At 47.7% G+C, this 57,671-nt stretch carries 49 protein-coding genes, 1 tRNA gene and 1 riboswitch (2 of these 51 cut by a window edge); of the genes, 20 read left to right on the top strand and 30 right to left on the bottom strand.

Features of this window, described 5'->3' with window-relative positions:
- On the top strand, nt 1–473 hold the end of the coding sequence (locus GWG06_RS05350) for an alpha/beta hydrolase family protein (protein ID WP_160711824.1). 568 nt of this gene lie to the left of the window's left edge; the window shows 473 of its 1,041 coding nt (coding positions 569–1,041); its start codon lies off the left edge, out of view; it ends in the stop codon at nt 471–473.
- Between the two features lie 75 nt (nt 474–548).
- Here the strand turns inward: GWG06_RS05350 and GWG06_RS05345 are convergent, their stop codons facing one another.
- The 4 genes from GWG06_RS05345 to GWG06_RS05330 form a co-directional block, all read right to left on the bottom strand.
- Nucleotides 549–1,376 carry a hypothetical protein gene (locus tag GWG06_RS05345; RefSeq protein ID WP_158631596.1) on the bottom strand — a complete coding sequence of 276 codons (828 nt, stop codon included), beginning with the start codon at nt 1,374–1,376 and terminating at the stop codon, nt 549–551.
- Between the two features lie 165 nt (nt 1,377–1,541).
- Nucleotides 1,542–2,522, bottom strand: a complete 981-nt coding sequence (locus tag GWG06_RS05340; RefSeq protein ID WP_160711822.1) for an aldo/keto reductase — start codon at nt 2,520–2,522, stop codon at nt 1,542–1,544.
- Nucleotides 2,523–2,601: 79 nt separating this feature from the next.
- Complete coding sequence (locus GWG06_RS05335) at nt 2,602–3,429, bottom strand: helix-turn-helix domain-containing protein (RefSeq protein ID WP_160711820.1); 828 nt, start codon at nt 3,427–3,429, stop codon at nt 2,602–2,604.
- A gap of 177 nt (nt 3,430–3,606) precedes the next feature.
- Nucleotides 3,607–4,188, bottom strand: a complete 582-nt coding sequence (locus GWG06_RS05330; RefSeq protein ID WP_160711818.1) for a Crp/Fnr family transcriptional regulator — start codon at nt 4,186–4,188, stop codon at nt 3,607–3,609.
- 53 nt (nt 4,189–4,241) lie between these two features.
- On the opposite strand from GWG06_RS05330, the gene GWG06_RS05325 reads away from it, so the two are divergent.
- Entirely contained in the window at nt 4,242–4,751 is a 510-nt protein-coding gene (locus tag GWG06_RS05325) for a pyrophosphohydrolase domain-containing protein (RefSeq protein WP_202182951.1), read from the top strand.
- Nucleotides 4,752–4,827: 76 nt separating this feature from the next.
- On the opposite strand, the gene GWG06_RS05320 is transcribed toward GWG06_RS05325, so the two are convergent.
- Together GWG06_RS05320 and GWG06_RS05315 are read right to left on the bottom strand one after the other, a co-directional pair.
- Complete coding sequence (locus GWG06_RS05320; protein WP_127042476.1) at nt 4,828–6,045, bottom strand: M57 family metalloprotease; 1,218 nt, start codon at nt 6,043–6,045, stop codon at nt 4,828–4,830.
- A 373-nt stretch (nt 6,046–6,418) separates the two neighbouring features.
- On the bottom strand, nt 6,419–6,868 hold the full coding sequence (locus GWG06_RS05315) for a TFIIB-type zinc ribbon-containing protein (protein ID WP_160711816.1): 450 nt from the start codon (nt 6,866–6,868) through the stop codon (nt 6,419–6,421).
- 102 nt (nt 6,869–6,970) lie between these two features.
- On the opposite strand from GWG06_RS05315, the gene GWG06_RS05310 reads away from it, so the two are divergent.
- Entirely contained in the window at nt 6,971–7,771 is an 801-nt protein-coding gene (locus GWG06_RS05310; protein ID WP_127042480.1) for an SDR family oxidoreductase, read from the top strand.
- A gap of 3 nt (nt 7,772–7,774) precedes the next feature.
- Here the strand turns inward: GWG06_RS05310 and GWG06_RS05305 are convergent, their stop codons facing one another.
- Nucleotides 7,775–8,341 (bottom strand): hypothetical protein, encoded by a 567-nt coding sequence (locus tag GWG06_RS05305; RefSeq protein ID WP_127042482.1) that lies wholly within the window; start codon nt 8,339–8,341, stop codon nt 7,775–7,777.
- Nucleotides 8,342–8,628: 287 nt separating this feature from the next.
- Nucleotides 8,629–9,804 carry a sialidase family protein gene (locus GWG06_RS05300; RefSeq protein WP_160711814.1) on the bottom strand — a complete coding sequence of 392 codons (1,176 nt, stop codon included), beginning with the start codon at nt 9,802–9,804 and terminating at the stop codon, nt 8,629–8,631.
- A gap of 375 nt (nt 9,805–10,179) precedes the next feature.
- Between GWG06_RS05300 and GWG06_RS05295 the strand changes: the two genes are divergently transcribed.
- Entirely contained in the window at nt 10,180–11,574 is a 1,395-nt protein-coding gene (locus tag GWG06_RS05295; protein ID WP_160711812.1) for a right-handed parallel beta-helix repeat-containing protein, read from the top strand.
- A 150-nt stretch (nt 11,575–11,724) separates the two neighbouring features.
- Here GWG06_RS05295 and GWG06_RS05290 read toward each other — a convergent pair whose 3' ends face one another.
- Genes GWG06_RS05290 through GWG06_RS05280 form a run of 3 tightly spaced genes read right to left on the bottom strand, consistent with a single transcriptional unit; the run spans nt 11,725 to nt 15,122 of the window.
- Nucleotides 11,725–11,988: a UBP-type zinc finger domain-containing protein gene (locus tag GWG06_RS05290; RefSeq protein WP_160711810.1), complete on the bottom strand. Its 264-nt coding sequence runs from the start codon at nt 11,986–11,988 to the stop codon at nt 11,725–11,727.
- A gap of 11 nt (nt 11,989–11,999) precedes the next feature.
- Nucleotides 12,000–13,658: an NAD(P)/FAD-dependent oxidoreductase gene (locus GWG06_RS05285; RefSeq protein ID WP_160711808.1), complete on the bottom strand. Its 1,659-nt coding sequence runs from the start codon at nt 13,656–13,658 to the stop codon at nt 12,000–12,002.
- A 42-nt stretch (nt 13,659–13,700) separates the two neighbouring features.
- Nucleotides 13,701–15,122 (bottom strand): ATP-binding protein, encoded by a 1,422-nt coding sequence (locus tag GWG06_RS05280; protein ID WP_160711806.1) that lies wholly within the window; start codon nt 15,120–15,122, stop codon nt 13,701–13,703.
- Between the two features lie 123 nt (nt 15,123–15,245).
- Between GWG06_RS05280 and nfi the strand changes: the two genes are divergently transcribed.
- Together nfi and GWG06_RS05270 are read left to right on the top strand one after the other, a co-directional pair.
- On the top strand, nt 15,246–15,929 hold the full coding sequence (gene nfi / locus GWG06_RS05275; protein ID WP_160711804.1) for a deoxyribonuclease V: 684 nt from the start codon (nt 15,246–15,248) through the stop codon (nt 15,927–15,929).
- 111 nt (nt 15,930–16,040) lie between these two features.
- Nucleotides 16,041–16,114, top strand: a tRNA-Asp gene (locus tag GWG06_RS05270).
- 326 nt (nt 16,115–16,440) lie between these two features.
- Here the strand turns inward: GWG06_RS05270 and GWG06_RS05265 are convergent.
- From GWG06_RS05265 to GWG06_RS05250, 4 genes are read right to left on the bottom strand one after another with little or no spacing between them, the layout of a single operon-like run.
- Entirely contained in the window at nt 16,441–17,595 is a 1,155-nt protein-coding gene (locus GWG06_RS05265; RefSeq protein WP_202182950.1) for an alkene reductase, read from the bottom strand.
- 59 nt (nt 17,596–17,654) lie between these two features.
- Nucleotides 17,655–18,647, bottom strand: coding sequence for a bile acid:sodium symporter family protein (locus GWG06_RS05260; RefSeq protein ID WP_160711802.1), 993 nt, complete (start codon nt 18,645–18,647; stop codon nt 17,655–17,657).
- Between the two features lie 50 nt (nt 18,648–18,697).
- The gene (locus tag GWG06_RS05255; RefSeq protein ID WP_127043992.1) at nt 18,698–19,726 is read right to left on the bottom strand and encodes a methionine synthase; all 1,029 of its coding nucleotides are present in this window, start codon (nt 19,724–19,726) and stop codon (nt 18,698–18,700) included.
- 26 nt (nt 19,727–19,752) lie between these two features.
- Nucleotides 19,753–20,805 (bottom strand): DUF1852 domain-containing protein, encoded by a 1,053-nt coding sequence (locus GWG06_RS05250; protein WP_202182949.1) that lies wholly within the window; start codon nt 20,803–20,805, stop codon nt 19,753–19,755.
- Nucleotides 20,806–20,989: 184 nt separating this feature from the next.
- A riboswitch (cobalamin riboswitch) is annotated at nt 20,990–21,173 on the bottom strand.
- A gap of 161 nt (nt 21,174–21,334) precedes the next feature.
- Between GWG06_RS05250 and GWG06_RS05245 the strand changes: the two genes are divergently transcribed.
- On the top strand, nt 21,335–21,796 hold the full coding sequence (locus GWG06_RS05245; RefSeq protein WP_160711800.1) for an Lrp/AsnC family transcriptional regulator: 462 nt from the start codon (nt 21,335–21,337) through the stop codon (nt 21,794–21,796).
- Between the two features lie 275 nt (nt 21,797–22,071).
- Here the strand turns inward: GWG06_RS05245 and GWG06_RS05240 are convergent, their stop codons facing one another.
- The 9 genes from GWG06_RS05240 to GWG06_RS05200 form a co-directional block, all read right to left on the bottom strand.
- Nucleotides 22,072–22,284: a hypothetical protein gene (locus tag GWG06_RS05240; protein ID WP_160711798.1), complete on the bottom strand. Its 213-nt coding sequence runs from the start codon at nt 22,282–22,284 to the stop codon at nt 22,072–22,074.
- 153 nt (nt 22,285–22,437) lie between these two features.
- The gene (locus GWG06_RS05235; RefSeq protein ID WP_160711796.1) at nt 22,438–22,638 is read right to left on the bottom strand and encodes a low-density lipoprotein receptor class A repeat-containing protein; all 201 of its coding nucleotides are present in this window, start codon (nt 22,636–22,638) and stop codon (nt 22,438–22,440) included.
- Nucleotides 22,639–23,374: 736 nt separating this feature from the next.
- On the bottom strand, nt 23,375–25,216 hold the full coding sequence (locus GWG06_RS05230; protein WP_160711794.1) for a hypothetical protein: 1,842 nt from the start codon (nt 25,214–25,216) through the stop codon (nt 23,375–23,377).
- Between the two features lie 443 nt (nt 25,217–25,659).
- On the bottom strand, nt 25,660–26,361 hold the full coding sequence (locus GWG06_RS05225) for a DUF3823 domain-containing protein (protein WP_160711792.1): 702 nt from the start codon (nt 26,359–26,361) through the stop codon (nt 25,660–25,662).
- An 11-nt stretch (nt 26,362–26,372) separates the two neighbouring features.
- Nucleotides 26,373–28,322, bottom strand: coding sequence for a RagB/SusD family nutrient uptake outer membrane protein (locus tag GWG06_RS05220; RefSeq protein WP_160711790.1), 1,950 nt, complete (start codon nt 28,320–28,322; stop codon nt 26,373–26,375).
- A 19-nt stretch (nt 28,323–28,341) separates the two neighbouring features.
- Nucleotides 28,342–31,494: a SusC/RagA family TonB-linked outer membrane protein gene (locus tag GWG06_RS05215; RefSeq protein WP_160711788.1), complete on the bottom strand. Its 3,153-nt coding sequence runs from the start codon at nt 31,492–31,494 to the stop codon at nt 28,342–28,344.
- 74 nt (nt 31,495–31,568) lie between these two features.
- Nucleotides 31,569–33,623, bottom strand: coding sequence for a beta-L-arabinofuranosidase domain-containing protein (locus tag GWG06_RS05210; protein ID WP_160711786.1), 2,055 nt, complete (start codon nt 33,621–33,623; stop codon nt 31,569–31,571).
- Nucleotides 33,624–33,626: 3 nt separating this feature from the next.
- Nucleotides 33,627–35,474, bottom strand: a complete 1,848-nt coding sequence (locus GWG06_RS05205) for a glycoside hydrolase family 2 protein (protein ID WP_160711784.1) — start codon at nt 35,472–35,474, stop codon at nt 33,627–33,629.
- A gap of 27 nt (nt 35,475–35,501) precedes the next feature.
- Nucleotides 35,502–36,524 (bottom strand): glycoside hydrolase family 43 protein, encoded by a 1,023-nt coding sequence (locus GWG06_RS05200; protein WP_160711782.1) that lies wholly within the window; start codon nt 36,522–36,524, stop codon nt 35,502–35,504.
- 177 nt (nt 36,525–36,701) lie between these two features.
- Between GWG06_RS05200 and GWG06_RS05195 the strand changes: the two genes are divergently transcribed.
- Together GWG06_RS05195 and GWG06_RS05190 are read left to right on the top strand one after the other, a co-directional pair.
- Nucleotides 36,702–39,869, top strand: coding sequence for a ligand-binding sensor domain-containing protein (locus GWG06_RS05195; RefSeq protein WP_160711780.1), 3,168 nt, complete (start codon nt 36,702–36,704; stop codon nt 39,867–39,869).
- The gene (locus tag GWG06_RS05190) at nt 39,851–40,630 is read left to right on the top strand and encodes a response regulator transcription factor (RefSeq protein WP_160711778.1); all 780 of its coding nucleotides are present in this window, start codon (nt 39,851–39,853) and stop codon (nt 40,628–40,630) included. The genes GWG06_RS05195 and GWG06_RS05190 overlap by 19 nt, the downstream gene beginning before the upstream one ends.
- A 26-nt stretch (nt 40,631–40,656) precedes the next feature.
- Here GWG06_RS05190 and GWG06_RS05185 read toward each other — a convergent pair whose 3' ends face one another.
- On the bottom strand, nt 40,657–41,655 hold the full coding sequence (locus GWG06_RS05185; protein ID WP_160711776.1) for a hypothetical protein: 999 nt from the start codon (nt 41,653–41,655) through the stop codon (nt 40,657–40,659).
- Between the two features lie 238 nt (nt 41,656–41,893).
- Here GWG06_RS05185 and chrA point away from each other — a divergent pair, with 238 nt between their 5' ends.
- Complete coding sequence (gene chrA / locus GWG06_RS05180; protein WP_160711774.1) at nt 41,894–43,237, top strand: chromate efflux transporter; 1,344 nt, start codon at nt 41,894–41,896, stop codon at nt 43,235–43,237.
- Between the two features lie 2 nt (nt 43,238–43,239).
- On the opposite strand, the gene GWG06_RS05175 is transcribed toward chrA, so the two are convergent.
- The 4 genes from GWG06_RS05175 to GWG06_RS05160 all read right to left on the bottom strand — a co-directional run bounded on the left by GWG06_RS05175 (nt 43,240) and on the right by GWG06_RS05160 (nt 46,464).
- A complete protein-coding gene (locus tag GWG06_RS05175; RefSeq protein ID WP_160711772.1) occupies nt 43,240–43,902 on the bottom strand; it encodes a class I SAM-dependent methyltransferase in 663 nt (220 codons plus the stop codon).
- Nucleotides 43,903–43,964: 62 nt separating this feature from the next.
- Nucleotides 43,965–44,654: an AraC family transcriptional regulator gene (locus tag GWG06_RS05170; protein WP_160711770.1), complete on the bottom strand. Its 690-nt coding sequence runs from the start codon at nt 44,652–44,654 to the stop codon at nt 43,965–43,967.
- Between the two features lie 39 nt (nt 44,655–44,693).
- Nucleotides 44,694–45,455 carry a LytR/AlgR family response regulator transcription factor gene (locus GWG06_RS05165; RefSeq protein ID WP_160711768.1) on the bottom strand — a complete coding sequence of 254 codons (762 nt, stop codon included), beginning with the start codon at nt 45,453–45,455 and terminating at the stop codon, nt 44,694–44,696.
- Nucleotides 45,436–46,464 carry a sensor histidine kinase gene (locus GWG06_RS05160; protein ID WP_127034228.1) on the bottom strand — a complete coding sequence of 343 codons (1,029 nt, stop codon included), beginning with the start codon at nt 46,462–46,464 and terminating at the stop codon, nt 45,436–45,438. Before GWG06_RS05160 ends, GWG06_RS05165 begins: the two co-directional genes overlap by 20 nt.
- Before the next feature lie 335 nt (nt 46,465–46,799).
- Here GWG06_RS05160 and GWG06_RS05155 point away from each other — a divergent pair, with 335 nt between their 5' ends.
- The 8 genes from GWG06_RS05155 to GWG06_RS05120 all read left to right on the top strand — a co-directional run bounded on the left by GWG06_RS05155 (nt 46,800) and on the right by GWG06_RS05120 (nt 52,830).
- Complete coding sequence (locus GWG06_RS05155; protein ID WP_160711766.1) at nt 46,800–47,258, top strand: protein-disulfide reductase DsbD domain-containing protein; 459 nt, start codon at nt 46,800–46,802, stop codon at nt 47,256–47,258.
- Nucleotides 47,259–47,276: 18 nt separating this feature from the next.
- Complete coding sequence (locus GWG06_RS05150; RefSeq protein ID WP_235938148.1) at nt 47,277–47,714, top strand: organic hydroperoxide resistance protein; 438 nt, start codon at nt 47,277–47,279, stop codon at nt 47,712–47,714.
- Between the two features lie 64 nt (nt 47,715–47,778).
- Complete coding sequence (locus GWG06_RS05145; protein ID WP_160711764.1) at nt 47,779–48,555, top strand: DUF1223 domain-containing protein; 777 nt, start codon at nt 47,779–47,781, stop codon at nt 48,553–48,555.
- Nucleotides 48,556–48,682: 127 nt separating this feature from the next.
- Nucleotides 48,683–49,657: a heme-binding domain-containing protein gene (locus GWG06_RS05140; protein ID WP_160711762.1), complete on the top strand. Its 975-nt coding sequence runs from the start codon at nt 48,683–48,685 to the stop codon at nt 49,655–49,657.
- Nucleotides 49,658–49,659: 2 nt separating this feature from the next.
- Entirely contained in the window at nt 49,660–50,115 is a 456-nt protein-coding gene (locus GWG06_RS05135; RefSeq protein ID WP_160711760.1) for a hypothetical protein, read from the top strand.
- Between the two features lie 20 nt (nt 50,116–50,135).
- The gene (locus GWG06_RS05130) at nt 50,136–51,140 is read left to right on the top strand and encodes an alpha/beta fold hydrolase (protein ID WP_160711758.1); all 1,005 of its coding nucleotides are present in this window, start codon (nt 50,136–50,138) and stop codon (nt 51,138–51,140) included.
- 32 nt (nt 51,141–51,172) lie between these two features.
- Nucleotides 51,173–51,571, top strand: coding sequence for a DoxX family protein (locus GWG06_RS05125; RefSeq protein ID WP_160711756.1), 399 nt, complete (start codon nt 51,173–51,175; stop codon nt 51,569–51,571).
- A gap of 170 nt (nt 51,572–51,741) precedes the next feature.
- Nucleotides 51,742–52,830 (top strand): serine hydrolase domain-containing protein, encoded by a 1,089-nt coding sequence (locus GWG06_RS05120; protein WP_160711754.1) that lies wholly within the window; start codon nt 51,742–51,744, stop codon nt 52,828–52,830.
- Nucleotides 52,831–52,846: 16 nt separating this feature from the next.
- Here the strand turns inward: GWG06_RS05120 and GWG06_RS05115 are convergent, their stop codons facing one another.
- On the bottom strand, nt 52,847–53,563 hold the full coding sequence (locus GWG06_RS05115) for a hypothetical protein (RefSeq protein ID WP_160711752.1): 717 nt from the start codon (nt 53,561–53,563) through the stop codon (nt 52,847–52,849).
- A gap of 203 nt (nt 53,564–53,766) precedes the next feature.
- Between GWG06_RS05115 and GWG06_RS05110 the strand changes: the two genes are divergently transcribed.
- Both GWG06_RS05110 and GWG06_RS05105 read left to right on the top strand, forming a co-directional pair.
- Entirely contained in the window at nt 53,767–56,517 is a 2,751-nt protein-coding gene (locus GWG06_RS05110) for a TonB-dependent receptor (RefSeq protein WP_160711750.1), read from the top strand.
- A gap of 27 nt (nt 56,518–56,544) precedes the next feature.
- A protein-coding gene (locus GWG06_RS05105) for a DUF4876 domain-containing protein (protein ID WP_127034208.1) crosses the window boundary here: on the top strand, nt 56,545–57,671 show its 5' portion. The gene runs 256 nt beyond the window's last position; the window shows 1,127 of its 1,383 coding nt (coding positions 1–1,127); it begins with the start codon at nt 56,545–56,547; its stop codon lies beyond the right edge, outside the window.

Below are 57,671 nucleotides of genomic sequence, written 5' to 3'. Positions count from 1 at the left end.
CTCTGGCGGGGCCTACGCTGGATGTAAAGGAACAGATCATCCATGAGTTCGCGGGGACCGCTATCTGTGTGGATAAAAAGCCGCGGGAAGCCGCCCTCCGGAAAGCGCGTATATTCGTTAACGTTGCTACCGTAATGTCTGAACTCTTCCCGTTTACGCAGCAGTGGCGGCAGCTGGCGGTAACACACGGCTTTAAAGCCGCTCCGTACATACAATCTATCAAAAAGCCCGTACTGTTTATGTTTGGTGAAAATGACCGGACGGTATGGGCAGATGATTGTCTGCGGAAATTACAGCAGATATTTCCCGGCGGATACCCCGCGCATATAGATACCGTGGTGCTGAAAGGCACTAACCACCGTATACGGACAGCTCCTGCCTGTTACCGCGGCAGTAAGGTGTATCCTTTTTCTGATGAAGCCAGACTTCGGATAAATCAATGGATAAGAAAAGTCGCCTTTAGCCAGTTGTAAACCTTACTGCTTCAATGCAACAGGCGTCTGCCATACACAATATGACAGACGCCTGTTACTATGACCGTTACCAGGTTATTTCCTGAAAAATAATTTCTTCGGCGCTTCTGCTGTCAGTTCACAGCGGAGTGTAGCCCCATTCGTAATCAGTTTAGTGATTTCGCCTGCACCTTCCAGCACAGTGGCCACGCTGAAATGTTCATCTTCAATACGGGATATTACAACAGCGCCCACCGTTTTCTTCCTGGTAATTTTCTTACCATCTACACTGACTTCTACAGACTCGAACACTTTGAACTCATCGCCTTCTCTCAGGTCCACGGCTTTACCGGCGGATAACAGCACTTTAACCGCATCGCCATAGGGATTTTTTTCTTCGATGGAAGCGATGGTAGCTGTCAGCCTGAAATTATCCTTTACGAATTTGTCCAGGCGGCTGCCGGCTCCCTGCAGGGCATCATTGAAAGCATTTTTCCCCTTGCCGGTATTAGCGAAGTTGCCTGCTGCCACCAGTTCTCCGGAGTTAACATCCAGTACTTTCACATTGAAGATGATTTCTGTCTGCGGTGTTACTGACGTTCCGAATACCGGCAGTTTGGTTTGTTTCTGGTCTTCCATTACACTGACGATGTTACCTACCAGGAGGTACTGGGCTTTCAGCTCTTTCATGGCTGCCAGCTGCGCACTTTCTGCCGGCTGGCTCTTCACCTGGTCCAGTTCACCGCGTTCTACAAAATCAAACCTTTTGGTACGCAGGAAAGCATCTTCCACTGCATTCCTGACAGCATCCTGGTGACCGGTGCTGTCACTTCCCCTGAACACGATACCAATGAGCGGTTTGGTTTGAGCGAAGGCACAGGAAGCCAGCAACAATGCTACAGCAGTAATAATATTCTTCTTCATATCAGATCGGACCGGAGGTTTTATGACCATCCGGATTTGTTGGCAATAAGTTTTTCAGCACTAATTTAGCTCAAAAACGTATATACAACGCCGTTATTATGCCCGCTTCCGGAACAATGCATGGCAAATCTGAATTTTAACATGGCTTTAAGAAGAATGGTTATTTTATTGCAGGGTTCTCAGTTTGGCCAGGTCTTCATCTCTGCGGCTGCCATAGATGGTAAGGGAGGCCAGTGCTGTTTCCAGCGCTGTATATTCAGCGGTTGTCAGGGTTACCGCTGCTGCACCGAAATTTTCCGTTAGCCGGTCCCGTTTCCTGGAGCCGGGAATAGGTACGATAAAATCTTTTTTGTGCAGCATCCATGCCAGGGAAATTTGTGCCGGCGTAGCATTTTTCGCTGCCGCCAGTGCTGTAATCACCTGCAGCAACGGCTGATTGGCGATGATATTTTCTTTATTAAAACGGGAGATAACCCTTCTGGCATCTTTTCCGGTGTAGTGATCGTCCGCGCTGACTTTCCCCGACAGAAGACCGTTGGCCAGCGGAGAAAACGGTACAAATCCGATACCCAGTTCTTCGCACAGGGGAATCACCTCTTTTTCAAAACCGCGGGCCATGATGGAGTATTCACTCTGAATGGCTGTCAGCGGTGTAACGGCATGCGCTTTTCTGATTTCTTCCACCGTAGCCTGAGACTGGCCCCAGCCAAGGATTTTACCTGCCTTTATGAACTCGCCCATGCAAACGGCGATATCTTCTACCGGAATATCTTTCGTTACCCGGTGCTGGTAATACAGGTCTATATGATCTGTACCGAGCCGTTTCAGCGAGTTATCCAGGCGGTTGCTGAGTTCTTGTTTCAGCTGTGGGAGTGAATGATATCCGCTGTTTTCCGGGATCAGAAATTTGGTGGCTATCACGGTCTGCTGCCGGAAGGGCTTCAATGCTTCGCCCAGCAGTTGTTCATTGGCGCCCATAGCATACCCTTCGGCGGTATCAAAAAATGTACAGCCCAGCTCAAAGGCATGATGTATCAGGCGGATGGCTTCTTCTTTATCAGGCACAGGAATGTATCCCTGGCTCAGGCCCATACAGCCGTAACCGATAGCGGAGACTTCCAGTCCGTTCAGTTTTCTTTTGTTCATGGTACTTGTATTTATTCATACAAAGTTCCTGTTAACTATCTTCCGGATTAAAAGAGAATCAAACCAAAAAGTATGATTTTCAAACTTTTTCTTTCCGGAAAGATGTAGGTGTTTTACCGGTCACCCGTTTGAAGTAGTTATTAAAGTAGGTAGGATATTCGAATCCGAGGCTATAGGCGATGTCTGCAATGTTCCAGTCGCTGTGCTGCAGCAGGCTGACGGCTTCCGCGGCGATGCGTTCAGCAATATGCGCAGAGGTAGGTTTACCGGTTACTTTCCTGACAGACCGGTTGAGGTAGTTAACATGTACGGAGAGGGCGTTTGCAAAATCGTGCGGGTTTCTTAACCTGAGCGGATCTCCGGTATTGTCTACCGGAAACTGTTGTTCCAGCAGTTCCAGGAAGAGGTATGTGATCCTGGCGGCGGCATCTTTTTCTTTCCGGTTATCTTCCGCCGGCTGCAGGCGCATGGCTTCATGTATAATCAGCGCGATGCAGTTACGCAACATATCCTCCCGGTGTTCGTAATCGCTGCCGGAGGTATCGAGCATCTGCTGAAAAAGGCTGACCAGGAAGGCGGCTTGCGCGCCGCTGACAGGAATAACGGGAGATGCACCGATACGGAATAACGGAGAATGCTGCAGTAGTCCTTTCCGTTCCCTGCCGGCAATAAACGTTTCGGTAAACAGGCAGGCAAAGGCTTTATTCTTCCGGGACAGGTGTTCCACCGAATGCGGCAGATGCGGGTTGGCAAAAAACAGGAAGGTATCTTTACAGGTTACTGTCCGGCCGCTGTAACCGAGCAATACCTTACCGGTTACCAGCACTATTTTATAATAATCCCTTCCGCCGTGGGAATGCGACGGCTGCAGGTTTACAGGGACTTCATATATTTTAACGCCTTTCATCTTCCATATTTTTTAACACCAGCTATCTTTACAAAGTTAAGAAAATCAAACCTTGTTCATTTAGTTATTTGGTTATTTGAGATTTGTATCCAATCGGTATGCATACTATGCTTCCGTATGCATACCGATTGGATACAAATCTCAAATAACCAAATAACCGCATCTCAAATAATTAATTTATTTTCTTTTGGCTTTAAGCATGCGGCTGAAGAAGGCAGGGGTGACGCCGATGAAGGAGGCTATCTGTTGCTGGGTGAGGGAGGCAGCGATGCGGGCGTAGCGTTGCTGAAATTTTTCAAAGCGCTGGGCGGCGGTGAGGCTCAGGATATCAGTAACCCGTTCCTGGCTGACGGCAAATGCTCTTTCTGTAAGGGTTCTGAAGTAATGTTCAAAGGGAGGTATTTTTTTGAACAGGAGGTCCCGGTTTTCCTTTGTCAATATGAGGGCGGTGGTATCTTCAATGGCTTCTATGAATAATGTGCCGGGCTTTTCAAAAACAAAGCTCATATAGTCTACCACCCACCAGTCAGCCGGAGCGATGGTGAGAATATGTTCTTCTCCCTTCGGGTCCATGAGATAGCTTTTTACACAGCCGGAGGTGATAAAGGTAAAGTGGTTGCATGGGTTGCCTTCCCGCTGCAGGTAGGCTTTTTTACGATAGTTTTTTGTCTGCAGCAGTGAGAGAAAATATTCTTTTTCCTCTTCAGCAAGAGCAATATGTTTACTGACATTTTCAAGAATTAATGTCCGGCCATCCATTACATTGTTCGATTTAAGCCGGAAGTTAGCCAATCGCCGGATAATAGCAAATAATGCTTACTTTCAGGCTTTCGTCTAACAACAAACCTTATCCGCATATGGAAGATGTAAAAGCACTGAGCAGTGTAGCCGAGTTTCACAGTACCTTCAGGCATCCTATTGAGCAATCGCCGTTAATTCCCAGCCAGCAAAGATGTGAGCTGCGGGTATCGCTGATACAGGAGGAGCTGAATGAGCTGAAGGCAGCTATTGCCGGCAATAATTTAGTAGAGGTAGCAGATGCGCTTTGTGATCTGCAGTATGTATTATCCGGCGCTATACTGGAGTTCGGGCTGGGGGAGAAATTCAATGCGCTATTCAGCGAAGTACACAGGTCTAATATGAGTAAAGCGTGTAAGACTGAAGAAGAAGCGGAGCAAACGGTAGCGCATTATAATGAGCAGGAAAATACGGCCTGTTATTATACCAGGGTAGATGACCTGTATCTGGTATACCGGCAGTCGGATAATAAAACACTGAAGTCCGTGAATTATTCTGCCGCACAGTTAAAGCCGCTGCTGTAAAGGATTATATTTCATTTCTTTCCAATAAAAAAACCCGCTCAGTGAGCGGGTTACATCTCAAAAAAACAGTGCTCTGTTAGTGTTCCTGCCAGTAAAATCTTTCCCAGTCACCGATCCATGGTCTGTTGGCAATTAAAGGATCGTTACCTCCATTTTCAGCGCATACATAGCTGTTATTAACAAATGCCTGCAGGCTGACAGTACCATCAGCATTTTTGATCCAGCGGAATTTTTCCCAGAGGCCGATAGCGCTGCGGTTGGCAATAACGGGGGAAGCGCCTGCATTTTCAGCACAGGTATAGCTGTTGTTAGCCACTGCCTGTAAAGCAATAAGGCCATTACCGGCGTTGATCACCACAAATTTCTCCCACGGGCCTACTGCAGTACGGTTTGCAATGAGCGGAGAGGCGCCGCCATTTTCAGCACACACATATTTACCGTTGATAGCTGCACGCAGTGAAATTGTTTTTCCGATAGGTGCAGGATCGCCGGGGTAAGTACCAGGATAGGTAGTAATGAGCGCTATCTTATCATAGAAGGTAAACGGACGGTCTGTATTGCTGGAACATGCCAGCATCCAGGAATCCGGAGACGGGCCGGTAGGCGTACCCAGAACAGGATTGGCGCCTACGCCGGCAAGACCTTCATTACCGCCGATGCCGCAGCTGAATGCGCGGTTCATATAGTCGGTATGCCGGAAGCCGATAGCATGGCCTATTTCATGCGCTATTACCGTAATAGCATCCGCACGGTGTGAGGAGGCATTATAGTAATAGGTATTGAGGCGGATAGGGCTGGCAGGGTTTCCACCGGTGGGGAAGCCTGCGCTGTATCCCAGCACATTGCTGTTCTCATAGAAAGAGAAGATGCTGATATCTGCGCCAGCAGATGTAGCGTTACGCTGGAAAGACAGGCCCAGGTGTTCATTGTTATACCTGGCCAGGGCTGCATCAAAGGAAGTCTGCAGATAGGAATCGAAACCGGCATCCATAAACACTTTGATCACCCGGTTGGTACCGGATACCAGGTTGTTGGTGCTGTAATGTTCTGTCACCGGTTTTTTGGTGGTTTTGGCTTCCGCCAGCTCATTGATCTGTTTTTCTGTCAGAAAGATATCATATTCCACCAGGTAGCCATCCTTATACTTCATCACCCCTTCGCTGGTGTCAAAGCCGGCTGTCTTCAGTTTTGCAATAATATCTTCATTAATTTTCCCTGGCCCCTCACTCTGCTTACTGCAGGAGAACAGGAGTGCCAGGAACATAATGGACAGGTAACGAAACAAAATTTTCATACGCTGATTTTTGGGTTTATAAAGGGTTACATCAAACGGTATTAAGGGGCGACCCAAAACATCACAAGATAACGATACATACTACTGCCGCATGCGGGTTATTAACTTCAGATTGGTTGATAACAGGGATTAGAAACAGGGTTACAGATTACGGGCTACAGGTCATATTATTCTTCTGGAGCAAAAGTAAAGCAGGCGGAAGTAACTGGGTTGCAGTTGGTTTTTTATACAATTACGAATTACAAATTGCGAATTACGAATGTAATAGCGAAGATTTAAACGGAGATTAAAGGTGATAAGTATTGAATATCACCTTTAATCTCCGTTTAAATCTTCGCTATTACATTCGTAATTCGCAATTCGTAATTCGTAATTACCTCCCCTCATTCTTCCGCTTCCTCAGTTCCCTCGAACTGGCTCTGGCGAGCAGTATGAAGAAAAAGACAAAGCCGGTGAGCATGATGGAAACAAGGTAGGGAAGGCCGGCGGGATCCCTGAAGGAGCCTATCCAGCAGCCGATAACCAGGGGAAGCAGCAGCCATCCGACGAAGTATCCCAGGAAGCGGGTTACCTTGTGCTGCCAGTCGGGCGCGTTTTTCCATCCTGAATTACCGGATTGTGTTGCTGCATTTGTATGCGTATAGGTAGCGGTAAAGGTGTTGATGGTAGTATTTACTACCGGTTCCGGCCTGTAGGCGGGGTTGGAAATGGTGAACTGAGAACCGCAATATTCGCAGTCAACATTTACTTTCAGCTGATCTTTGGCGACCGGAGGTATAGAAAAAATAGTGGCGCCGCAATTGGGACATTTGTTCTGCTGCATACTCAGGCTGACATAATTTTAACGGGGCAAAATTATGCTTTTCCCGTCATTTCCCCAGATGCAGGTTTTTTCTCTATCTTCGGCCTCCATTAACATTCTCACATGTCAAAAGTTATTCTTGTCACCGGTGCATCTACCGGCCTTGGCGCTTCCATAGCCACGTACCTGACTTCCAGGGGATACACGGTTTATGGTGTTTCCCGGAATATACAACCGGAAGGCCATACCTTCCATACGCTGCAGATGGATGTGAGCCGGGAAGACAGCATCCGGCAGGCGGTACAGACTATTATTGATGAGCAGGGACGTATAGACGTACTGATTAACAATGCGGGCCTGGGACTGGCCGGGCCGGTGGAAAACCTTTCTCTGACAGATGTTTCCAGGGTTTTCGATACCAACGTAATGGGTCTGTTGCGTACCACGCAGGCGGTATTACCGTTTATGCGCCGGCAGCAATCGGGGCTGGTCATCAACATCAGTTCTATTGCCAGCGAAAACGGATTACCTTACCGGGCGGCCTACAGCGCCAGCAAAGCGGCCGTTGACCGGCTTACAGAAGCTATGCGCACGGAGCTGGCGCCTTATGGCGTACAGGCATGCTATGTGCAGCCCGGCGGATTTAATACGGATATTAACGCCAACCGCATCACCACCACCTTACCTGCCGGTTCTGTTTATAAAAACAGCTGGGAGCGGTGTATGCGTATTGTGCATGACAGCGTAAGCAAAGGCATGTCAACAGAGGTGTTTGCACCATTGATAGAGAAGATTATTCAGCAGCCGCGGGTAAAACGGATGTACCGCATCGGAAAGCCGCTGGAGAAGTTTTCTGTACTGCTGAAGAAGATATTACCTGCACGCACCTACGAAAAAATGGTCAGCAATCATTTTCAGATATAGTATTTATTTTTGCACGGCCCTGTTCTGCTGCTGCTTTTTCTCTAACAGCCGCACACATTCACCGGCTTCTTCCAGCAGTATCAGACCGGGGTCCAGCTCATCATTTTCGAAACGGTTATGCCCGGTAGTGATGTAATCATAAATTTTACCGGCCTGAAAATAATACATGCCTTCAAAGGCCCTGTCCGCGCGGCGGTAATTCAGGCCCTTCCCGGTACTGTCTGGCGGAAAAGCCCAGTACAGTTCATGTACATAGATTAACTGGTTATCTTTAAAATAATAATCAAAGCTCTCGTTACCGTGGTACATGCCAGTCCAGCGGTTGATCTTCACTATTTTATTTTTTTTATAGAATCCTGTTATTTTAACGCCTCCTTCTGTGACAGGCGGCGTCACCTCTTCGTTGCTAACGGTTACCCTGATAACGGCAGTGTCCCGGCTTATCCTGCCCACCTCCCTGCGGATGGCGGCTATAACTTTCGCCTGCGCATGCGATACCTGTGCCTGAAGAGGTTGCAGGAACAGTACTGTCAGCAGACAACTGCTGATATATCTGTATAGTAGGATCATGGTATAATATCTCTTCCTAAGATACGAAATTATGTGCACGAGCTGATAGCTGTAAACAGGCAGCCCTCCGCATCAGTGCGGTGAGTTGTTTCCGGCTCGCTGACATTGGACTTCAGCAATACGTTCCAAGTACGTTTAACCTTTACTGTTATCTTCTTCCTGACATTCCCGACGACGGCAAGGTGAGTAAACCGTCAACGGTTGTTCGGAGAAGAAAAGGGACTGGTTCATTGGTCAGCGCTGCTGACGCAGGGTACAGCTTAGATCTGGCGAGGATTACAGCCGTATCATTTCCAGTGGACGGTAGTGAATACGATGGAGCTATAATTATCTTTTTCATAGATCAGGCCTATCTTCTGCTTACCGGTAACAGTCATATCGGAGTAGGCAGCGTAACTGTAACGGGGATTTGTTTGTCCGCCGCCCTTATATATTACCTGACTGCGGGGCCAGGTACGGCCGTCGTCATAGCTGATGCGCAGGGTAAGATTATTTCTGCTGTGCGGGTCGGCAGCATTGCAGACGGCGAGAATATTCTTTCCTTTTCTTTTTCCGATAGTCAGTATACTTCCCTGGCATACAGCATCGGGCAGCTGGTGTTCGAACCAGGTGGTATCCCAGGTGGCGCCGCCATCGCTGCTGACGGAGACGATACGTTCACGCACATCACCTTTCTGATTACGGCTGTTCATCATCAGGCGGCTGCCGGATAATTCGGCGGCCATCGATTCGTTGCTGCCGCGGAAAGTGATGTTGTTGCCGAGGTGAAATGTTTTACCATGATCATCGGTATAATAACCATGCGCAACGTAATGTTCCGCATGTGGTACGGGTTCGCCGGCAGTATGATTGGCAGCCACAAAAATGCGTCCTTTATATTTTCCTTCCCGGAACTGCATCACATGCCCTGGCGTGTTGGCATAGTAGCGCCAGTCTTCCGCAAAATTAAATGCGGGGTCTTCCTGCGGTTGTCTGGGTTTATGTACCTGCAGGGTAATATCCACCGGCTTGCCCCAGGTATTTCCGCCGTCGGCCGAAACGATATACATGCAATGCTTTACACCGTTGCCTTTCAGCGTTTCCGTCTCATGATTGTTGCCCGTATTATAAAACAGGAATACCCTCCCTGCCGGGAAGGCGGGATCTGTAAGATCTACTACTGGTCCGGGATTGCTGAGCTGCAGATCACCATATTCTGCCACTACCTGTAATGGTGACCAGGTTTTTCCGTGGTCCCGGCTTTTTTTCATGACCAGATCGATGTTACCGAAATCACCCGCGCCGTTCACGCGCCCTTCCGCAAAAGCCAGCAGGCTGCCGTCAGGTAAACCTATCAATGCGGGAATACGGAATGATTTATATCCTTCGGTACCGGCTGTAAATACCGGTATTGTTTCCTGTTGCGCCAACGCATGTAAAGTGGCGGTAATGGTGATGATAACTGCAGCAATAAGGCGTTTCATAAGATGGCCGGTTGTAATAACTGTGGTAAGATAACTATTGAAAACCGCTCATGCAATATGCAGTTGATTGTCTTCCAATATTCTTAACAAAAAAATAAAAAAAATTTATATATATAGTTTAAAAATACATTATATTTATATAACATAAATAGACAGCTCCTGTATTTCAGCACCAGCAAGCGAATGGCAGAGCTGTCAGCAACCGGTTGCACCAGCTGAAAAATTAAACGTTTATCCCTGAAGAATGGCTAACTAAAAACACGGCATTACCCCGATCTGTCCGGTACTTGGATTCTATTTAAAAATATCAATATTTGCAAACACTGTTAGGAACCATACCCTGCAAAAAGTTTGCGCCATATAACAAGAAAGACCATGAAAAAGCACTACATCAACATGACATTGATCTCAATCGTCGCGGCTCTTTTTTTCACCCTGGAGAGCTGTAAGAAAGACCTTAATGAAATGGTTACGCCGCCGCCTGTGAACCCTGACACCAGCGTAGTTATCACGCCCCCGGTAAAAGGAAAGGAATACACACTGGCGCCGGACAGATACGGTCGTCTGGTTATAGAGAAAACCAACATCTACAAGCCCGGCGATGTAATCAATCTAAAAGGAGACTTTACCGCTATCTACATCGAAAATCTCATCGGTAAGCCCGGTGCTCCCATTACCGTACGCAATCTCAAAGGCACGGTAACAACTATAGGAAATACTGAATGGGACAGCGGCTCATGGGCTACAGCACTGGCATTCAACAACTGCAGGTATATCCGTGTGGGCAGTGAAAATTCAAAATCAGAGTTTATCATCAACGGCTCCGTGAAGCCAGGCAGGCAGGCCTATATGGATCTGACCATCGGCCGGAAGTCAGATAACTTTGAAGTGCGCAACATGACCATCAAAAACGGCGGTACCGGCATATGGGCCAAAACAGATCCTGTAAAAGGAGATCCCAGCACCTACTACCCCAATGCCCGCATCGAAAATCTCTACATCCACGATGTACTGATAGACGGCACCTGGAATGAAGGGATGTATATCGGCCACACCGCCACCTACTTCAACCTGAGCACCAACCTCTCCTATTACGGAGATCCGTCTACCTTCACACCCGGGCAGGAATACACGCAACCCATTCTCTGGTACAATGTAAAAATATATAACAACATCGTACAGAACGGTGGTGCTGACGGCATACAGACATCCGCCATCGATAAACTGGAAGTATATAACAATACCGTTACCAACTGGGGTAACCAGAAAAATCCGTCGCACTGCGGCGGCATCCTCATCGGCGGACGCACGCTCAATACCAATGTGCACGACAACATTGTTCAGAAAGGATGGGGAGAACTGATTCAGTTCTACGGTTCCGGCGAAAACGGCGCTACCCACATCATCAACAACAACCTGCTCTCGGACAATATTGATCATGACGGCATCAGCATGCGCGGCACAGCGGGCGCCAATGTACAGATCACCAACAATACCATTGCGCGGCTTTCCGGCGTAGCCATCCGGCTCAACGGCTACCGCGGCATGACCAAACCTGTTGTCATCAGCGGCAATGCCCTCATTGCACCCCGCATTACCGGCGGCGCACTTGTACCCTCCGCCTACATCTACACGGAAGGCGGCGGCGTATTCACCGAAGGCGCCAACGCCAAAATGCCCAACCTTGAAGCTGCCGGCGTAGATCCGAATAATTATTATCAGCCGATGGCGGGTTCGGCGATCGGAAATAATGGTTATAGGAAGAGATAATTACGAATTACGAATTGCGAATTACGAATGTAGCCCGAAGATAAAAGCGAAGACCGAAGCGATATACTTCTAAGTAATTGCTTCGGTATTCGCTTTTATCTTCGGGCTACATTCGTAATTCGCAATTCGCAATTCGTAATTCCTGAACAATCAGTATTCTGCAAACGTCCCGTCCTTATAGCACCAAAGCCACTGTTCGCCGGGTTCGGCGGAGGATACCACCGGATGGTCGGTAGCATGATAGTGCTGCGTCATGTGTCTGGAGGGCGAGTCGTCGCAGCAGAGTGTTGCGCCGCAGGTCTGGCAGGTACGCAGGTGTAGCCAGGTACCGTTCTGTTTTACGCATTCTTCACAAACGTATGCTTTTGCCTCTTTTATTGCAGTGATGGCCTGCAGGTGGGTACATAATGCCATAGAGAATATATTTAGAGTTCAGCAAGATATTTATGCACGAGGCTGATGCTCATGGAGCCTTCTCCAACGGCGGAGGCTACACGGCTCATAGCGCCGGAGCGCACGTCGCCGGCGGCAAATATGCCGGGGCAGCTGGTTTCCAGCAGGTATGGTTCGCGTTGCAGTTTCCAGAGCTTACCGAAATTTTCCATGCTGCTCATCTCACGGCCGGTCTGCACAAAGCCTTTACTATCTTTCAGGATAAGATCTCCCAGCCAGTCTGTATACGGGCGGGCGCCGATGAAGATATACAGGGCATCTGCCGGTACTTCCCGGATGTTGCCGGTGTTCATATCCTGGATCTTCATGGCTTCCAGGCGGTCGTTACCGGAGGCTTCCACGATTTCACTCCGGCTTATCAGCGAGATGTTGGAGGTACCCTTGATCTGGTCTATCAGGTAGGCAGACATGGTAGCGGTGAGGTCTTCCTTGCGGATGATGATAAACACTTCCTTTGCAAATTTGGAGAGATACATGGCTGCCTGTCCGGCGGAATTGCCGCCACCCAGCACATACACATGTTTATCCTTACAGGAGGCTGCTTCGGTATTGGCGGCGCCGTAGTAGATGCCCGCACCGGTGAACTGTTCTATCCCGGCGGTTTCCAGGCGACGATAGTCAACGCCGGTAGTCACTACCACTGCGCGGGTATTTATCTCAGTACCATTTTCCAGGCAAACAATTTTATAGCTGGCTTTCAGTTTTATTTCCTTCACTGCATGCGGAGAGAGGAACTCTGTGCCGAAGCGGGTAGCCTGTGCGATGGCCCGGCGCGTCAGTTCTGCGCCGCTCAGTCCTGTCGGGAAGCCGAGATAATTTTCGATGCGGGAGCTGGTACCTGCCTGGCCGCCGGGAGCATATCTTTCGATCAGCAGCGTACGCAGTCCTTCTGATGCGCCGTATACAGCCGCTGCCAGTCCGGCGGGCCCTGCGCCGATAATCACGACATCATAGATATCGTTTTTCACTGTCGGATTCAATCCTATGCGCGCGGCAATATCAATGATAGCAGGGATCTTCACCAGATCGCCGTTTTCAAAGATCACCGCCGGCAGGTCGGCAGGTGTCAGCTGGTTATTATGCATCAGCTGTTTTCCTTCTTCAGACTCAGCTTCTACCGACTGGTAGGGCACCAGGTTGCTGGCCAGGAATTCCTTGATCTGGTGCGACTTTGAAGAGAAACTGTATCCGAGCACCTTAATACCGGTGAAGTCAGGATGATATTTATTCTGGAACTCGTTGAGCAGTTCATTCAGCACCGGGTAGAGTTTTTCTTCCGGCGGGTCCCAGGGTTTCATGAGGTAGTAGTCGAGGCTGATTTCATTGATAGCCTTAATAGCAGCGTTGGTATCTGAATAGGCAGTCAGCAATACCCGTTTTGCATCAGGATAAATTTCCATGGCCTGCTGCAGGAAGTCAACGCCTTCCATTTCGGGCATGCGCTGATCGGAGATGAAGGCCGCAACCATTTCTCCCTTGTTCTTCAGTGTTATCAGGCTTTTCAGCGCTTCGTCTGCGGATATGGTACTGAGTACCCGGTACTCTTTCCTGTAATAGGATTTGAGGTCCTGGGTAATGGCATTCAACACCTGTCGGTCGTCGTCAATAGTAAAAATGATGGGCAGCGCCATTTCTGAAAATTATAATGATGAATTGTCTATACTGTTTTGTTATTACTTTTCGGGAGAAGTCAATGCCGGTTCTTCTTTATGAAAAGAGATGCGGAACGATGTTTTCCCTGGCTCAGAGGTGAATTTCACCGATCCGTTATGGCGGCGTACTATCTGCATCACCATATCCAGTCCTAATCCGGTGCCTTTGCCGATTTCCTTTGTCGTAAAAAACGGTTCAAAGATACGGGAACGGATTTCTTCCGGGATACCCGGTCCGTCGTCTGTAATGCTGATGTGAATACATTGCCTGTCCTGTGTTGTTTCGATGGTGATGTTTCCTTTTTTATTTACTTCCGTCGCATCGATAGCATTATCGAGGATGTTGGTCCATATCTGGTTCAGCTCACCGGGCAGGGCTTTCAGGCGGGGCAGTGTATCATCGAAGCGTTTTTCGATGCGGATATTTCCCTTTCTCACTTTGTAATCCAGCATGGTGAGCGTATTGAGGATACCCTGATGAATGTCCACCATCTGCTTGTCTGACGCCTGATCCATGTAAGTAAAATTTTTCACGGCGTTGACCAGTCCGGATATTCTTTTGGCGGCGACCTGTATGTCGTTCACCATGCGATCGGCTACCAGTGCGCTTTGCAACCAGTTGAAGATAACGGGTAGTTCATCGGCAGGAAGGCCGGTACTGAAGGTTTCCATATCGCCGGTGTTGAGGCCGCATTCTGCCAGTACTTCTGCTGTTTCGGGATGGTCAATATCTTTTGCTTCCATCCAGTCAAGAATTTCAGTTTCCCTGTCAGACAGCTCCAGGAGGCCCAGCGGCTGCTGTGGTCTGCTTTCCCGGATGGCGTGCAGCTTCTGCACAATCAGCTCTGCCTGTACAGTAGTCAGCTGCAGCGAGGCCATCTGCCGGAATACTTCCGGTACATTCTGAATATTTTCATTCAGCGTGGCAGCGCTTCTGACGATGGCCGCCACGGGATTGTTCAACTCGTGTGCCAGGCCGGCAGACAGTTTTCCGAGTGCGCGCATCTTTTCATTCTGCTGTTCCTGGGAAGTCACCTCCCGGATGCGCGCAGACATCACATGTACCAGTGCGGCTGTCAGCTCATAATACTTCCCGATGACGCTGTTGATGGTTTCCTTCGGACAGGAAAGCACGCGGGTATCGCCCATGCAGACACCGTTGCCGATAGCTGTTTTAATACGGGAGAAAGGCAGATAGCCCGTGAGGTTGTTATCTGTCATCTCCATCACTTCCACATACTGTCCGTTCTGGCTGCGGAATACGCGGACCTTTCCGCTCAGGATGATAATCATAGCCACCACGGGCTGTCCCATGGAAAACAGGTTTTCCCCGTCGGGCACGATGCGGTCTTCCGAATGATCTATCAGCCATTGCAACTGTTCATCGGGCACTTCCGCGAGCGGCGGAATATTTTTCAATCTTGCTACTGTAACGGGTTCCATATGTGTGATCAAATGTATTAAAGATAAAGATGATGGCGGCTACTGAAAGGAAAAAGTCATCTCAAATATACGTCATTCATCAAAGTTCTTTTGATTAATATTACGTTTCAAAACTTACCGCCTATGATTACCGAAGCTGCCGCCATCGCGCTTCAACAGGAGTTGCGCCACCAGGTGATCACTACAGATATGCTGCCTGCGGATATCCGCATCATTGCCGGTACTGATGTAGAATATGATAAGGACACGGACCTGATATGCGGCAGTATAGTACTGCTGGATTATCATACACGGGAGGTACTGGAAGTATCTTCCCACACCACGCAGGTAACGTTTCCGTATATACCGGGGCTGTTTTCCTTCCGGGAGATGCCGCCGCTGCTGGCAGCGTACGGGCAGCTCCGCCGCGAGCCGGATCTCATTATCTGCGACGGGCAGGGGCTCGCGCATCAGCGGCGTTTCGGGCTGGCGTGTCATTTCGGCGTAACGATCGACAAACCGGTGATCGGTTGCGGTAAGACGAGGTTATGCGGCTCCTATGATGAGCTGCCCGCAGCCAGAGGCAGCGTAGCACCCTTGTATGAAGGCGGGGAACATATAGGCAACGCCCTGCGTACACAGACAGGCATCAACCCGGTGTTTGTGTCCTGCGGGCATAAGGTTTCGCTGCCGACGGCCACGGATATAGTGCTGGCAATGGCCACGCAATACCGCCTGCCGGAGACAACGCGGCTGGCAGATCACTATGCACGGATAGCATTGCTGGAATACAAATCAGCCCAAAACACGCCACCATCAAGCATTTAGATAAATATTTGTTTTTTTCAGTACATTTTTTTGGTGGAATGGAATAAATAATTCTATATTTGCAACCCCAAACGGGGGCAACGGAAGGGCTGAAAAGCCCATCAGTAGCGAGGATCAGTAGTTCAGTTGGTTAGAATGCCGCCCTGTCACGGCGGAGGTCGCGGGTTCGAGTCCCGTCTGGTCCGCAAAAAGGGACAAATCATCACAAGTATGATTTGTCCCTTTTTCGTTTTCGGGCGAATTGCCAGATAGGCGGGGAGAAAGCTCCTGCCGGCGCAGAACTGCTGACGCCGTTCATCATCGATTAATACGTTGATCATTTATCACTGTATGACCAGATACAGCGCTTTGAGAGAGTCGTGTGAAACTACCTGTTCCACATTAATCGATTGAGTAAACGGAATCAGCAACCTGATCACCTCTTTACACTTGAAGCGACTTAAATTTATTTGACGAAGGAATTATTTTCAATATTGCTATTGTTTGAATTATCATTTATTTTGATGACACTCTATTCATTCCATAGTGGATAATCAGTATAACCTTGTTTCCCGCCGCCATATATTGTTGCCCTGTCCGGCTCACTAAGCGCAACATCTTTTTCAAACCTTTCTGGCAGGTCAGGATTTGCGATGTATAACTTGCCAAAGGAAATAAGCTCAGCAATGCCTTTTTCAAGTTCTGCCTCGCCAGAAGCCTTGTCGTACCCTGCATTAGCGATAACTGTCTGGCGAATTTTTCTGCCAAAGAATTCAATCTCGTTATCAGCGGCATAATGTTCAGGCGAAGGGAAAAATGGGCTGCGCCTCATGAGTTCTACATGGGCAAATTCCAGCTTGTTGAATTCTTCAATGAGGTAGGTATAAGTGGCAGAAGGATTATCAAGTATTACATCACCATAAGGATGGAAAGGAGATATTTTAATACCTACTTTTTCACTTCCTACCGCACTGATTAATTCCTCCATCACCTCCAGTACAAAGCGGGTGTTGTTAGGGATGTTGCCGCCGTAAGCATCTGTTCTTTGGTTGGCACTTTCAGCTAAGAACTGGTTGGGCAGACAACCATTGGCAGCGTGTAGCTGTACCCCGTCAAAGCCTGCGGCTACGGCGTTTTTTGCGGCCTGGCCAAAGTCCATTATAGTTTGTTTGATTTCCGGGATTGTCATTTCCTTTGGTATCTCGTAATCCTTCTTACCCTGAGAGGTAAAATGCTGCATTCCACGGATAGGCAAGGGTGACGGCGCAAAAGGGAGCTTGCCATTTCTGTCTACAGAATGACCCATGCGGCCGGAGTGCCAAAGCTGAGCTATAATAACACCGCCTTTATCGTGTACCGCTGCTGTAACCTTCTTCCATGCTTCTATTTGTTGACCCGTGAAAATGCCCGGAGTGAGTGGACTCCCGGTAGCATCTTCACTAATCCTGATAGCTTCAGTAAACAGCAAACCTGCGCCTGCTCTTTGGGTATAGTATTCTATGGCCATATCACCCACTAAGCCATTTATATCTGTACGACCTCTGGTCATCGCTGCCATAGCGATTCTATTCTTCAGGTTGACACCGCCTAACTGTGTTTTTTCAAAAAGTTTCATATTGCCATTTTCATAAGTATCATGTTGGTCAAAGACCGGCAGATAAACATCATTGTTGATGCACACCATCATCGCCCGCTGCGGAAGATCTTTTTTACGAAATTTATCAACCTAAGCTATTGTTGTAAAAATTATACTTCTTTTCGTCTGGCCATACCCTGAGCGATGATGCTGGCGGCAATCAATTGCAAGGCATGGTAAAGCATGAGTGGTAACAATACGATGCCGGTAATGGTACTGTGTTGAAAGAGCACTTTTGACATGACGGTTCCGTGTACCAATGACTTTTTAGATCCACAGAATAAGACAGTAATACGATCTTCATCTGAAAAGCCCAACAATCGACTGAGTAGTCCGACACAAAAGAATACAGCAAAAAATAAGGCCATCATCCCTGCGGCGAGTCCGGCAAGTTCAAGGGCGGTGAAGCCTTCAAAAAGATGTTGAGAGAATGACTTACAAAACGACGTGTAAATGATGGTGAGAATGATTGCCTGATCGAAATACTTGAGCTGTTTCTTATATTTTTCGGCAATGGCGCCCAAACGGGAGTTGAGGCTGATGCCGATGATGACAGGCAGCAAGACTTGAAGCGTCAACTTTATGACGATATCAGTGACATCAAAATCGCCTGTTGCAGAAGCGATGAATAGTCCAACCCAGAGCGGCGTAACCACTACTCCGATCAAACTGGAAATGCTTGCATTGAAAATGGCAGCGGGAATGTTGCCCTTGGCGATGGAAACCATGACCACGGAAGAAGAGACTGTGGAAGGTAAAGCCGCCAGAAAAAACATACCCAACCAAAGCAACTCTAAGCTGGTGTTGACGAACAGGGGACGAGATGCCAAAACAATGAGCGGAAAAAACAAAAAAGTCGTTAATTGGACGATAATGTGCATTTTCCAGTTGGCAAGCCCGGACTTTAGTTTCTCAACGCTCAGTCGCAAGCCATAGAAAAAGAAAATTAACGACACGCCTGCATTGGCAATCTCCTCCAGCGAAACAGGTTCCTTGATCATGCCTGGTTGAGGTAAAAAATAGGCCAGCATAATCATGGCGCCTATCATTAACAGGAAACCATCGAAACCTGCTTTCTTTAATACTGCTAATAACTTATTCAAAGTGCTCTTACTATAATTTCCGGTGATCAAAAATTATTTACCAATTATAACTAAATCGCAAATTCTTTACGTATAATTTCAGCTCCTGCGCTTAAAGCACTTAACTTACCTCTTGCCACGTTTCGGGACAAAGGAGCCATACCACAGTTTGTACTGGGGTAAAGATTTTCGATATCTATAAACTCAAGCGCTTTACGTAGCGTATTAGCTACTTCTTCAGGTGTTTCAATAGTATTGGTGGCCACATCAATTGCACCAACCATTACTTTTTTACCCCGAACAAGTTCAATTAAATTTAAAGGCACATTTGAGTTGTGGCATTCTAATGACACCACATCAATTTTAGATTTTTGAATTTTAGGGAATATTTCTTCATATTGACGCCATTCTGAACCTAATGTTTTTTTCCAATCGTTATTGGCTTGTATGCCGTAACCATAGCAAATATGTACTGCAGTTTCGCAGTGCAAACCTTCAATGGCTCTTTCTAACGCTGCCATTCCCCAATCGTTAACTTCATCAAAGAACACATTAAATGCAGGTTCATCAAACTGGATAATATCTACCCCTGCATCTTGCAGTTCTCTTGCTTCTTCATTGAGTGCTTTCGCAAATTCCCACGCTAATTTTTCCCGGCTTTTGTAATGGTCATCGTATAAGGTATCTACCATGGTAAGCGGTCCGGGTAATGCCCATTTTATAGGCATATTAGTCTGTTTACGTAAAAATTTAGCATCTTCAACAAAAACTGCTTTTTGACGTGCAACATCACCTATAACCACTGGGACACTCGCATCATAACGGTTACGAATTCTCACAGTTTTGCGATTTTCAAAATCTACACCACTTAAATGTTCGATAAAAGTGGTTACAAAATGCTGGCGCGTTTGCTCACCATCACAAACGATATCTAACCCAGCCAATTGCTGTTCCTGCAAAGAAATGCGCAAAGCATCCTGTTTTCCTTCCAATAACTGATCTCCTTCTAATTTCCAGGGCGACCAAAGTTTCTCAGGTGGTGCAAGCCAGGCTGGTTTGGGTAAACTCCCAACAATTGAGGTTGGTAATAGTTTTTTCATTGTTATTTCTTATTGTTTTTGATTTATTAACTAGCGAATTTAGCAGCCCACTGCTCAAGAATATTCTGATAAGGTTTGATGAAATGCTCTTCAGCATATTTACCCTGTTCAACCGCCAATCGGCTGCGCTCTTCGCGGTCATAAACCACGCGGGTCAGTGAATAATCTTCGTGTTTAAGACTAGGTTGATAAATTTTCCCAGCCACTGAATTTGCATTGTAAATTTCAGGGCGATAAATCTTCTGGAAAGTCTCCATCGTGCTGATTGAACTGATCAGTCCAAGATCAGTATAATCAGCAAGCAGATCTCCGGAATGATAAAAAGCCATCGGCGCCACACTGTTCGGAGGCATGAAAAAACGAACTTTTAAACCCATTTTAGAGAAATATTCATCCGTGATAGAATACTGATCCTGCAGATACTCAAAACCCAGAACCGGATGCTGATACTCAGTGCGAGTATAAGTTTTGTTGCTCGATACACTTAGACAAATGATCGGTGGCATCTTAAAGTGCTCTTTATAAGTGGCTGAACTCACAAAGCACTTATAAAGTTTTCCGTGTAAATCACCGAAATTTTCAGGGATACAAAAATCAGATTTATTCTTATTGTGCTCGATCAATAAAATACTGAAATCATAATCACGAACATAAGAAGAAAAATTATTTCCGGCAATACCTTCTATATGCTGGCTGGTCTTACGGTCAAAAATATTCGTTTTTAAAACTTCAATCAACGGCAGATTGTTAATACCGTTCTTATCATCAGTACTCATCGTTACTGTGATGATTTCAAGTTCTACAAGGTAACGATCCGCTTTAGGATTATTCAAATGAGCCAATGCATTAAATCGGTTGTTAATCATATTTAAGGCATTACGTAAGTTTTGCTGGCGATTATCTCCTCTAGCCAGGTTTGCAAAATTGGTTGTCAGACGCGTTTGACTTGAGGGGTGATAGTTTTCATTTAAACAAGTACTCTTTAGCGTGAACACAAAATCATCCTTGATGGTATTCTGAATATTTTCCATGTATTTTTGTTCGTTTACTTTGGAATTTTCCGATGTGATCGCTTCCATTAGTTGTTACAATTATTTTATTTTCAAAAAACAATTATTCTATAGCTAACTTAATTATCAATTAAACAGTGCGACCGCTAAAGAAAGGACCTAAGAGAGAGATATGTACACGAAGAGGCGGGATCAACCCTTGACGGGCTTAAAACTTGTACAATCTGACCAATGACCTCTTTACGCGGAAGCATCGACCAATACAGCAAAGGCAGGTATCCTGACTTGTAACAGCTTTTACCAGCCTTCCCGCTTTCGCAGTGACCATTATTGATAAAGCCCTGTTGTGTTACTTACAGTTGCGCGACAGCTCGTGATTTGCACACGATTCCCTTTTTAATTCACCGCTAAGTAAAACCTTTCCTGATTGTTGAAATATGCAAAGAACAGAAGTATTAATTGCTGTCAAAGTTATATATTCACCTATAAAAAGGTATCAAATAGCAGAAAATAAGTAAAAAATGCTGTTCTAAAACCCTCCTTCAGCTATTTATGCTGTATTATTTTTATTTTTATACCCATTAAAGTTATTTATGCTATGGAGCAACTGGATGAGATCGATCTGAAACTATTAAAGCTATTGACGAATGATTCGAGCCGGACGATTAAAGAGCTGGCCGAGGAAGTTAATCTGTCATCCTCGCCTGTCGTCGCACGGGTCAAACGACTGGAAAACAATGGCTACATCAAAAAATATATTGCACTGCTCAACCCGGAAAAATTCAACCAGGGATTCATTGTATTTTGCAATATCAAGCTAAAACAACATGACCGGAAAATCGGACATAGTTTTGTGGCGGATATTCTCAAGATTGACGAGGTAGTTGAATGCTATAATATCTCTGGAGATTATGATTTTTTTCTAAAAGTGTTTGCCCGTGACATGAAGCATTACCAGGATTTCGTATTCAATAAACTAGGCTCAGTAGAAAGCATTGGCAGCACGCACAGTACCTTCGTTATGTCGGAGATCAAGAATTCGCATAATTTCTGCTTTTAATAGCGGCGGAGGATTGGTTTAAGGGGTACAATAAATTTTGAAAATTTAAGATTTACTCATTATTATTAACCAGATCCGATCGAGAAATTGATTTCTTTAAATCACAATTTATTTAAATAATCCAGCGGACCAACAAGGAATCTTCTTCAGGTCTACGACAGATCAGGTTCGAACATTGGCCTGTCCACCTGCAAAGCGGGATACAATATTCATTAATGAATATTGTATCCCGCTTTTGTTTTAGATATAATCTATCATTTATTCAGGGCCCACAACTACTCAATCGGAAACTCATCTTCACCATCCGGACAATCGTTTTTACCGTCGTTTATCAGCGATGGCGAAATGCAACTACCATCGTTACATTCGAATTCAGTGATAGGACATTTGCGGTTGCGGCTGATTCCGCCGGTGATAGTTCTCATATTTTCTGCAGACAGTGGTTGAATGCCTGAAGCATCTAAGTTTTTCAGTGTTATTTTTTTCATAATGGTGAAATTGAAAGAAAGAAAAGATATTAGCAGTATGGAATATGCTGCCGGTCATACTGCTTCTAATATTTTGAGATAAAACCGGCATACGCCGGACTTTATGATGTATACCGGAGCATTTCTAACTGCGTGAATTTACAGGATCGTCAATTACAGCGTTTCATCATCGCCGTCCGGACAATCTTTTTTGCCGTCGTTTACCAGTATTACGGAAATGCAGCTACCATCCATGCATGTCCATTCGAGGAAAGGATCACATCCTCTTTTTCCGCCGGTGATAGTCCTCATATTTTCTACAGACAGTGGTTGAATGCCTGAAGCATCTAAGTTTTTCAGTGTTATTTTTTTCATAATGGTGAAATTGAGTTTATTATCTGATACCCACCTGCTCCGGGATATCGTCGGAGAGCCTTTTACAGGGAGCCTTCTGTTGCCGGGATCGTTTGCAACCGTCTCCGGCTATTTTTCCAGAAAAATGCTTTAGTTTATTGATATGCTCACCATCTGGTAGCGGATGTATCGGGCAACAGAACGCCTGAAAGGCATTTTAAATGTCTCATCGCCATGCCGCCATTTTCTGTGGCTGCAGGTGCAATACTGTATCCGTAAATCACGTCCTGAAAGGAAAATAATGAAGGATAATCTATCTGGTTTTCTATAGCTTCCGGCAATCCGTTATCTGTAAAGTTGGCATGTTGATTTTTGCGTAAATAATAATAGTTATCAAAATATTGTTCACCCTTTTATTAAGCAACATATTACAGGTGCAAAATATTTTTTGTAAGATAGAAAACTTTCCAACTTTTAGTTCTATTTACTTAATAAATAAATAACATGAAAATTTGCTTCATCACATTCTCCCACAATTTGCTACTGTACAACATTTGATGAGATACTACCCATGAAGATCAATGAAAAAATCATGCGGGGATATGCTGTTTATAGCGTTCCATAAAAATCATCTTTCCATGATGTAAAAAAGATGACCGGATAGTTTTAACAGCAGGAGTATCGCTGTTATGACAATAACAATAACAGGGCGTTTCCGCATAAATGCAGAAACGCCCTGTTATCATTTAATACAATATTATTTGCAGAAAATAATCTCTCTGCCATTGGTATCATCATTTAATTCGCCGTTGGTGAGCTTCCGCCGGGAAACCAGTGTGAGCTTGTAGGCGCAGGACGGCCAGGTGCTGAAGGCGGGAGTAACCGTACCAGGTGTAGCAAAGTCAATCACATTATTTACACCACGCGGTACAGTACCTGAAGCACCGGTAATGGTGATGCCTCCGGGGACAGCAGCACTGGCAATACCCAATGCCCACTCAGCTATCAGTTCATGGTCTGCAGTATAACGTACATGCGCATGGGTAGTAATAGGCGTACAGCCGCTTAAACCGGTACTGAGTTCATCGAGTTGTAACAGCCTTACTTCTTCCCAGTTATTGATATAGATCACTCCTTTGGTGGCCTGCTCTCTGAAATGCGGAGAGGCAGGGTTAGCAGGATCATCGGTTGTCTGATAAGCGAAGAATACGCGTCTGCCGTTCTTAGGGCTGGCCGGAGCATTGCCTGGCGCATCTCCCGGCGTTTCAGCATTTCCACCGGGAACAAGCACGTTGGTATTTACCCACAACAAAGGGCCGATAAAGCCGTTATCTATTCCGCGCTGATCTACTCTTACCCAGCCATTGGCATCCTGATGCAATACATGATCCGGAATATCGCCGGGTGCGCCATCCGGCGGAATGCTATCGGGTACGGAGGCCGGCTGATTCGGATCAATCACAATATCCTGATCTGCCAGCACGCCATTCCAGATAATTCTGCGCAATCCTACCACCAGTCTTCGCTGATCTGTTTGCGCCAGTGTTACAGGATTCCAGGTAGCGCCGTCATACGAATAGGTGAATCGGTAAAACAGGGGCCTGGTAGTATCTGTCGGCACTTTCTTGGTAGCATAGCCTACCAGTTTCACCGAACCGTAAAAACCAAAGCCAATACCGCTGGCAAAGGAGCGGTTAATGGCAGTAAGACCGCCGGCATTAATATCTCCACTGATTTTGTATGCACCGAAACGGGTGAACAATGGATCATCAGCCGTATAAATTTCGCCGTCGGGAACACAGAGTTTTACACAGAAACAGTTGTGTGCATTTGTGCGGGCACTCGTATGCCCCATGCTCCGCGGTTCTGCCAGCAGTACACTGCCGGAACCTGATTCCACGCGGAAATACAGATCCGGTCCTGCAGGCCATTCTACATTCAGCCAGCTTAACAGTGTTTTGGAGAAATCAGCGGAGGAGTAAACAATTCTGAAATGACCGGATGCATCTGTAAAATCGCTGCCCAGAGGGTCATCCTGGATGAGGTCTACATCATACGCAAAAACGCGCAGGCCATTCAGTGGTTTGCCGGTCTGGCAATCCACTACTTTTCCGCAGATCACCCAGCGGTCCAGCATCTTCAGAATCTGGCACCACCACTTGGATGCGATACAATATTCCCAGCCAAAGAAATAATCTCCCTGGTTGGCTGCATTCCTTTCCCGCCATTGTGGCTGCAAGGTTGTCAGGTGAAACTGGAAGTTCGTTATTTTCTTCGGCGGTACCGGTTTACCAAAGCCGGTTCCGCAGTAGAAGTCAATATCAAATGCTTCTCCTTTGTAATTTTCTTTTTCTCCGAGATTAAAAACAAATTCACCATTTTCATCAGCGGTGGTTTCTGCCAGGAGCAGTTTACTTTTTACATTAACGGCTTCTTCACTTACCTGGTGAAAAGTCTGGCTGGTATCTGCGACTGCCATTACAGCGAGTGCTTCCCTGTTATCGGTGCGGTACAGCCTTACTTTGACTCCTGCCAATGGCTCTCTGCAATCATCATTACACAAGATACCGCATAACTTTCCTTTAAAAACGTAGTTCATAACAATTGGTGTTTGGGGCGCCTACTCATATTTCCCTTTTCGGCTAACGGGCGCCTACTCTTTCACGGATTTTCGGCTTGCTCCGGAATAATATGCTATCTGAACAGGATCCCGATGGTGAAATGCAGGAAGGTGGATTTGTTATCAACGAATACCTGGGGATTAACAGGGTATATCCTCAATTCCTGCAGCCGGCAATCATTTATGCCTTTACCTGCCCGGGGGATCCGGGTGTTGCTCCCCCCTGTTTAATTAGTCGGGAAAGGATAGAAAAAGGTAAACAACCGCTGAAAATCAGGGTTAGGGGAAGACAGCAGGAAGCGATAAGAAATAATTACCCGGCCGTTGAACGACATATAAATAAAAAAGGTTTCGATTGTATCGAAACCTTTTATTCTAAAACTTTTCACAGGAAAAGGATACTGTCATATCCGGCCCATCCTTTACAACGCTACCTCCTGCACCGGCGAATAAATCATATCTTCCACACCGGCTATCTTCAGCCCTACCCGCGCAAAAACCGTCTTCTGCTCCGGCACCAGTGCCGGTACATCTACCTGCAGACTGATACCCGCAGGATCTGTTATTGCTGCTCCGCTCATATCTTTTGTAGCCACGCTGTTACGTCCATCTACGAACTGTGTCTTACAGATGTACAATGATACCCGCTCAATGTCTTTTGCGGCAGCATCCTTAATAATCTGCTCTGCAGCAAAAGTAGCAGTCACCTTCCTGCCGGCTGCTGTAAACTTTGCCTGACGGATCATGTAATACGGCAACACCTCTATGTCACGCGTGAGGTTACCTGACAACTGCAGCAGGATCGTATCCGAGTTGGTGGTTTTATCTGTTAAGGAGCGGAATGGCCCCTGCGCTGCAGGAATTACCAGTTTATAGGAGGCATCGAACAACAGCGCCGAGAAAGAGCCATCCTGGGAAACGTTCACCACAATGGGCGTACTTTTCCCCCACCCTGGTTCCCATAGCTCAAAATACACCTCGTTATAGCTGACGTTAACCGGCTGTCCCTGGTATACCAGCCGTCCGCTGAATGCGCCGGATGGCGCTTTGTAATTATCTTTCTTACAGGAAACAGATAATATGCCCCAGGCAATCAATATAGCATACTGAATATTAGCTTTCATAATACATTGCTTTACTGGTTAGGATTCTTCACAATTTTCGGATTATTGTTCCTGATATCATCATTGATGGCAGCGTAGTAATTGCCCAGCCGGAAGCCGTGCGCTGACGTTACCGCGCCTGGCAGCACCTGTTTAAAGATATACTTGCCGTTGTTGGGGCTGCCGGGGTCATATACCTTGTAAGGCCACAACGCAAACACACGGGTGCTGGGTTCGTCGCTTTTTCCGGGATTGGTGGTCAGCGCAGTTCGTACGCCATTCCAGACTTTATGCGCCAGCCGCCAGCGTTTCATATCCCAGAATTCATGGCCTTCAAATGCCAGCTCTACTTTCCTTTCATGTACGATACGGTCGAAAGTCATATCTGCCGCTGTAAGCGGGATTTTAAACCCGGCCCTCTCCCTTACCTGGTTGATATAGCCTGCTGCCACATCCCGCTGTCCCAGCTCAAAAGCCGCTTCCGCCGCATTGAGCAGTACTTCGGCATAACGGTAGCGGATCCACCATACTTCACTCTGCGTACCAATACGCCCGGAACCGACAGTAGGGTCCATGTACTTCCGGATGATAAAACCTGACTGCGCACTGAACTCCAGATTATTCACCGGCCCGTCATAGCCCACGACCTGCACTTCCGGCCCGTTCGGCTCCAGCCGGGATTTGGCGCCGAAGTTATCTCCCGTAACTATATCCCCGTTCCTGCGGATATAACCGGCCCATATATCCACCTTTTTATCTTTAAATTCAGATCCCGGCAAGATAACGGTGGCGGCTAAACGAGGGTCCCTGTTTGCGAACAGATCCAGCGGATCATTGTAGTATACGTATCCGCCGCCGGGTGCATTGATATTTAACGGCGCGAAGGTGTTGTCCAGCAGTTCGAATGACTGCACCAGGTTCAGCGACGGGTTCAGCCGGCCACCCTGCTGCTCTTCCGCATTGGAGCGGGGCTGGCTCCATAACGTCCACGGCTGTACTCTTCCGCTCTGCAGTTTAAAATCCTTGGCGAAGATCACTTCCGGATTAGCGCCTTTATCGATAAACAGGCTGATGAAATTCTGTGTGAAGTTATCTGCGTTCTTTTTGTAGAGTGCGTAACTGCCGCTGTTAATCAGCTCTTTCGCAGCATTCAGGGCAATGGTATAATAGTCATTGGCTTTGGCTACCGGTATACCTGCTTCACCACCCGGTAAAGATACCTGCGGCGTGGTAACGCCATGCCGGGCTATTGATCCGGCATACAAAGCCGCCCTTGTTTTTGTTGCCAGCGCAAGGCCTGCCGTGGCGCGGGTTTTACTGACTGCGCCTGCAGGCAGGTATTTTCTTACGGTATCCATTTCGCTGATAACGAAATCATATATTTCTGATTCCTTTGCGCGCGCATGCTGCAGATATGCCGGATCGCCCTTGTAGTCGTAGGTCATCGGCTGCAGTATCAGGGGAACGCCGCCTACTCTTTTTACTTCTTCAAAATATACGACCGCTCTCAGGTATCTGGCTTCTGCAATGAAGCGGTTTTTCACTTCCTGCTTCAGTTTGGTGGAGGTGCCGCATTTATCAATGAAGATATTCAGTTCGCGTATATACGCATAGTCCCAATAGGTTACTTCTCCGGCGCCCTTTACAATCATACCCGGAAACACATAAGGGTAATCGCTGGCGCCATGCCGCCAGTACTGGCCGTTCTCTGAGGCGAAGGCTTCATCGAAGCGCGCAAACTCGCCCCAGTTATCGATGGTTTGTACAACCATAGAAGGAATGGGAGAATTGTTTACATCAGTCTGACGATCCGGATAGCGGTCGTAAAGGTCTGCCAGAACAGAGAGAATCAGCCCTTCATCATTCCAGAGCTGATCGTTCTGCAACACATCGGAAGGCTTTACATTCAGGAAGTCCTTATCGTTACAACCCACATTACAAGCGAGTATAACCAGGCATATATATAACCAGTGCTTTTTCATAACGAGTGTTATTTATTACTTAGAAAGTAAGATTTACGCCAACATTCACCAGTTTATTCTGCGGATACTGCAGGCCGTTTTCATCTGCTATCTCCGGTTCTATTCCCAGGTCTTTTACATTATCGATGGAAAACAGGTTATAGGTATTGATATAGATCCTGGCTTTCTTAAACTTCACCCTGTCCAGTAAATGCTGCGGAATGGAATATCCCAGTTCCATGGTGCGTAACCGTACATAGTGCACATTATGCAGCCAGAAAGTGGAAGGCTTGTTATAGTTACTGTGATCACCCTTATTGAAGCGTAACGGCGGGTTTTTACCGGGTATCCATTTGCTGTTTACATCAAAGGGATCTTCGCGGTGCCAGCGGTCATCATAGAACTGTTTTAACAGGTTGCCACCGTTCTGAAAGGGCCATCTCATCTCCCAGTTCTGATTGTAGGAATACATGGAACCACCCGAAAAATCGGCGGCAAAGTCAAATCCGTTCCACCTCACGCCGAGGTTAAAGCCAAAGTTCACGGTCGGGTTACCGGTAGTCTGGTAACCGATCGGTCGCATGTCTCTGTCGTCGATGACATTATCGCCATTCATATCTTTATAGATGATATCTCCGGGGAGCAGTGTTTTATTTCCTTTCCCGTCTACATTAACGGGGTACTTGTTAATTTCTTCCTGTGACTGGAACTGCCCGATAGCTTCATAACCCCAGTAGATATTATTCCAGCGGTTTTCAATGGAGTTCCGGTAATGATCCCAGGAGTTGCCCCATATAGGTTTGTAGGATTCCAGGAATCTGCTTCTGGAGTAGGAGACGTTACCACCTGCTACAAAATTCACTTTACCTATCTGCGTGGTATAGGCAGCAGAAAATTCGCCTCCTTTCTGCGCATCGCTGTTGACATTTTCATCCGGCAGCCCGTATCCTATTTCACCGGGCACGAGTACATCGTATTTCCTGCCACGCAGGCCGGAACGCTTGCGGTTAAAGAAATCCAGTGAACCATATACTTTACCGTTCCATAACTGGTAATCCAGGCCTATATCTGCAATTTTGCTGACAAACCAGGACAGGCGGTCATTCGGCACTCCTTTATCGCGGGAGCCTCTGATGACGGTACCATCCAGGATCACGGTAGAAGTGCCGTAGGTATAGCCTGATAAATAATCATAGGCGCCGATGCCGATGTCGTCGTCACCCAGCTCTCCGTAAGAGCCGCGGAGTTTTAATTCCGTGAGTATGCTGTTGCCGCCCAGCCATTTTTTAAAGAAGGGTTCTTCTGTTAAGCGCCATCCGGCGGAAACAGAGGGGAAGAAGCCCCATCTTTTATCTGGTGCAAATTTCCAGGAGCCATCGTAACGGCCGGCTATTTCCAGGAAATACCTATCGCCGAAACTGTAGTTGAAACGGCCGATATAGCCGGCTCTTGCCTCTGTCCAGTCGGCATCGTTATAGGTATCCATATCTGAGAACTGGATCAGTGGCAGCTCGTTGCTTTTGGGTACTGCGTGTACCCATACGTCCAGCTCCCGGCGTTTGATTCTTTCTGAAACGAAAGTACCTCCTATGGTATGCCTGCCGAACGTATTGTTGTAGTTGACCTGCCCCTGCAGCACATTCTCCAGTACCTTGTGCGTTCCGCGTTCCCTCCATGGGTTGGAGCTTCCGCCTGTTCTCACATAGGTATCGTTTTCCGGATGATAGGTGTAGGTATCATACGTATATTCGTGCCCGTTCATCAGCTTGTCTGCATAGTAAAACGAATACATACCTTTCAGCGTGAGTCCTTTGATGGGTGTTTCATAGGTTCCGTTGAAATTGGTTTGCAGTACTCTCCAGTTTTCTGTCCAGTAACCGGAAATTTTCTTGCTCTGCACCGCCCAGTTTTCTGTGTTATGCCCGATGTCATTCGGGTACAGCGGGTTATCGTTGGCATATGGCCGCTCTGTGGGGCGGTTGCGGAATAACGCGAAGCGCGGCGCCCAGTAATCATCTCCGCCGGGTACGCCGGGGTTATCCCGTTCTTCAATACGGCCGTTGATCTGCACGCCTACTTTCAGCCGTTTGGCTATCCTGGCATCCACATTACTCTGGATATTGGTACGGTTAAAATCAAATTCTCTTCCCAGTACTGACTTTTGATCCAGGCGGGTCACGGAGAGGTAGTAGTTGATATTTTCTGATCCGCCGGTAGCGTTTACATTAACAGAATGTTGCGGAGCATTTTTTTTGATGATGAAATCGTACCAGTCAAAACTCTGATAACCTTTCTCCGTACCGGCTTTCCATTTCTCCAGTTCGGCCCTGGTAATGTCTGTGCGGGGATCTTCCGCATTCATTTCCGCATCTGCCTTTCCCAGCATCCATTCGTAGGCATTTACGGTTTTGGGGAACCTGGACCAGTTCTGCCATCCCGTATAGGCGTCTACGTTAATGGTGCTGCCGCTGCCCGGTTTACCTCTTTTGGTGGTAACCACGACTACCCCGTTGGCTGCCCGCACGCCGTAAATAGCGGCAGAGGCGTCTTTCAGTACGGTGATACTTTCAATATCGTTGGGGGAAATATTATTGAACTGGCCGGCATCTTTCTGGATCCCGTCAATTACATAGAGGGCATTGCCGAAGTTACGGATCTGTATGGTGGCGCTGGCGCCCGGGCGGCCATCGGGCATACGGAAGGAAACGCCGGGTATTTTACCGGCCAGTGTAGCGCTGACGGTAGAGGCATGTACCCTTTCCAGCTCTTTGCTGGTTACTCCGGAGATAGCGCCGGTAACGGATTCCTTCTTCTGCGTACCGTAACCGACTACTATCACTTCTCCCAGCCCTTTGCTGTCTGTCTGCAGTTTTACATTAATTTCCTTCTGGTCGCCAACGGTGATTTCCTGTTTTACATATCCTACGAATGAAAACACCAGTACGGCATTTCTGTCGGCCACGGTGATATGGTAAGTACCGTTTCCATTTGTGGAAGCGCCTCTGGAAGTACCTTTAACTGCAATGGTGACGCCGGGCAGACCAGCGCCCTGCTCATCGGTCACCTTACCGGTAATGGAAATATCTGTGGGTGCTGCCTGTGCAGACAGTGAGCAAAACAGCCACCATACCGCTATATGCAGGCACAGGCCGGCCACCCGGATGCTATCCGGTATACGTAATCGTTTTTTCATAACCTGGGTTTTGTGAGGTCTTTTTAAATGTCAGTTCTCATAACTGTTGTTTTGGCTGATGTTCTGCTATCGGTTTATTTCACTACGGGGAATGCTACGATTCTGACCTTGGTACAGCCATAAGGTACCAGGGTAATTACATCTTCCTGCTGATTTACCTTGCCTTTGTAAAGGCCGTGCCTGTCGGTTATGGGCTGTGGCGCTACATCTTCGGTCACTTTCCATTCCTCAATTTTTTTGCCTGTGGTGGTGATGGTAACAGGCGCATGGTCCAGGTTCCATACGAAATCTGCGGTCACAGGTTTTACGGCTGTTACCTGCAGGTACCGGGCCGGCGCCTGTATAACCTTTTCGGGGATACCATAATTCCAGTCGCCTTTGGGGTACACGTTGAAATAATCGCCTTCTGCCGCATCCTGTTCTTTCTCCCAGCGCTCACCTAACTTTAACGCATATACGATGGGACCTCTTTCAATGGTGCGGGAATTACCTCCCCAGTTGGAGGTGGTTACCTGCATGGGTAGCTGCAGCGTGAGCTGATCCCTGTTGTGCCAGGTACGGTTAACGGTAATCAGCTGGCCGCCGCCGGCTGTGCGGAGTTTTTCACCGTTTAATATTACAGTTGCCTCCGCGCACCAGGCGGGTATACGTAACTCCAGGGGGAAGGCAGCCGGTTGTGGCATGTCCAGGTTAAAAACCACCTGTTCGTCAAAAGGATAGGCGGTTACTTCCCTGATGGTAATCTGTGTATTGTTTTTACCTACCCTGGCAGTTACTTCACCGGGGCTGTAGGTGAATGCTGCCAGGCCATTGCCGGCGGTGGCGTACCAGAGATGGGACGCGAATTTTGTCCAGCCCTGGTGCATGTTGGCAAGACAACAGGTATACCCGCTGCGCATCCCTAATACGTTGGTCATTCCGCGGTCGAAGGGCAGCGAGAAGTTGAATACGCCGCGTTTGATGTGTACCTGGTTGGCTATCTGGAAATACTGTTTATTGTTGTAGTCATCGGTTGTTTGTGTGGGCAGGGCGTTGAAGGTCATCCGTTCCAGGGCGTCCATATATGCCGGATCACCGGTGATACCGATGATTTCTTCCAGGGAAAACATAGACTCAACGATGGCGCACAGTTCTGTTCCCTGCGTAGGTGCGTTACCGTGAAGGTCTTCATCTGCTGAAAAAACGCCCATAGGCAGCCCGTGCAGGTTCATGATGTCGGTGAAGCCGGTGTGCAGATCCTGCAGGTATTTTTTATTGCCGGTACGCTGGTAGTTCAGTGCCGGGGCTTTCAGTCCCATGCCTACGTTCACACCGTGGCGGCGCATCCAGTGTTGCTCGTTCTGCCGCGCAGCTGCGCCTATTACCCAGTTGCGGTTACCCAACCAGTTGCTCCATGTAAAAGCCTGCGATTCCAGCAGGGAAGCCAGTTCCAGTAGTTTTTTATCTTTCGTGATACTGTACAGCCACTGGGCAATCATGATATTTTCTGACCCGCGGGAAGCGGCCCATTCCGTCCATTTACCCAGGGGACAGGCTTTCAGGGTCTGCAGCTGATAATTAAAGTACTTTGTCATGAAAGGTATTACACGGGCATCGTTGGTAGCTGTATAGTACTGCTGCAATACTTTCAGCATAATCATTTTCGGCCACCAGTCTTCCCCATCAGCGGCGTTACTAACGCCAACGGGTATATTATTTTCCCGTTCTGATTTTGTCAGCGGACCGAAATAGCCGGAAGGCCGCTGGTGCTGCAGGGTCCAGTTGATATAGCGCAATACTTTTTCCTGTAAATTTTTATCATCCAGCAGGTAAGCCAGGGGAACGGCGCCATCCAGCCAGTAGGGGGTTTCTTCCCAGCCATCGCCTTTTCCGCCCAGCCAGCCGTTATCTTTTTTTACTTTGTCATATACTTCATCGAGATGTCCGGTAGTACCGTCACGCATAATTTCCAGCTGGTGCTTCAGCCAGCCCTGCGGCTTTACTGCGCCCAATGGCAGTGGTTTGTAAACCGGGGCTACATAGGTAGTTGCATCAGCCCTGGTACCCGGCGGATGCTGCGCATCCGCCGGTATAAGACCAGCCAAAAAAGTGGAAAGAACGAGTGAGCCAAACTTCTTTCTCCTTTTCATGATTTATGGTTTTATGGTGACCAAAGCCGGGTTATATAACTTCTGATGAACGGCCTTCAATTTATCTAACGGCACCTTTTGTACTTTACGGTCGTAGGTCATCAGGCCGTTTGTTTCTACTTCCACATCAGTGGTCTGTGTGTATACGGCGGCTGATAAACCCTGCCTGATGAACGTTTCCAGCCTGTCGGTAAAGCCGCTGTAACGTTTAAACAGGTCTTCTGCATTTTTAAAGCTCTGGTAGCCCCAGTTATCTTTCTGTTGCCATACGTGTCCGTTAACCGGCAGTCCCAGTCCGCCGAACTCCCCTAATACGATCGCGCGTTTATCGCCATAAATAGCCGGGTCCGGCATGGCGGGTTCGGGGTAGTTATGCAGGTCAATGATATGTCCTATCGGGTAGAAGTTACCGCCGCTGGCAGTATTCACCAGTCGGGACGGATCTTTTTCCATAGTCCACTTAGCGATATCCATAGTTTTAAACTGGCCCCAGGCTTCGTTGAAGGGCGTCCATACTACAATAGAAGGGTAGTTGTACAGATGATCGATGATGACATTCCACTCTTTCCGGTAGTAGCCTTCCGATTCGGCGGAGCGTTGCTTATCGGAGGCGTGACTGATGATGCCGGGGCGGGATTCCCATCCGTTGCCGAGGTCGCCGCTGGGCATATCCTGCCATACCATGATGCCTAACTGATCGCAATAGTAATACCAGCGTGCCGGTTCTACCTTGATATGCTTACGGATCATATTAAAGCCCATGGCTTTGGTCTGGGCGATGTCAAATTTCAGGGCTTCATCGGTCGGCGCGGTATACAATCCGTCAGGCCACCAGCCCTGATCGAGCGGCCCGTACTGGAATACAAAACGATTATTCAGCAGCATGCGTTCAATTCCATTGGCATCTTTCCCGATGGAAGATTTACGCATGGCAAAATAGCTTTTCACTTCATCAATTACTTTGCCTTTACGGGTAACTGTCAGCTTCAGGTCGTACAGGAACGGTGATTCCGGTGACCATAACTTCGGAGCGGTAATTTTCAGCACGGTATTTTCACCATTGATAACACCTTCCGCTACTTTGGTGCTGCCGTCAAAAGCGGTGGCTGTTACCACATCGCCGGCTTTCAGATTTTTCACATCGGCAGTAATGGTCAGGCTTTCCTGGTCTATATCCGGTGTTTGTTTTGTACCGGCGATATAGGTATCGGCTACGCCTTCTACCCATACTGTCTGCCAGATACCTGTTACCGGCGTATACCAGATCCCTTCCGGTTTCTTCACCTGTTTACCGCGTGGCTGCACGCCTTCATCGGTAGGATCCCATACTTTTACTACAATATCCTGTTTGCCTTTCTTTATGAGTGCAGTGATATCGAGGGTGAACGGATCGAAGCCGCCCTCATGCGTACCTGCTTCCTGCCCGTTAACGTATACGGTTGTACGCCAGTCTACAGCCCCGAAATGCAGCAATATTTTTTTGCCCTGCATGGAAGCAGGTAATGCAACGGTTGTATTATACCAGAGGATGTTATCTTTTCCTACATTACGGCCTACGCCTGACAGCGCTGATTCTACGGCAAAAGGCACCAGTATTTTCCCGTCCCAGCTGGCAGGTTTATCTTCATCCTTCGGCTTGACAGCATAGTTCCACAAGCCGTTCAGATTTTTCCAGTTGCCGCGTACCAGCTGTGGGCGCGGGTATTCCGGCAAGGTAGCGGCAGGTGTTACCTGTTCACTCCAGGAAGTGGTAATTTTCCCAGTTACAATTTTCCAGTCCTGCTGCTGGGCCTTTGCGGTATTCCAGCCAAGTCCGAGCGCCAGCGCAAAAATTAGGTACGTCTTTTTCATATGTTTATTTAATCTTAAAAAGTGGTGTTATTCTCCTGAAGGGTTTTTAACGGGTGTATTTATTTTCACCGGTTCTCCCAAAACGGGGCTGCCGTCAGTATTCCAGCCTATCCGCTGCATCCGCGGGTTTCTTTGTGGTCCGCAGCCCTGTGCTGCCTTTGAATTAGCGTGATAAATGATCCAGTCTTCCTTTCTGTCGGGCGATTTAAAAAAGCCGTTATGTCCGGGGGCATAGGCGCCGTTTTCAGGCTTTGATGTCAGCACGGGCTCCGGCGATTTCACCCAGCTGCCGGCCTGTAGGGGATCGGTTCCGTGGCGGAGGCGCATAATCCCCAGCGCGTAATTATCTGTCCAGCATCCTGAGGCAGAAAACACCAGGAAAACGTCTCCTCTTGCATTCCGCAGTATTTCAGGTCCTTCGTTGATGCCGTTGTGTTCCCACGGATATTGCGGAGCAGCTATTTCGACGCGTGGCGAAACCAGCTCCCACGGGCTTTTCATACGGGCGATGTATAACCGTTGTACTACGTCCTTTCCGTTATGGCCACTCCAGATAAAATAGTTTTTCCCCTGGTGCCGGAATACGGTGCCATCTATCGCAAAAAAATCGGCGGCAGTATCCCTGATCTGCCCCCTGCTGGTCCAGGTACCGGTGGCAGGGTCTGCAGCGCTGTTTTCCAGCACAAAGGTGTGTTGCGGATGTATGCTGTCTGACGAGCCGGCGCTGTAATACAGGTACCATTTATTGTTAAGGCGGTGCAGTTCAGGCGCCCAGATGTCTCTGGCATCGGGGCCTTTGGCAGGTGGTGTCCATATCACCACTTCCTTTGCCCTGCTGAGGTCCGACATCTTTTCTGTTTTACGAATAACAAGATGATGACCGGTGGTATGCATATAATAATACATTCCCTTATGCCGTATCACCCAGGGATCAGGACCACTACCCAGTAAAGGGTTGGTAAAAATGCCGGTGGTATCGGCTTTCATAGCGCTGCCAACGCTGCTTACCAGCAGTAAGCATATCAGCGAAAGTAGTTGGCTACCTTTCATAACATGGATTTAGAAAATGGTCTTATTTAAGCGTAAAAACCACGCTTAACATACTTTCTCAAAGAAAGGATTTCCTTTTCTTACGTGGTTGCTTATTCATATCAATTTTTATCGTTTTTGTATCATTCTGCTTTTAGATAATGTTTTATTAGCTTTAATCTTCAGCCACGGTATTGCATGATTCAGGTCCGACACTATATATTTTTACTGTTGCTGCTGTGGACGCAAACACTTTACAGCCAGTCCGTTAATTTCGTTCACTACCAGGTAGAGAACGGATTATCGCATAATGCAGTGCTCTGTACCTTACAGGACCAGCAGGGGTTTATGTGGTTCGGTACCGTATACGGGCTCAATCGTTTCGACGGATATACCTTCCGGGTATTCCGTAATACGGGGCAGCCCGGCAGCCTGGGAGGCAATACCATTATCAGCCTCTTCCAGGATGATAACGGGCTGTTATATACCGGCACAGATAAGGGAGCCTATATCTATAATCCCCGGACTGAACAGTTCCGCATCTTACATAAAACTATTACGGCAGAAGTACGCGCCATTCACAAAGACGGGCAGGGCAATATCTGGATTGCTTCCGGCGGCCGCCTGTTCCGATACCGGGCTGCGGCAGACAGTCTTTATGAACACACAGGATTTCCGGAAGCCTCCGCCATGTGTACCGGCAGTGATGGCCTCCTGTGGGTGGCCTCTTCCGAAGGAAGGATGGCAGTATATGATCCGCAGCAGGACGCCTTCCGCAGTTATTCACTTTTTGATCATTCGCGGCCAACCAGCTCCCGCGGCATACAAAAAATAGTGGCTGCCGGCCGGGATTCCATCTGGGTTTGTACCAATGCACAGGGATTGAAGCTGTTTGATCTGCGCACACGTACCTATAAGGACATGCTTACGGATGCGGCAGATCATACAGAGATATATGCGCGCGATGTGATCCGCCGCAGCAGTGGTGAATACTGGCTTGCATCAGAATCAGGTATCTACATTTATTATCCGGAAAGTGGCTCAGTCATCAACCTGAAAAAAAAATACAACGATCCTTACTCCATATCGGACAATGCCGTATACAGCTTCTGCAAGGACAGGGAAGGCGGCATATGGGCAGGTACCTACTTTGGTGGCATCAATTATTTTCCGCAGCAGTATACGGCCTTTGAAAAATTCTTTCCTAAAACAGGCGCAGCATCTCTCGGCGGCAATGCAGTACGGGAAATACATCCGGATAAATACGGACATCTGTGGATAGGCACGGAAGATGGCGGGTTGAATAAATTCACGCCTGCCACCGGCGATTTCATGAACATCCGGCCAGCGCTGCCACCGCAAACAGGTCTGTCGCACTACAATATCCACGGACTGCTTGTTACCGGCGACTCCCTGTGGATCGGCACTTTCGAACATGGCCTCGACATCATGCACATCCGCACCGGGAAATTTATCCGCCACTATAAAGCCGGCAGCGGCCCTCATGATCTGCACAGCAATTTTATCTATGCCATGCTGCAGACACGTACCGGCGAAATACTGATTGCCACCACCCGCGGATTATTTCAGTATAACCATGACCGTGATGATTTTGACACCGTAACAGAGGCCCCCGACTATATATTCTATACCACAGTATTTGAAGACAGCGAAGGCACCATCTGGCTGGGCACTATCAGAGACGGGCTTTATTATTACAACCGGCGCACCGGGAAAAAAGGACGGTACCGGCATGATACAGCTACTCCCGGCAGTCTGGCTGACAACCGCGTGAACAGGATATTTGAAGACAGCAGCAAGCGGCTATGGCTGGCCACCGACGATGGTCTGTGTCTGTTTCATCCGCAGCAGCAAACCTTTACCACCTACGGCACCCGGCATGGTTTTCTCAGCAGCCTGATTTTCAGCATCCTGGAAGACAGCCACCGGCAGCTATGGGTAACTACCTCCAAAGGGATTGCCTGCTTTTCTCCGGCCACCGGAAAAGCAGCCGTATTTACCACTGCCAACGGTCTGTTAAATGACCAGTTTAACTATAATGCGGTTTATAAAGACAGCAGCGGCAATATGTACTTCGGCAGCGTGAAGGGCATGATCCGTTTTAATCCCGATCACTTTCTGCGCAACAGTTTCCAGCCACCGGTATATATCACCGGTTTCCAGGTATTCGGCAAAGAGGCGCAGGTAGGAGATATATTACAGCAGTCGGTTTCGTTTACAGATACCATCGTACTGTCACACGATCAGTCATCGTTCAGCATTGACTTCGCCGCCCTCAGTTATACTTCACCGGCCATGACCGCCTATGCGTATAAGATGGAAGGGCTGGACCAGGACTGGACCTACCTGGAAAGCAACCGCAAAGCCTATTTTACAAAATTATCTCCCGGCGCCTACCGCTTCCTCGTAAGAGCAGCTAACAGCAGCGGTAACTGGAGCGTATCGCCACGGGTACTGCATATAGAAATACTGCCGCCGTTCTGGGCCAGCTACGGCGCATATACCTTTTACCTGTTATTACTCGGCAGTATTATCTATGGTATCATCAGCTGGTATCATCAGCGTGCCTTGCAAAAACAAAAGCGGCAACTGGAATTGCTGGCACATGAAAAAGAGAAGGAAGTATATCAGGCGAAAATTGAATTCTTCACGCACCTCGCACATGAAATACGGACACCACTTACACTGATTAAAGGACCGATGGAAAATGTGATCCGCAAATCAGCAGAGGTACCGCAGATACAGAAAAACCTGCGTATCATGGAGCGCAATACCGATCGCCTGCTTGACCTCACCAATCAGTTGCTCGACTTCCGCAAAACAGAAATCAATGGTTTCAGCCTGAATTTTGTAAACACCGATATCCCGGAGTTACTGAAAGAAAACCACCTGCGTTTTACACCAGCAGCAGAACAAAAAAACATCCGCTTCAAAATAGAGTTGTCATGTCTTCATTTCTTTGCCTATACCGATACAGAGGCATTACATAAAATAGTAGGCAACCTGCTGAACAATGCCATCAAATATGCCGGCACCAAGGCATCTGTGCATTTGTTACCGGTAGCGGAAGGTGATACTACTTTTACTATATTGGTAAAAAATGACGGGCCTGTTATTCCTCCGGAGATGAAAGAGAAAATATTTGAACCATTTTTCCGGGCGAAAGCAACGGAGGGACAATCAGGCACAGGTATCGGCCTGTCATTATCGAGATCCCTGACACTGCTGCATAAAGGCAGCCTGGAGCTGATAACCACCGAGCCCGGCCTTAATGTTTTTTCTCTTACCTTACCTATTCACCAGGAAATAGAATTTAATCTGAGTACATGGAAAATAAACCGCTGATACTGCTGGTAGATGATAATGAAGAAATATGTTCCTTCATCGCCAGTGATCTGGAAGAAAAATACCGGGTAATAACTGCCCCCAATGGTGCAGCGGCGCTGGAAGTATTGCAGGAGCAACCCGTACAGCTGGTCATCAGCGATGTGATGATGCCGGTAATGGATGGCTTTGAGTTATGCCGTATCATTAAATCCGGTTTTGAATCCAGTCATATTCCCGTCATTCTGCTCACGGCCCGTAATACGCTGCAGGCAAAAATAGAAGGGCTGGAACTGGGGGCAGATGCATACATAGAAAAACCATTTTCACCGGAATTCCTGCAGGCGCAAATTGCCAGCTTACTCAGCAACCGTCATAAAATAAAATCGTATTATGCCAGCACACCGCTGGTACATCTGCGCAGTATGGCGCATACCAGTGCAGACGAACAATTCCTGGAAAAGCTGCAGGACCTGATTCATCAGCACCTCACCAACATCGACCTGGATGTGGAACAACTGGCAGACCTCATGAATATGAGCCGGCCGACTTTTTACAGGAAGATAAAAGCTATTTCAGATTTAACACCGCATGAACTGATTAATATTACCCGCCTTAAAAAAGCAGCTTCGCTATTATCAACCGGCGCGTATAAAATAAATGAGGTAGCGGATCTTTGCGGCTTTGCTTCGCTGACCAACTTCGGAAAGAATTTCCAGAAACAGTTTGGGATACTGCCTTCGAGGTATGTGGCGCAGATACAGGGAGGAAAAGGAGGCTGAATCAAGTCTTATTCAGTAAAGATTTTTCATCTTTTGGTAACGGGGATAATATCATCTAATACATGTACTAATTGGATCTCTGGTTTTTTACGCTTCCATTTATATGAAATACAGTTAATATTTAACCTTTCCAAATCTTTATGTATTTCTTCAACGTATTCTTCTTCGATTAGCAGATAACGTTTTGCTCTTGGGTAATTAAGTCCATAAATTAATAATTGCCCAATTCCGGTATAAAGAGATTGTGTTGTAAGTTTACATTTCACCTCAAAAATATGTGTACAAACTCCTTGTTTATTAATGATGAAAGTATCCATAAATCTGTTCCGGTAGGCTGAAACCTTATGCACTCTAAGTTGGTTAAGTAATTCGTTAACTACAATTGCATGATTAACGCCCCTGAAAACGATCCTTTCTGGCATAGTATATGGAGATCTGAGTAAAGACTCTCCGGCTTCCAACATATTCAATTCATTCTGCACATCAGTTGGGTCACCTTCTTTAAACTCATAAACTTTCTCAATGAAAAAATTCAATTGTTCAATAAAATTCGGAGAAGTCAATTCTCCTACTACGTAAAATAATTCTACCTGTTCATCATAAATTATTTCTTCTCTTGTATCTGAGTACCATCTTACAAAGCCAGACCTACTTATTCCTAACATACCGCCACCAACGCCACCATTATGTAATAAATATACATTCCCATTACTATCCTTTGCAAATCCTCCCCTTATTTGTTTGCTAAAACCTCTAACAGGCACATTAATCTGACACCTACCTCTATTGGTTTTATTCTTATGTGGTTTTCCCCTACCAAAAATATTCCAGTATTTATTACCTCTTTTCTCTATACTCCACCAAAGATTATGCTTTCTTGAAAAATTCGCAATCAGTTCTGGCCTTGTATTAGCACGTGAAGAATACATAATGGGAATCTGGACATCTGCATAGTGAGTCATGATGCTCTTAAAGCTTGAAATACATGCTGCTATTTCATCAGGGTTCGTAATGCCTATTAACATTGAATGAAGTTATACAATTAATGATAATTCAAAACCCAACCATACTATTCTAAATTGCCAGTTTATACCAATACTTATACCTACAATATAAATAATTATTTCATCATTCAAAGAATAGCATACCCAGCATTCAAGTCCTTCAAATATCCATGCTTCCTGCTTGCATCTTACTCTGCAAATCCTTATCTTTACCCCTTCGCCAACCGGTAATTAACCAGCCATTAAAAGTAATCCACGCATGCATCAGAGCAATACTAATCCGGCTATACATAAACCGACACACACCCGGCCCTCCTTCAGAGAAGCCATGCAATTCTGGTTTAAACTGGGCTGGATCAGTTTCGGCGGCACCACCGGGCATATTGCCATTATGCACGACTACCTCGTGGAAAAAAGAAAATGGATCAGCAACAGCAAATTCATCCATGCCCTCAATCATTGCATGATATTACCCGGTCCTGAAGCGCAGCAGCTGGCTATCTATATCGGGTGGAAATTACATGGCAGGAAAGGCGGTATTCTGGCAGGTACATTTTTCGTACTGCCGTCTATGTTAATACTGCTGGCGCTGAGCATTATCTATGTATGTTATGGTAACAGCCCCTGGCTACTGGCGATGTTCGACGGTCTGAAACCTGCGGTGCTGGCAATTATTCTGGTGGCTACCCAGAAAGTAGGCAGTAAAGCATTACTGCAGCCGGTTCATTTCCTGGTAGCTGGCGCCGCCTTTTTCTGCACGTACGTACTGCATACACCCATGCCCTGGATTATTGTTGCTGTGCTGGCGCTGGCTGTGGTGCTGCGTTTCATTGCGCCATCGGTATTACATCTCAAAAAGAAAGAAACCACCGGTGACCAGCAGGAACAGGATTATTACCTGAACATGGCACAACCGGCGCATCGTTCCTTTAAAGGCTCCACTGCATTAAAGCTATTACTCTCCTTTTTATTGCTATGGCTGATACCGTTTATCATGTTGCTGACGCTGGGCGGAGATAAAGGCTTCTGGAAACAGCTGTCCTGCTTCTTTACAGAAACTGCTTTTATTACCATCGGCGGTTCCTACACCGTTATTCCGTATGTGGCGCAGACGGTTGTCGGTAAGCTCTTCTGGCTGAATAAGACCCAGATGATAGACGGGTTCGCGCTGGCGGAAACAACACCCGGACCACTCATCATTGTTCTCTCCTATGTCGGGTTCATGGCAGGCTACAATCATTTCAACGGCTCCCTGCTGATGGGCGCTATCGGACTGCTGGCCACTACCTACTTCACTTTTGTCCCTAATTTCCTGTTCATCTTTATGGGCGCGCCGCTGATAGAACGCTCCCAGGGCAGTATCACCATTCAGAGCATGTTATCGCTGGTAACAGCCACTGTCGTGGGTGTTATCCTGAACCTCACCTTCTTCCTGGGAAAAGATATCCTGTTTCCTGCGGAAGTATCTCCCGGCAGTATCGATTACCTCGCGCTGGGCTGGGTACTGGTAGCGCTGCTGCTGCAGTTGAAGTTCCGCATCAATGTGCTGCACCTGGTTATACTGAGCCTGCTGTACGGACTCCTGCGCTACTGGCTGCTGTAAGACTACTTTGTTGCCAGATAGTAACAGAAGGTGCCGATACCGGTGTTGATAAAATCTGATTCACAGACATCTTTAAACCCCGCCCGGCTGATAAATGCAGGCATACGTCCCTTTACATTATCGTGAGTTGTTTTGAATCCGTCTACCAGCTGTACCAGGTAAAAGGCGCATCGCATCCATATGGAAGCAGGGCGGCCCCAGTCGCCGATAACAAGCCGGCCTCCGGGTTTTAATACCCGGTAAATTTCCTGCAGACAGGCATGCTTCGTTTCGCTGTCCAGCTGATGAAAAACCAGTGAGCTGAATACTTTATCAAAGGAATGATCTGCGTAAGGGAAGGTTGCTCCGTCATACAGATCCAGTTGCAGGCGGAAACCATGTTTAGCTATTTTCCGGGCGGCAATGGCGTTGACTTTAGGATCAATATCAACACCAGTAAGACGGATCTGATTATTTCTTTGCTGCAGGGCTATCAGGTTCTGTCCTGTGCCTGCGCCGAACTCCAGGATAGTTTCTCCGCTATGTGGCGCAACTGCATCGATAAGCCGTTTCCTGAATTCCTTCTCCGGCATGGTCAGTCTTACTATCAGGTCATAGTACCCTGTGAGCTGGTCATAACCCAATGCGGGGATATACTTCTTTTTTCCCTGTACTATTGTTGCCATATCTGCGATTGATTACAGGGCAAAGCTCCCTAAATAACAGCGGTAAAAATTGTACAAAGCTGCTAACTTTTAAGGGCAAAGAAGGGCTTGATACCAAACATCCTGTAAAATACCCGGTTGAAATGGGAAGAATCTGTAAAACCAACGTAATGCGCACAGGCAGTGAGGGAATGCCCTTCTCTTGACAGCCGCACAGCCAGCAACATTTTCTTCCACAGCATATACTGATGCACGGAGATGCCCGTTTCCCCCTTGAACAGGTGGGAAAGCCTGCCTTCCGAGAGGCACACCGCTGCCGATAATTCCGCCAGTGGGATATTATCGCCTGTCAGCCGCGCATCTATCATTTCCATACAGTGAAGAATTCTGCTGTCCATACCGGGGGTATTGTTCATATCCGGCAACACCTGTTTTTCCTCCCGGTACAGCGGTATCAGGCCGGGAACATTCACCAGCACATCTTTCAGCGTGTCTAACTGGTACAGCTGTACGAAATATCTGCCTGCGGCCGACAACGGATCTAAAAATACCAGCTGACAGGTGGCGTTTAAACAACTGAAACGATGTGGCAGATTAGATGGGATGATTACATTCTCCAGCTGGTGATATTCCCCGTGCCGGGTGCTTATACTGAAAACGCCTGTGGCAGCATATACGATCTCTATAGCGTAATGGGCATGTCTGCGGGTTTCGTAATCACTTTCCGTGAATACGGCATATCCCTGACCGATATTGAATAGTTCTAAAGACATACTTCCTTGCCTGTATAACGGTAACGGTTATATTAAATACTATCGCTCTTCCAGCCAGCTCAGGAATGCTGCTGTTTTATCTTTCCCGATCAGCAGCTTTTCCGGCGTGGCCACCTGCAGGCGCACATGTAATTTCCTGGCAAAATAATGTTCCACTTCCTTTACAGCGGAGAAACTGATGAGGTACTGCCGGTTCAGCCGGAAGAACTGCCTGGCGGATAACTGCTGCTGTATCTGGTCCAGGGACTGGTTCAGGGAATACTCTTCCCCGCTGAGCGTCACTATCGCCGGAGAAGTATATTTGATATAGATAAAGGCTATCTGATCGGTGGGTACGGTCATGTACTTCTGGTTCTTAAACACCAGGAAACTCGTCTTCCCTTCATCTGCGCTGATCTTACGGATTACATCCTGCAGCCCGTTACCGGTATGCTGCTGAAAGAAGTTCTTAAAACTTTCCACTCTTTCGAAAGCATTTTTCAGATCATCTTCCGAAAATGGTTTCAGCAGATAATCCACACCATTGGCTTTGATAGCTTCCAGCGTATATTCCCCGTAGGCAGTACAGAAGATCACCGGGCAGGTAATGGTCACTGACTTAAAGATATCAAAACAAAGTCCGTCCGACAGCTGAATGTCCATAAATATCAGCTCCGGCATTTCCTGATGAGACAGGTAGTCAATTGCCGCTTCCACACTTTGCAGCTTAGCCAGTATACGGACGGATGGACGCAATTTCAGTATCAGGTTCTCCAGCGACCGGGCTGCTTTAATTTCATCCTCAATGATGATCGCGTTCATATATGATGGGTAATTTAATGGTAAACTTATCGGCAGTAACGTCAATAATAATTTCTTTATCCAGCAGATGCTGATAACGCTGGTTAATATTCTCCAATCCTATACCGGTAGAGGCTTCCGGCACCCGTTTCAGCTGTATGTTATTCTCCGTTACAATGTATCCTCCGGCTGTATAAAGATGTATATGCAATGGCTTATCCAGTGAAACAATATTGTGCTTGATACAATTCTCTATAAGCAGCTGCAGGGTAAACGGCGGTATCAGCGAGGCTGTCACCGTTTCATCCAGACGCACCGACAGATCTATACCATTTTCAAAACGGGCTTTCAGCAGATACATATAGGCATTCAGTATTTCCAGCTCTTCAGACAGCTGTATCAGCTGCTGCTTACGGCTTTCCAGCGTGAACCGGTAAAAATCAGATAGCTTCAGAATAAAATCAACCGCCTGTCTGTCGCCGCTTTCCACCATATATTTCAGCGTATTGAGGCTATTGAAAAGAAAGTGCGGATTCACCTGCTGTTTCAGCAGTTCGTATTGCGCCCACAGGCTTGCGTTGGTAGTACGTTCCAGCTCCAGGGATACCTGCTGGTTGAGATAACTCTGGTGCAGCAGGTGGATAAACATATAGAAGGTCAGGTTAATCAGGATACCTCTGACTTCAAACATCAGCATGACCGGCCCGAAATTCAGGTGAGATAAAAGATACTGCTGGATACAGGATAACAGGAACATCAGCACCAAACCTACCAGCAGGCCTTTCAGCAGCCGCCTGGTACCAAATCCTGCGCCGGTCTTTCCTGCCGTATAAGCCGGCAGGGCGTACAGGTTATAGTACCATATCAGCAGGGAAAAAAGCGAGGTAACACCTGCATCCACGAGCGCCTCATATAATACGAAGTGATGATCGGCTATTTTAGGTATGGCTGTTAAGATACCCAGGGAAACGGAGCTTAGCCATATGATCCGGTTGGATATGGTAAATGCCGGTTGCTGTTTTGTACTCATTCTTTTCTCATTACAATATTATGATGCGTCTTCCTGATGGCAGCGCTGTACAAATGTATGCACTGTGCCGTTAAACCACGTGATCCGGTTGCTGAAGCCGGCATAACAGACGCTGAAGCCGGCTATTCCGGACCTGAATCCGGCAGATGACTGCGCCGGCATATCCGGTGGTTACAATCAGCTAAAATCCGCCATGGCTGCTATTGTCCGGTTCAACCATCAAAATGCCGGCTTCATCTGATCCGTACTATGCTTTTGTACCGGTTTGGTTTCTCTTTGTACTGTATTAACGCTGAACACAGCATCACAAAATATCAAATTAATACATAAGCAAGATGAAAAATATACTGATGACAGGCGCACTGCTGATGATGATTTCGCTGGCTGGCAGCAGCTACGGACAATCGCTGCCACCTGTTACCTGGAGTTTCAGTGCGGAAAAAACAGCTGCCCGTGCAGCTACGCTGCTTATCAAAGCCACCATACAGGATGGCTGGCATATATATGCACTAAACAATCCTGCGAACAGCCCCGTGCGGATGGCTGTCAGCTTTCTCCGGCAGGCATCCTGGCGGCCCGAAGGCAAAGTAATACAGCCGGAGCCGCTCACCAGGTTTGAAAAACTCTTCGGACTAAATATCTCCTATTTCGAAAAGGAAGTGGTATTCCGGCAGCAGGTGACCTTAACACAGCCTGCTGCCACTGTAAGCGGTACGGTTGAATTTACGGCCTGCAGTGAGCAGCAATGTTTACCACCACAAACCATCTCATTTACTATTCACCTTAACAGATAACATTAAAACCTACCTATTATGAACAATAACATGCAGACAACTATCGTATTGGAAAAAGTATTGTATACAGCCAGAACCCGCACCACAGGCGGCAGGGAGGGAAGTTCCAGGAGTGACGACGGCAGACTGGACATTGCGCTTTCAACGCCGGGCGCTCAAGGCGCAGGTACTAATCCCGAACAGCTTTTCGCAGCCGGATGGTCGGCATGTTTCATCGGTGCGCTGGGACTGGCCGCCAGAAAACTGCAGACTGTTTTACCCAAAGACACCTATGTAGATGCAGCAGTAGACCTGGGTACCACGGACGGCGCCTATTTTCTGCAGGCACGCCTCGATATTTCCCTGCCGGGCACAGACCCGGAACTGGCACAGCAACTGGCCGCACTTGCGCATCAGACCTGTCCCTACTCCAAAGCTGTCAGCGGAAACATCAACATCTCCATCAACATCCTTTAAGCGTATTCATGAAAGGACAACCATGCTCATCAAACAATCTCCAATAATCAAATCACCACATAAAATGAAGCCGTTTAAAGAAATCGCCCTGTTCATAGGTCTGCCGTTGTTATTCATCGCTATGGCAGCATTCAGCCATATCAACCGGCAGCAGATGGTCAGCAGGATACAGCAGGATAGTACAACCCGGGGATTTGCCGTGGTGGAGCTCTTTACCTCGGAAGGATGCTGGAGCTGTCCGCCGGCAGATGCCCTCATTGAAAAGCTGCAGCGTGATAACAACAACAGGCAGTTGTACATCCTGGCTTTTCATGTGGACTACTGGGACCATCAGGGATGGAAAGACAGGTTCAGTAAATCAGCGTTTACAGACCGGCAAAAGCAGTATGCCGCCTGGTTGCGGCTCAGCACCATCTATACGCCGCAGGTAGTGATTAACGGGCAAACAGAGATGGTAGGTTCCGATGAAAGCAGTGTGCTGAGTGGCATCCGGTCTGCGCTGCAGGAGACATCTGCCAGTGGTTTAACTATCCGCGCCACCGTTACCGGCAAAGAGGCGGTTATCTCCTATACCGGTATAGCAGCCGATGCATCCGCACATATACTCGTAGCGCTGGTGCAGAAAAATGCCAGCTCACAGGTAGCGGCCGGAGAGAATGCCGGTAAACAGCTGACGCACGTACAGATTGTGAGGGCGCTGGAACAGCAGCCACTGCAGGCACAGGGCCAGGTATCTGCAGGACTCCCGCGTGATTTCCGCCCTGGTGCCTGGGAAGTGGTCGCCTTTGTACAGCAGTCTGCTACCGGCAAAATAACCCAGGCAGCCAAAGCGGATCTATGACCTGTTTATTCGCGCCCGGAAATTCCGGTTCCGGCAGCTAAAATGTCCGGTTCCCCGGTTTCAACTTCTTCTCCGGCCTGCGGGCATCTAATTTTGATGACAGATCAACACTGATAAAACATCTATCATGGAAGCAACTAAAAAATCTATCCGCATCAGACGCATCTATCTCGTGCTGGCCGCAGCAGTGGCGGTACTGGCAGGGTTGCAGTTCTTCACAGCCCCATTGGCCTCACGGCCTGTGACCGGCCATATCACCACTGCGCCGAAAGAAGTGATGGCTATCCTCGAACGCTCCTGCTACGATTGTCATTCCAACGAGCAGCAGTTAAGCTGGTTTGACCACCTGGCGCCCGCTTCCTGGCTGGTGAAGAAAGATATTGACAAAGCCCGCGAAGTATTGAACTTCTCCGAATGGGACAAAGTTTCACCGGCAGCCCATACCGGAAATATGTATGCCATACTGAATATGCTGCAGGCAGGAAAGATGCCGCTGCCGCCATATGCGCTGCTGCATCCGGGCGCAAAGGTATCTGCTGCAGAAATTGACATCATTAAAAAATATACTTTATCGCTGACCAGTAAAAGTAAGGAAGCTACTACCGCCAGCGAGCATCCTGCCGTGGCCGGGAGCATACCCGAAAAATTTCCGGTATCTCCCAACGGCGTAAAATATACCAATGCATTTATGCAATGGACCGTCATCAGTATGAGTACCCTTTTCGATAATTCCATCCGGGTGATATATGGTAATGACATTGCAGCGAAGGCAGTACGCGAAGAAAATTTTCATCCCTGGCCTGATGGCAGCGTTGTCGTAAAAGCCGTGTGGAAGCAGGAATTATCACCGGAAGGAGAAATAAGGCCCGGCGAATTTATTAATGCGCAGTTCATGGAAAAAAATGCGCAGCAATACAAAAGCACGGAAGGCTGGGGATTTGCCAAATTCAGCGGCCCCTCTCTTGAGCCTACCGGGAAAACCCCCATGTTTGCCGAGCAGTCATGTATCAGCTGTCACCGGCAGCTGGCGGAATCTACCGGCTACCTCTTTGACGTACCGCTGAAAATAAACCCTGATAGTATCATCGCTAAAATCCGTTAATCATGAAATACCTCTTCTGCTTACTACTGACAGGCATTACCATACTTACTTCCTGTACAGGGAAACGACCACAGGATGAACACGTCAGGGTAGTATTTGACGCCGGGAAGCTGAAATTCATCGCGTCATCGCTGCATCCCGGACAGGAAACCATATCTGCCTTATACGGCAATGAAGCGGCTTACCGGTTATTGTCTGCCGGCGATAAACAGGCCACAGGCGCAGAGATAAAGCTCGTAACATGGCGCTTTCATGATAATCCGCAATATACCGGCAGCAGGATCAACGGAGCATTACTACGCGTTGAAACCGTTCATACAGTCACACCGGATTCCATCACTTATCATCTCGAAGGAAATCCGCTACCAGACAAAGCTACAGCCGCAACAAGAATTCAATACATTCTGGGATACAAACCTGTTCAGTTTCCCGGTCAACAGATCTTTTCACATCATTAATGCATTAAAAATATACAGTCATGATAAAACGGAGCACATACAAAAGCATGATCGCAACTTTCCTTTTCAGCGTTCTTGCCATACCACAACTGTTTGCAGCGCAGGCACAGCCAGACTCTCTTTTCTACGATAATATTAAACAGGTAAAAGCAGGCGTGCTGAATATCGGCTATGCAGAAGCCGGGCCTGATGGTGGCCGGCCTGTTATTCTCCTGCACGGATGGCCTTATGATATTCACAGTTATGCCGGTGTGACGGCTATACTGGCAGCAAAGGGCTATCATGTCTTTGTTCCTTACCTGCGCGGGTATGGCACCACCACGTTTCTGTCGCCCGCCACAATGCGGAACGGGCAGCAGTCAGCACTGGCCGCCGATATCATTGCATTCATGGATGCGCTGAAAATAGATAGGGCCATCATCGGCGGATACGACTGGGGCGCACGCACAGCGGACATCATGGCCGCCTTATGGCCCGAACGTGTCAGCGCGCTGGTATCTGTCAGCGGTTACCTGATCGGCAGCCAGCAGGCTAATAAAGCGCCGCTGCCTCCCCGGGCCGAGCTGGCATGGTGGTACCAGTATTATTTCGCTACACCCCGCGGAGAAGCCGGCTACGCTGCCAATACCCGCGCCTTTGCAAAACTCATCTGGCAAACCGCCTCCCCGCAGTGGCATTTCACTGACAGCACCTTCAACCGCGCTGCCGCCGCTTTTGACAATCCGGATCATGTAGCGGTTGTAATACATAACTATCGCTGGAGACTCGGACTCGCCACCGGTGAAAAGCAATATGATGCCCTGGAAGAAAAACTGGCCCGCAGTCCGGTTATTACAGTGCCCACCGTTACACTCGAAGGAGACGCCAACGGCGCGCCTCATCCCGACCCGGCTGCCTATGCCACAAAATTCACCGGCAAATATGTACATCATACCATTACAGGAGGCATCGGGCATAACCTGCCGGAAGAGGCGCCACAGGCTTTTGCAGACGCTATTACAGAAGCAGGCAGCTTAGGCAGATAATCACCCATCTTAAAAATCAACAAAAAAAACTTATGAAAACGAACAAAACAAACATCATCTATTGGGCAGGAACAATATTTATGAGCCTTTGGTTTGGCGCCAGCGGTTTCTTTGAACTGACAAAAAACCCTGTCGTATGGGAGATCACGCAGCAGCTGGGCTATCCTCCGCACTTTATCTACCTGCTGGGAGTGTTTAAAATCGCAGGCATCATAACCCTGCTGATTCCCGGAAAGCTGCTCCGGTTAAAGGAATGGGTATTTGCCGGAATGTTCTTTGATATCATCTTTGCCTTCTTCTCCAAAATAAGTGTGCTGGGATTTCCCGCTACCGCAGATGCTATTGTTGCGTTTAGCGTATTATCGGTGACATATGTGATGTTCAGGAGGCTGTATCCGGTGAGTTATGCACCTCGTCTGATGCAACTGTAGTATAAAGAGATATCATCTGAAGTTGCTGTCTGAAAAGGTGGCTTCAGATGATATCGTCAATTTCATCCCGCTTTTCCTCCTGTTTATCCCACATTCCTTCTCCCCTGTCCCATTTCCGTTACAAACAATTCTCCTATCCCGATATTGCGGATCAAATAACCCTGTATATCATGAATTTATCAAAGTCCGTCTATGCGTTATTATTATCTGCTCTCCTCCTTATTCCCGGCGCCGTGCTTTCTGCACAAAGCCTCGGGAGCCGCATAGATAGCCTCATTCTGGCTACCTTCAAGGATAAAAATGGCCCCGGCGGCGTTTTCATGGTGGCGCAAAAAGGCAGGGTCATCTATCACAACGCCTTCGGTAAAGCTAATCTGGAGCTGGATGTGAACATGACGCCCGACAATGTATTCCAGATAGGTTCCATGACCAAGCAGTTTACTGCGGTAGCCATACTGATGCTGGAACAGCAGGGCAAATTAAAGGTACAGGACCCTGTTTCCAGGTTTATTCCGGATTATCCGGGGGGAGATAAAATAACGCTGCACCACCTGCTGACCCATACTTCCGGCATCAAAGATTTTACTGCCATGAAAACACTTGCAGATATTGCTCAGAAGGAAATGACGCCCGAAATGATGGTCAACTTTTTTAAAAATGAACCGGTTGATTTCGCACCGGGAGAAAAGTTTGCCTACAACAATTCGGGATACCTGCTGCTGGGATATATAATTGAACTGGTATCCGGGCAGACATACAGGGATTTTATTCAGCAGCATATCTTCGATAAGGCAGGTATGCAGCATTCCCGCTACGCCAGCGACCGGGAAGTGATCCGCAAAAGGGCATACGGGTATCATCTGAAATCATCCGGATATGTAAATAAAACCATTATCAATTTCAGTGTTCCGTTTGCATCCGGTGCGCTGATGTCTACCACGGACGATATGCTGAAATGGCAGCAGGCACTGAATCAGCATCTGTTACTTAATCCGGAGGAAACCGCCAAAGCCTTCCGGACCTACCAGCTGAACAACGGAGAAACTTTCACCTATGGGTATGGCTGGCATATAAAAACGCTGAACGGCACACCGGACAGGGAACACGGTGGCAGTGTATTCGGCTTCAAATCCATGGGAATATATATTCCTTCTGAAGATATTTATGTGGTGGGATTCAGTAATTGCGATTGTAACTCCCCTACTAAAGTCACTACTGATATTGCAGCGCTGGTATTAGCAACCTTGAAAAAAAGATAATCGGTACAAGGGTCTGTTATTGATGCCGGCCCTTTTCCATTTTTGCTTTTTGTTTCAGTTGTTTCTTTTTCAGACGCTTATATTTATTATAATGTTCACTATCTGAAACGACTCTCATCGTTATGGTACCATTATTACTTGTCCAGCCATAAAAGGGAATCGCTGCTTCAAATATTTTTCTTTTATCTGTATATCCGGTAATGATATTCAGTTGTTCGATAAATGCTGCAATAAGATTTGCTTCCCTGAAATTACCCTGCACTGACGGCGTCCAGTAGCGTTTGAAGGAGTAAACTGTACCGGTTCTGCTTTCCAGACAATAGGTTACGCCGTCGAATCCCCGGTGCCACTGGCGGATATACTTATCACTGGGTATGCTGTCTATCATCAGGGTGTCAATAAGATGGCAGATATGTTGTACCTGATTTTCTGTCAGGGGAAATGTTTGTACAAAACAATCATCTGTCAGTATTTTATCCCAGATTTCATCTGCCTTAAAAACAACCTTGCCTGTCTGCGTCCCTGAAATTTCTATACAACCACCGGGCAAAATAACACGGTAGAAATCCGTATTTCCTTTTGGGTGCAACAGTTCCAGTTGCTCAACATAGCGGAGATGGTAATTACTCCAGAAAATAGTATCGCTGTCGGCCGACAACCGGAATGCTGCAGTATCCTGTCCCTGAACATTTCCTGCCGCCCACAGTAAAACGGCTATCAGTAAGTATTTCATCAGATATAAGATTACAGCCTTAAAATTACTTATTTCTCTGCTGCACTTTTCTTTCAGCAGGGAATATCTCCGGCAAGATAAAAATTTCCTTTTGCGTAAATCAATTTCCCGATTGGCATAACCGTGCCCGTTGGTTGCAGCTACTTTTGCAGCTGCTAATGCGATACTAAGTATTTCTCACCGGGAATAAGGAGGATTTAAGTTTGAACAGAAGAATATACCTGTCTGTAGTGTGTTTATTGTTATCATTTATTGCCAACGCTCAACAGGACCCAACTATTTTACGCGGCCGGGTAATAGACGAATCCCGCAAACCTATTGTATTTGCTTCCGTATGGCTGGAAGAGCTGGAACTTGCTGCCTGGACGGATACAGCAGGATATTTTGTTTTCCGCGCCAACCTGGAAAAAGCTACCCCGCTTTCCCTGAGAATATCATTTGTGGGTAAGAAAACAATTAACAGGAAGGTGACACCTGCCACTTTTGTGAACGGACAAGTGTTCCAGATGCAGGACCTCAGTCTTAGCCTGGATGATGTGGAAGTCAGCGCACGCCGCCTGCAGGCATCCTCCAATTCTTCCATCATATTCGGACGTGAAGCTATTGAACAGCTGCAGGCTTTCAGTCTGGCAGAGATACTGAATCAGCTGCCGGGTAAAACCGCTACGCCGCCTATGCTACAGAATCCGCAGCAGATCACGCTGCGTACCCAGGCCGACGGCAACTACGCCCTCGCCAACTCGCTGGGCACTGCTATTTATATTGACGGTATCCGGCAGTCCAATGATGCCAACATGCAGAACCGCAGCCTCTCCGCCAGGGGCATGTCCGGCTCTGTCCTTGGCAGCCGCTCCGATGGCGCTTTCGACGTGCCTTTCGGCGGCCTCGACCTCCGCGATATTCCCGTAGACAACATCGAAAGCGTGGAAGTAGTCACCGGCGTAGCTTCCGCGCAATACGGAGAACTGACAGACGGCGCCATCATCATTAACCGCCAGGCAGGTAAAACACCGTATCAGCTTAATACCCGCATCAATGGCGGGTCTACAGATGTATCACTATCTAAGGGCTTTAAACTTAACAACCGCCTCGGCGCACTCAATATCAGCCTGGGATATCTCCGCAGCAACAAAGACCCCCGCGATAAAATCAAGAGCTTCGACCGCGTATCGCTGGGCATGATGTGGACTACCTACCTTTTCAAAGGCGTTAAAAACACCTTCTCGTTCGACTACAACACCCGCCTGGATGACGTAAAACAGGATCCCGATGACGACACGGAGAAAATGACCTATGCCAAAGGACGCAACCTGAGCATCACCAATCGTATATCCATAGACGTTAAGTCGCCTTTTCTCAGGAACATTTCCCTGAATGCAGGCTTCAGCACCGGCTACCAGGATACCTACAGCCAGTGGCTACTGAATGGTATGCCTAAAGGGCTGGCAGACAAAGACACGACTGGCATCTATGAAGGCCGCTTCATTCCCGGTAACTACCTGGCAGAAGAAAGAATCATCGGTAAACCCATTACCTTCGACGGCAATCTGAAAATGACTGCCAGCTACCGTACCGGCAGCATCGTACACGGATTAAACTATGGTATGTCCATGTCCGTTTCTGCCAACAACGGCGAAGGCATTGTTTTGCAACCGGACAAGCCGAGATGGGTAGGCACCGGCAATCAGAACGTACGCCCCTATAACTTTGATAAACTGGTTCCCGCGCTCGTGAGCTACGGTTTCTATGCACAGGATAATTTCACTATGAAGGTTGCCGGCAAACGCCTGGTCACCGGTATCGGGCTGCGATACGACCTGCAGAACGGGTGGGGCAGTATTCAGCCGCGTATTAATACCCGCTATATCCTGGATAAACACTGGGAAGTTACCCTCGCCTACGGCGTGGCGTCCAAATCGCCCACGCTGGCGCACCGGTACCCCGCACCGGCATGGCTCGATATTCCACTGCTCTCCGTATACACCGGCTACGAAAACAGCAGCCTGTTTCTCGTGTATACCCATAAGCAGGAAACTGATAACAGCCGCCTGAAACCATCCAAATCCTCGCAGGTGGAGCTGGGCGTTAAATACAACAACAGATTCCTGAACTCTTCCCTGTTCCTGTACAGCAAACGCAACATGAACGGATTCAACAGTTACAGCGAATTCCTGCCGCTCACCTTACCGGAATACGGTTACAACTATACGCCGGGACAGAAGCCCTCCTATTTCCCTACCGGAAATTACATCCTGTATGCCGACGTTAAACGCTTTGTGGTAACCAACGGCCTCAGAACAGAAAACTACGGCGCCGAATGGATACTGTCTACCCGCAAGATACCGGAGATCAACACCTCCTTTACGCTCAGCACCGCTTTCTCCCTCAGCAAATACTACAATAGCAATGACCGGCGGATGTATATGATGGATACTGCAAAGATCCCTAAAACAGGAAAAGCGCTGTTCGGCGTATACAGCAGGGAGGAAAGACAAAACTGGTCACTCGTATCACGCATCTCCAGCGATACGCATATACCTGCGCTGGGATTTGTGGTAAGCCTTGCTGCTGACATCTTCTGGGCCAACGAAAGAAAAGTGCTGGGGAGAGGATACCGCCCGACAGGTTATCTCGACCGGATGTTCAGGTATCATGAAATCATCAGCTTTGATCCGCAAAATCCTGATTACGGCTACCTGCCGCCGGACCCGGATGCCAAAGAAGTCAATGAAGACGGCGTCATTATTACGGAGAGCATGAACAGCGGACAGCCATTGATTTACGCCATCATGAGCATGCGTATCGCGAAAGAGATAAAAAAGAAAATACGGATCTCCATCAGCGCCTATAATGTGCTGAATAAACGCCCGTCAAAATTCAACGAAAAAACACAGAAAACGGATATCTACGGTTCGCCGCTGAGCGTGACCGCCGGCATTTCCCTGAAGTTCTGATTATTTGAAAATATTAAATCAACAGATATGAAAAGATTACTAGCCGCACTTTCAGGGCTTACCCTGCTGGTGGCATCCTGCTCCAAAGATAAAACCGGAGGCGAACTGACCGCCCGCCCTGTAGCGCTGACCGTGACTGCTGAATACAGTGCAGCCACCGGCATTACCGGTCTTCCGAAAGAAGGCGTGACGGTAAAAATCGTCAACCTCTCCAACGGGCAGACCAACCAAACCACTACCAACGCCAGCGGCGCGGCTGTATTCAGCAGTATTACGCCCGGTAAATATACCATTACCGCTACCGTAACTATTCCGGCAGCGCTCTACTCATCACTGAGCCAGACAAAAGTAGAAACGGATGTGGTCTTCAACGGTAACCTCACAGCCGTGAACATTACAGAAGAAAACAACAACCTGAAGACAGAACTGACCGCCGGCAGATTAGGCAACTGGGTTATCAAGCAGATATATTACGCCGGCTCCAATACCAGCAGAGGCGCAGCTTTCAGGGATCAGTTCCTGGAAATCTACAATAACTCCAACGAAGTAATGTATGCCGACAGTTTGTATATAGGCCAGGTACACGGCGTGAATAACGTTTCCAACAACGCCTCCAAGCCAGGGTATCTTCCTACTAATCAATATGACTGGAGCGTGGCTTTTGGTATGAAGGATAAAACCAACGCCAATACCGGTTACGTATACCTCAAATCCATGTTCATGGTGCCGGGCACCGGAAAGGAGCATCCCGTAAAGCCCGGTGAAAGCATTGTATTTGCACAGACCGGCTTAAACCATGCCGCACCGTATGTAATGGCCGACGGCGTAGTACAGGGTATTACGGATCCTTCTCTCACCATTGACCTGAGCAGATCTGATTTTGAATGCTACCTCGTGGATTATGACAGGATGAGATCTCTGGCCGCCGGTAAGCCTTTCAGCGCCTACAAATGGGACATTGACAATCCTGCAGTGCCGAATATAAAGGTGGTATTCCACTTACAGGGTAATGACTTTGTACTGGACAACAGAGGGTATGATGCGCTGGTACTTTTCCAACCGCAGGGCGAGAACCCGGCACAGTGGCCTGCCTACCAGATTCCGACGATACAGTCACAGGGTGATGTATACAGCAGCTGCCCGCAGGTACCGCT

The organism is Chitinophaga solisilvae (assembly GCF_009928525.1).
GTDB classification, from domain to species: Bacteria; Bacteroidota; Bacteroidia; order Chitinophagales; family Chitinophagaceae; genus Chitinophaga; species Chitinophaga solisilvae.
Note: the sequence above shows the minus strand (reverse complement) of the source record. Positions and strands in the feature narration are given on the sequence as shown.

What these genes read in the sequence shown, in the direction of transcription:
- GWG06_RS05345 (WP_158631596.1), bottom strand. Translation starts at nt 1,376, where the DNA reads ATGAAGAAGAATATTATTACTGCTGTAGCATTGTTGCTGGCTTCCTGT.
- GWG06_RS05340 (WP_160711822.1), bottom strand. Translation starts at nt 2,522, where the DNA reads ATGAACAAAAGAAAACTGAACGGACTGGAAGTCTCCGCTATCGGTTAC.
- GWG06_RS05335 (WP_160711820.1), bottom strand. Translation starts at nt 3,429, where the DNA reads ATGAAAGGCGTTAAAATATATGAAGTCCCTGTAAACCTGCAGCCGTCG.
- GWG06_RS05330 (WP_160711818.1), bottom strand. Translation starts at nt 4,188, where the DNA reads ATGGATGGCCGGACATTAATTCTTGAAAATGTCAGTAAACATATTGCT.
- GWG06_RS05325 (WP_202182951.1), top strand. Translation starts at nt 4,242, where the DNA reads ATGCTTACTTTCAGGCTTTCGTCTAACAACAAACCTTATCCGCATATG.
- GWG06_RS05320 (WP_127042476.1), bottom strand. Translation starts at nt 6,045, where the DNA reads ATGAAAATTTTGTTTCGTTACCTGTCCATTATGTTCCTGGCACTCCTG.
- GWG06_RS05315 (WP_160711816.1), bottom strand. Translation starts at nt 6,868, where the DNA reads ATGCAGCAGAACAAATGTCCCAATTGCGGCGCCACTATTTTTTCTATA.
- GWG06_RS05310 (WP_127042480.1), top strand. Translation starts at nt 6,971, where the DNA reads ATGTCAAAAGTTATTCTTGTCACCGGTGCATCTACCGGCCTTGGCGCT.
- GWG06_RS05305 (WP_127042482.1), bottom strand. Translation starts at nt 8,341, where the DNA reads ATGATCCTACTATACAGATATATCAGCAGTTGTCTGCTGACAGTACTG.
- GWG06_RS05300 (WP_160711814.1), bottom strand. Translation starts at nt 9,804, where the DNA reads ATGAAACGCCTTATTGCTGCAGTTATCATCACCATTACCGCCACTTTA.
- GWG06_RS05295 (WP_160711812.1), top strand. Translation starts at nt 10,180, where the DNA reads ATGAAAAAGCACTACATCAACATGACATTGATCTCAATCGTCGCGGCT.
- GWG06_RS05290 (WP_160711810.1), bottom strand. Translation starts at nt 11,988, where the DNA reads ATGGCATTATGTACCCACCTGCAGGCCATCACTGCAATAAAAGAGGCA.
- GWG06_RS05285 (WP_160711808.1), bottom strand. Translation starts at nt 13,658, where the DNA reads ATGGCGCTGCCCATCATTTTTACTATTGACGACGACCGACAGGTGTTG.
- GWG06_RS05280 (WP_160711806.1), bottom strand. Translation starts at nt 15,122, where the DNA reads ATGGAACCCGTTACAGTAGCAAGATTGAAAAATATTCCGCCGCTCGCG.
- nfi (WP_160711804.1), top strand. Translation starts at nt 15,246, where the DNA reads ATGATTACCGAAGCTGCCGCCATCGCGCTTCAACAGGAGTTGCGCCAC.
- GWG06_RS05265 (WP_202182950.1), bottom strand. Translation starts at nt 17,595, where the DNA reads ATGATGGTGTGCATCAACAATGATGTTTATCTGCCGGTCTTTGACCAA.
- GWG06_RS05255 (WP_127043992.1), bottom strand. Translation starts at nt 19,726, where the DNA reads ATGAAAAAACTATTACCAACCTCAATTGTTGGGAGTTTACCCAAACCA.
- GWG06_RS05250 (WP_202182949.1), bottom strand. Translation starts at nt 20,805, where the DNA reads ATGGAAGCGATCACATCGGAAAATTCCAAAGTAAACGAACAAAAATAC.
- GWG06_RS05245 (WP_160711800.1), top strand. Translation starts at nt 21,335, where the DNA reads ATGGAGCAACTGGATGAGATCGATCTGAAACTATTAAAGCTATTGACG.
- GWG06_RS05240 (WP_160711798.1), bottom strand. Translation starts at nt 22,284, where the DNA reads ATGAAAAAAATAACACTGAAAAACTTAGATGCTTCAGGCATTCAACCA.
- GWG06_RS05235 (WP_160711796.1), bottom strand. Translation starts at nt 22,638, where the DNA reads ATGAAAAAAATAACACTGAAAAACTTAGATGCTTCAGGCATTCAACCA.
- GWG06_RS05230 (WP_160711794.1), bottom strand. Translation starts at nt 25,216, where the DNA reads ATGAACTACGTTTTTAAAGGAAAGTTATGCGGTATCTTGTGTAATGAT.
- GWG06_RS05225 (WP_160711792.1), bottom strand. Translation starts at nt 26,361, where the DNA reads ATGAAAGCTAATATTCAGTATGCTATATTGATTGCCTGGGGCATATTA.
- GWG06_RS05220 (WP_160711790.1), bottom strand. Translation starts at nt 28,322, where the DNA reads ATGAAAAAGCACTGGTTATATATATGCCTGGTTATACTCGCTTGTAAT.
- GWG06_RS05215 (WP_160711788.1), bottom strand. Translation starts at nt 31,494, where the DNA reads ATGAAAAAACGATTACGTATACCGGATAGCATCCGGGTGGCCGGCCTG.
- GWG06_RS05210 (WP_160711786.1), bottom strand. Translation starts at nt 33,623, where the DNA reads ATGAAAAGGAGAAAGAAGTTTGGCTCACTCGTTCTTTCCACTTTTTTG.
- GWG06_RS05205 (WP_160711784.1), bottom strand. Translation starts at nt 35,474, where the DNA reads ATGAAAAAGACGTACCTAATTTTTGCGCTGGCGCTCGGACTTGGCTGG.
- GWG06_RS05200 (WP_160711782.1), bottom strand. Translation starts at nt 36,524, where the DNA reads ATGAAAGGTAGCCAACTACTTTCGCTGATATGCTTACTGCTGGTAAGC.
- GWG06_RS05195 (WP_160711780.1), top strand. Translation starts at nt 36,702, where the DNA reads ATGATTCAGGTCCGACACTATATATTTTTACTGTTGCTGCTGTGGACG.
- GWG06_RS05190 (WP_160711778.1), top strand. Translation starts at nt 39,851, where the DNA reads ATGGAAAATAAACCGCTGATACTGCTGGTAGATGATAATGAAGAAATA.
- GWG06_RS05185 (WP_160711776.1), bottom strand. Translation starts at nt 41,655, where the DNA reads ATGTTAATAGGCATTACGAACCCTGATGAAATAGCAGCATGTATTTCA.
- chrA (WP_160711774.1), top strand. Translation starts at nt 41,894, where the DNA reads ATGCATCAGAGCAATACTAATCCGGCTATACATAAACCGACACACACC.
- GWG06_RS05175 (WP_160711772.1), bottom strand. Translation starts at nt 43,902, where the DNA reads ATGGCAACAATAGTACAGGGAAAAAAGAAGTATATCCCCGCATTGGGT.
- GWG06_RS05170 (WP_160711770.1), bottom strand. Translation starts at nt 44,654, where the DNA reads ATGTCTTTAGAACTATTCAATATCGGTCAGGGATATGCCGTATTCACG.
- GWG06_RS05165 (WP_160711768.1), bottom strand. Translation starts at nt 45,455, where the DNA reads ATGAACGCGATCATCATTGAGGATGAAATTAAAGCAGCCCGGTCGCTG.
- GWG06_RS05160 (WP_127034228.1), bottom strand. Translation starts at nt 46,464, where the DNA reads ATGAGTACAAAACAGCAACCGGCATTTACCATATCCAACCGGATCATA.
- GWG06_RS05155 (WP_160711766.1), top strand. Translation starts at nt 46,800, where the DNA reads ATGAAAAATATACTGATGACAGGCGCACTGCTGATGATGATTTCGCTG.
- GWG06_RS05150 (WP_235938148.1), top strand. Translation starts at nt 47,277, where the DNA reads ATGAACAATAACATGCAGACAACTATCGTATTGGAAAAAGTATTGTAT.
- GWG06_RS05145 (WP_160711764.1), top strand. Translation starts at nt 47,779, where the DNA reads ATGAAGCCGTTTAAAGAAATCGCCCTGTTCATAGGTCTGCCGTTGTTA.
- GWG06_RS05140 (WP_160711762.1), top strand. Translation starts at nt 48,683, where the DNA reads ATGGAAGCAACTAAAAAATCTATCCGCATCAGACGCATCTATCTCGTG.
- GWG06_RS05135 (WP_160711760.1), top strand. Translation starts at nt 49,660, where the DNA reads ATGAAATACCTCTTCTGCTTACTACTGACAGGCATTACCATACTTACT.
- GWG06_RS05130 (WP_160711758.1), top strand. Translation starts at nt 50,136, where the DNA reads ATGATAAAACGGAGCACATACAAAAGCATGATCGCAACTTTCCTTTTC.
- GWG06_RS05125 (WP_160711756.1), top strand. Translation starts at nt 51,173, where the DNA reads ATGAAAACGAACAAAACAAACATCATCTATTGGGCAGGAACAATATTT.
- GWG06_RS05120 (WP_160711754.1), top strand. Translation starts at nt 51,742, where the DNA reads ATGAATTTATCAAAGTCCGTCTATGCGTTATTATTATCTGCTCTCCTC.
- GWG06_RS05115 (WP_160711752.1), bottom strand. Translation starts at nt 53,563, where the DNA reads ATGAAATACTTACTGATAGCCGTTTTACTGTGGGCGGCAGGAAATGTT.